Genomic DNA, 57,671 nt, shown 5'->3' on the forward strand with positions numbered 1-57,671 from the left:
CCCCACCCTCCGGCCCCGCCCCCGCCGACTCCCACGGGCTAGCCGCGATGTGGATCGGCTGGCTCGAATTCGACGTGTTGCTGGGCCCGGAGCTTGGGGTGCGATCACTCAAGCAGAAGCGGTCGGTCATTCGGCCCGTCGTGGCGGAGCTGCAGCGCAAGTTCGCCGTGTCGGCCGCCGAAACCGGCGCGCAGGAGCTGTACCGACGGGCGGGCATCGGCGTGGCCTTGGTGTCCGGTGACCGCCGCCACGCGGTCGACGTGCTGGACGCGGCCGAACGCATGGTGGCGGCGCGTCCCGAGTTCGAGCTGCTGTCGGTGCGGCGGGGCCTGACCAGGAGTGACGACTAGTCCTAACCATCGCGGCCCGGGCGCTTGCGGCCCAGCGGCGCCGGGGCGACGACGCCCGGGGCGAGCCGTCGGGTGAATATCAGGAACGCCGTGTGCCCCCGCATCGAGTGCTGCGGCCGCACGGCCAGCCCGACGACGTTCCAGCCGCGTTGCAGCGTCTCCCACGACCGCGGCTCGGTCCAGCACTGCTGGGCCCGCAGCGCCTCCACGGTTCGCGACAGCTGGGTGACCGTGGCGACGTAGATCATCAACACCCCGCCGGCTATCAACAGGCGCGCCGCCGCGTCGAGCACCTCCCACGGCGCGAGCATGTCGAGCACGGCGCGGTCGAAGGAGCCGTCGGGCAGGTCGGAGTCCACCAGGTCGCTGACGATCAGTTGCCAGTTGTCCGGTTCGCCGTCGAAAAACACCGAGACGTTGCGGCGGGCGTGTTCGGCGTGGTCGGCGCGCTGCTCGTAGGAGACCACCCGCCCGTCGGGCCCGACGGCGCGCAGCAGCGAGCAGGTCAACGCACCGGATCCGGCCCCGGCCTCGAGCACCCGGGCACCCGGGAAGATGTCGCCCTCGTGCAGGATCTGGGCGGCGTCCTTGGGGTAGATCACCTGTGGACCGCGAGGCATCGACATCAGGTAGTCGATGAGCAGCGGGCGCAACACCAGGTAATCGGCGCCGTTGCTGGATTTGACCACGCTGCCCTGCTCGAGCCCGATCACCGCGTCGTGCGGAATCGACCCGCGGTGGGTGTGGAACTCGGCGCCGGGGGTCAGCGACATCGTGTAGTGCCGGCCCTTGGCGTCGGTGAGTTGGACCCGTTCGCCAACGGTGAATGGGCCGGTCGCGGACACGCCGTCTAGCGTGCCAGCCGACGCGCCGCGGCGGGTGCTTGGGGGTTGTCGGGGCCCGGTCCTAGGCTGCGCACATGACGGACCAGCCGGAGGGACGCGCGAGGCCGGCACTATCACCGTCGCGTGCGGCGGACTTCAAGCAGTGCCCGTTGCTGTACCGCTTCCGGGCGATCGACCGGCTGCCCGAGGCGCCGTCGACCGCGCAGCTGCGCGGTTCGGTGGTGCACGCCGCCCTCGAGCAGCTCTACGGCCTGCCCGCCGAGCTGCGCGGCCCCGACACCGCCACGTCGCTGGTGGAGCCCGCGTGGGACCGGGTCGTCGCCGCCGAGCCCGATCTGGCCGGCGACATCGACCCCGAACAGCGAACCGAACTGCTGGCAGAGGCCCGCGCGTTGCTCACCGGCTACTACCGCCTGGAGGACCCGACCCGGTTCGACCCGCAAAGCTGCGAAGAGCGCGTCGAGGTCGAACTCGCCGACGGCACGTTGCTGCGCGGCTTCATCGACCGAATCGACGTTGCGGCCACCGGCGAGCTGCGGGTGGTGGACTACAAGACCGGCAAGGCGCCGCCCGAAGCGCGGGCGCTGGCCGAGTTCAAGGCGATGTTCCAGATGAAGTTCTACGCGGTGGCCCTGCTGCGTTCCCGCGGCGTGCTGCCCACCCGGCTCCGCATCATCTACCTGGCCGACGGCCAGGTGCTGGACTACGCGCCCGACCACGACGAGCTGCTGCGCTTCGAGAAGACGCTGATGGCGATCTGGCGCGCCATCCAGTCCGCGGCGCCGACGGGCGACTTCCGCCCCAGCCCGTCGCGTTTGTGCGAGTGGTGCCCCCACCAGCAGCACTGCCCGACCTTCGGCGGAACACCACCGCCCTACCCGGGTTGGCCGGATGTTGCCGCGGCACAACCGATCTCGCATCCGACCGAACCGGCCGCGTGAGGCGTCGGGCAAGCGAAAAACCGTCCGAAACGCGGATTCGCCCGCGAGTGCGGTACCCTGTCTAAAGCGTCGGCGACCCACTGGGTTGCCGACGAGTCGTGATCGATTCTTTGTTTTCTTTGCTCAGATCCCCTCCGGGGCGCCGAGTCCAAGACGACCAGGCGCACCTGCGGAAGCTCGAGTCGCGGCGACCGATATTGCCACACCGGCAATCTCGTCTCCATCGAAGCTTTAGGGACATCGAAACATGCTGGAAGACAACACCTTTGCTCACCTTGGCGTGAGCCCGCCACTGGTCGACGCGCTCGCCGCGCGGGGCGTCCACCACCCGTTTCCGATACAAGTGCAGACGCTGCCGGACACGCTCGCCGGCCGCGACGTCCTGGGCCGCGGCAAGACCGGTAGCGGCAAGACGCTCGCGTTCTCGATTCCCCTGGTCACCCGGCTTGATCCAGCTGACCGGCAACCGGGCCGGCCCACCGGGCTGGTGCTGGCGCCCACCCGCGAGCTGGCGACCCAGATCGCCGCGACCATCCAGCCCCTCGCCAAGGTGCGCGGCCTGCGCGTTGCCACGATCTTCGGCGGGGTCTCGCAGAACAGGCAAGCCGCGGCGCTGAGGGCGGGCATCGACATCGTCGTGGCCTGCCCGGGCCGCCTCGACGACCTGATGAAACAACGCGTGGTCAGCCTGGACGCCGTTCAGGTCACGGTCATCGACGAAGCCGACCACATGGCCGACCTCGGTTTTCTGCCGACCGTCACCCGCATCCTGGCGGCCACCCCTGCCGTCGGCCAGCGGATGCTGTTTTCGGCCACCCTGGACGGCGCCGTCGACACCTTGGTCAAGCGATTCCTCACCGATCCGGTGACGCGGTCGGTGGTCGAAGCGACGTCGTCGGCTCCGGAGATGACGCATCACCTCTTCTGCGTCGACGGGGTCCAAGCCAAGAAGGAGTTGGTGCACCGGTTGGCCGCGGGAGACTCCCGGCGAATCCTCTTCATGAGGACCAAGCATCAGGCGCGAAAGCTGGCCCGCCAGCTCACGCAGTCCGGTATCGCGTCGGTGGAGCTGCACGGCAACCTGTCGCAGCCCGCGCGCGACCGAAACCTGGCGGCCTTCGCCGCCGGACACGCCCGCGTGCTGGTGGCAACCGACATCGCCGCCCGCGGCGTGCACGTGGACAACATCGAACTGGTGGTGCACGTCGACCCACCCGCCGAGCACAAGGCCTACCTGCACAGGTCCGGCCGCACGGCCCGCGCCGGCGCCTCCGGCGACGTCGTCACCATCGTGCTGCCCGAGCAGCGCCGGGAAACCGAGTCGATGATGCGCAAGGCGGCCATTCGCGCGGTGCCCCAAGCGGTCAGCGCGGCCTCCCCCGCCATCCACGCCCTCGTCGGCGAGGACAGGCCCCGCAGTGCCGTCACGGTCCCCTCTCACCGCCCCTCCGGCGCGCGCAGCAGCCGCCGCCGATCTCGACGCCCCGCAACGACTACCCACCACTAGGGGACTCATGGCCGAACAGCAGATTCATCCTTCGAAAGTTCGTGTCGGTGACGTCATCGGCACGGCGAACCGCACCGAGCTTCGGTATACGGTCAAGATCATCAGCGGGCCGCAGACAAGCCCGCAGCGGTGGACATTTTTCGGCCGCGACGCTCAGGGCCAGCAGTACACGAGCTCGTTCGGCGAGGACGACGTCGTGCGCCGGTACGCCAAAGCGCCGTAGATCGCCACTAGTCGAGCGGCGACATCTCCTGCAGCATCGTGGGAATCAGCTCGCTGACGGTCGGGTGGATGTGCATGGTGCGCGAGAGCGTCGTGTAGGGCGCCTTGGCCGACATGACGTCCAGAATGGCGTGGATCGCCTCGTCGCCGCCGACGCCGAGGATGGCGGCCCCCAGGATCTCGTCGGTCTCGGCGTCCACCACCACCTTCATAAAGCCTTGCGTCTCACCCTTTTCCACCGCCCGGCCGACGCGCGTCATCGGCCGCTTGCCGATTAACGCCTTGCGGCCGGACGCGCGAACCTGGCTCACGGTCATGCCCGCGCGCCCCAGCGGCGGGTCGATGTAGAGCGCGTAGGTGGTGATGCGGTCGCTCACCCGGCGGGGGTCGTTGTCCAGCAGGTTGGCGGCGACGATCTCGAAATCGTTGTAGGACGTGTGGGTGAAGGCGCCTTTGCCGTTGCAGTCGCCCATCGCCCAGATGTGGTCGACGCTGGTCTGGAGCTTGTCGTCGACGACGATGTAGCCGCGTTCGGTTTGCACCCCGGCCGCCTCGAGACCCAGGTCGTCGGTGTTGGGGCGCCGTCCCACCGCCATCAGCAGATGGCTCCCGGCGATGGGCTCGGCGCCGGCCCGCGGCGTCAGTTCAAATCCGTTGGCGGTCTTGGTGATTCGCACGTCATCGGCGCCGACGACGATGCCGATGCCCTCGGCCTCCAGGATCTCCTTGACCGTGGCGGAGACGTCCTCGTCCTCGCGCGCGGCCAGCCGCGGGCCGCGCTCGACCACGGTCACCTGAGCCCCGAAGCGCCGGTACATCTGCGCGAACTCCAGCGCGATGTAGCTGCCGCCCACGATGACGAGATGCGATGGCAGCGTGTCGAGTTCGAGGATCGACACGTTGGTGAGAAAGTCGACGTCGGACAGTCCCGGAATGTCGGGCACCACGGCGCGGCCGCCGACGTTGAGGAAGATTCGCTCGCCGTGCAGCAGGTCGCCGTTAACGGAGATCGTGTGCGGGTCGGTGAAGCGGGCGTGACCGCGAATCAGGGTGCAGCCGTCCATGCCCTCGAGCCAGCTTTCGACGCCCTTGCGGTCGCCGAGCATGATGTCGTCTTTGCGCGCCTTGACTTTTGCCATGTCGACGATGACCGATCCGGTCCCCACGCCGTATTCGGCGCCGCGCCTGGCCAAGTGGGCGGCGTGCGCGCTGGCCACCAGGGTCTTGGTCGGGATGCATCCGGTGTTGACGCAGGTGCCGCCGACGAGCTTGCGCTCGATGATCGCGACGCGCTGCCCGGCAGCGGTCAGCCGGCCCGCCAGCGGAGGGCCGGCCTGCCCGGCCCCGACGATGATGGCGTCGAAATGCTCCGTCACTTAACCGCCGACAGGATGTATTCCGTCAGCACGTGACCCGTCACCGCAACGATGGCGAACCCGCCAAAGATCGCGACGGCGTCCTCGAGCAGCGCGATCGGCAGGTCCTTGCCGGCCACCGCGGCCAGACGTTTGCGCGCCTGATAGCCGCCGAAGGTGCCGAGCACCGCCCCGATGATGCCGGCGCCGAGCGCCGAGAACGTCCAGTGCGGCCACGCGCCCAGCACCGCTCCGGCCAGCCCGCCCGTGATGATCCGGGCGGCGAAGATCGGTGGCGCCGTGCGGGCCGGCGTCTTGGGCAGCTTGTCGTTGACGAGTTCCCCAACGGCGAGCACCGTGAAGACGATCGCGGTGATGATGTTGCCCATCCAGGACGCCCACGTGCCGTGCAGGTCGAGCCAGCCGAGATAGGCGCCCCAGGCGACGACGGCGGGGGCCGTCAGCGAACGCAACCCGGCGACGACACCAATTGCTAGAGCCAGCAGCAGAATAAGCGCGTGTGTCACGAGGACCCTCCTGGGGGACGAACAGCGCGGCAAGGGCAAGGGACGACAGCCCATGGAGAAAACGGGCGTTGGTTTTTCATCAGCCCCAAGGCGGACGTTAACACAGCCGCGGGCGCGGCACGATGATCAGAACCGGCAGAACCTGATGTCCGAAGCCAGAATCGCCTTGGCGCCGATGGCGGCGAGCTCGTCCATGATCTCGTTGACGCCGCGGCGCGGCACCAGCGCGCGGATCGCCACCCAATCCGGATCGGCGAGCGGCGCGATCGTGGGCGATTCCAATCCCGGCGTGATCGACGTGGCCTTGTCCAGCACCGAACGCGGGCAGTCGTAATCGAGCATCAGGTACTGCTGGCCGAACACCACGCCCTGGACCCGCGCGACGAGTTGATCGCGCACGGCCTTGGTCTCGCCGTGGCCGTGGTCGTCGGCCCGCTCGATCAGCACCGCCTCCGAATCGCACAGCGGCTCACCGAACGCGACCAGGTCGTGCAGGCTCAGGGTGCGCCCGGACCCGACGACGTCGGCGATGGCGTCGGCCACCCCGAGCTGCACCGAGATCTCCACCGCGCCGTCGAGCCGGATGACCGTCGCGTCAATGCCCTTTTCCGCCAAGTCTTTTCGGACCAGATTCGGGTAGGCGGTGGCGATCCGCTTGCCGGCCAGGTCGGCCGTCGTCCAGTCCCGCCCGGCCGGGCCGGCGTAGCGGAAGCTCGACGACCCGAAACCCAACGCCAGGCGCTCGCGCACCGGTGCGTCGGAGTCGCGCACCAGGTCCCGACCGGTGATGCCGAAATCCAGCTCGCCCGAACCCACGTAGATCGCAATGTCTTTGGGCCGCAGGAAGAAGAACTCGACCTGGTTGACGGGGTCGATGACGGTGAGGTCCTTGGAATCCGTGCGGCGACGGTAGCCGGCCTCCGAGAGGATCTCGCTGGCCGGCTCGCTCAGCGTGCCTTTGTTGGGAACCGCGACGCGCAGCATGCTCACAACTTCCGGTAGACGTCGTCGAGGGACAGTCCGCGCGCGATCATCAGCACCTGCGTCCAGTACAGCAACTGGCTGATCTCTTCGGCCAGCGCGTCGTCGGGTTCGTGTTCGGCGGCCAGCCACACCTCGCCGGCCTCCTCCAGGATCTTCTTGCCCAGCCCGTGTATGCCCCCGTCCAGCGCGGCGACCGTGGCGCTGCCGGCCGGTCGGGTGCGGGCGCGCTCGCCGAGCTCGGCGAACAGATCCTCGAAGGTCTTCACGGCGTGCGATTGTTCCATGTGCCACGCGGTGCAGTCACGGCGGTTACTGCGGGGCCACTTCGGCCGCGAGCGTGCGCAGAATGCCGGTCCACGCGGCGTGTCCGCGTACAAACACGCACGCTCGCGGAAAGAGGGTCAGTCCTCCGGGTTGTAGCCGAGGTTGGGGGCGAGCCAGCGTTCGGCTTCCTGCAGGGTCCAACCCTTGCGCTTGGCGTAGTCGGCGACCTGGTCCTGGGCCATCCGACCGACCACGAAGTACTGCGATTGCGGGTGCGAGAAGTACCAGCCGCTGACGGCCGCACCGGGCCACATCGCCATCGACTCGGTGAGGTCGATGCCGGTCCGCTCCTTGACGTCCATCAAGTTCCAGAGCGTCACCTTTTCGGTGTGCTCCGGGCAGGCCGGGTAGCCGGGGGCGGGGCGGATTCCCACGTACTTCTCGTCGATGAGCGCCTCGTTGTCCAGGTGCTCGTCCGGCTGGTATCCCCAGAACTCCTTGCGGACCCGTTCGTGCATCCGTTCGGCGAACGCCTCGGCCAGCCGGTCGGCGATCGACTCCAGCAGGATCGCGCTGTAGTCGTCGAGGGCCGCCTTGAACTCCGCGATCTTCTCTTGGCTGCCGAGCCCCGCGGTGACCGCGAAGGCGCCGACGTAGTCGGCCAGGCCGGTGTCCTTGGGCGCGACGTAGTCGCCCAGCGACCGGTTCGGGATGCCCTCACGGTGTTCGCCCTGCTGGCGCAGGTTGTGCAGCGTGGTGAGCACCTCGGTGCGGGTGTCGTCGGTGTAGACCTCGATGTCGTCCCCAACCGCGTTGGCCGGGAAGAAGCCGATGACCCCGTTGGCCGTCAGCCACTTCTCCTTGATCAGGGTGTCGAGCATCTGCTGGGCGTCGTCGTAGAGCTTGCGGGCCGCCTCACCCGAGGTCGGGTTGTTGAGGATGTCGGGGAACCGGCCCTTCATCTCCCAGGCGTTGAAAAACGGCTGCCAGTCGATGTATTCGCGCAATTCGGCGAGGTCGTAGTCACGGAATTCGCGTATCCCGAGGCCCTGGGCCGGGACCGGCGGCGTGTAGCCGTCCCAGTCGATCGGCGTCCGGTTGGCGCGGGCCTTCTCCAGTGTCAGCGTCGGCCGCTCGTTCTTCTGGGCGTGCCGCTCGCGCAGCGACGCGTAGTCCTTCTCGGTCGCCTCCAGCAGCGCCGGACGCTGCTTGTCGTCGAGCAGCGCGGCGGCGACCGGCACCGAGCGGGACGCGTCCTTGACCCAGACCACCGGACCGCTGCGACGCGGCGCCACCTTCACGGCCGTGTGGGCGCGCGAGGTCGTCGCGCCGCCGATCAGCAGCGGGATTTCCATCCCCTCGCGCTCCATCTCGGCGGCGAAGTTGACCATCTCGTCCAGCGACGGGGTGATCAGGCCGGACAGGCCGATGATGTCGGCGTCGTGCTCCTTGGCCGCGTTCAGGATCTTCTCGGCTGGGACCATTACGCCGAGGTCGATCACCTCGAAGTTGTTGCACTGCAGGACAACTCCGACGATGTTCTTGCCGATGTCGTGGACGTCACCCTTCACGGTCGCCATGATGATCGTGCCGTTGGTGTCCTTCGCTGCCGCAGTGCCGTTCTGCTCTTTCTCCGCCTCGATGAACGGCAGCAGGTACGCGACGGCCTTCTTCATCACCCGGGCCGACTTCACCACCTGGGGCAGGAACATCTTGCCCGAGCCGAAGAGGTCGCCGACGACGTTCATGCCGTCCATCAGCGGGCCCTCGATCACCTCGATCGGGCGACCACCCGCGGCCGCGATCTCGGACCGCAACTCCTCGGTGTCCTCGTCCACGTGGGCGTCGATGCCCTTGACCAAGGCGTGCGTGATCCGCTCGCGGACCGGCAGGCTGCGCCACTCGGCTGCCTTCGGGTCCTCACCCTTGTCCGTGCTGTTGAACCGCTCGGCGATCTCCAGCAGCCGTTCGGCCGCGTCCTCGCGCCGGTTCAGGACGACGTCCTCGATGCGGTCCCGCAGCTCGGGGTCGATCGAGTCGTAGGGCACCAGCGCGCCGGCGTTGACGATGCCCATGTCCAGGCCGGCCTTGATGGCGTGAAACAGGAACACCGAGTGGATCGCCTCGCGGACGGGGTTGTTGCCCCGGAACGAGAACGACACGTTCGAGATACCGCCGGAGATGTGCACTCCCGGCAGGTTCTCCTTGATCCAGGCGCAGGCCTCGATGAAGTCGAGCCCGTAGGACGCGTGCTCCTCGATCCCGGTCGCCAGCGCGAAGCAGTTCGGGTCGAAGATGATGTCCTCGGGCGGGAAGCCGACCTCTTCGGTCAGGATCCGGTAGGCGCGCCCGCAGATCTGCTTCCGGCGCTCGAGGTTGTCGGCCTGACCCTGCTCGTCGAAGGCCATCACGACGACGGCCGCGCCGTACTTGCGGCACAGCCGGGCCTCGCGGACGAACTTCTCCTCGCCCTCCTTCAGGGAGATCGAGTTGACGATCGGCTTGCCCTGGGTGTTCTTCAGGCCCGCCTCGATGACCTCGAACTTGGACGAGTCGATCATCACCGGGACACGGCTGATGTCGGGCTCGGCCGCGATCAACTTGGTGAACCGGTCCATCGCGGCGACGCCGTCGATCATGCCCTCGTCCATGTTGATGTCGATGACCTGCGCACCGACCTCGACCTGCTGCAGGGCGACCGACAGCGCGCTGTCGTAGTCCTCTGCCTTGATCAGGTTGCGGAACCGGGCCGAGCCGGTGATGTTGGTGCGCTCGCCGATGTTCACGAACAGGGAGTCCTCGGTGATGTTGAGCGGCTCCAGGCCCGACAGGCGGGTCGCCGTCGGGATCTGCGGCACCTCACGCGGCGCCTTGCCCTCGACAATCTTGGCGATCTCGGCGATGTGCGGCGGCGCCGTCCCGCAGCAGCCCCCGACCAGGTTGACCAGGCCGGCCTCGGCGAAGTCCTCGATGTAGCCGGCCTGACGCTCCGGGGTCTCGTCGTACTCGCCGAAGGCGTTGGGCAGGCCGGCGTTCGGGTAGCAGGAGACGAAGGTGTCCGCGATCCGCGACACCTCGGCGATGTAGGGCCTCATCTCCGGGGCGCCCAGCGCGCAGTTCAGGCCGACCGCGAGCGGCTTGGCGTGCCGGATCGAGTTCCAGAACGCCTCGGTGACCTGCCCGGACAATGTGCGCCCGGACGCGTCGGTGATGGTGCCCGAGATGATCACCGGCCAGCGGCGTCCGCGGTCCTCGAACAGGGTCTCGACGGCGAACACCGCCGCCTTGGCGTTCAGCGAGTCGAAGATCGTCTCGATGATGAGCAGGTCGACACCGCCGTCGACGAGGCCGTTGGCGGCTTCGAGGTAGGCGGCGACCAGCTGGTCGTAGGAGACGTTGCGGGCGCCGGGGTCGTTCACGTCCGGCGAGATCGACGCGGTCCGCGTGGTGGGCCCGATGGCGCCGGCGACGTAGCGGGGCTTCTCCGGGGTGCTGTACTCGTCGGCGGCCTTGCGGGCCAGGGCGGCGCCGGCGTAATTCAGCTCGTAGGCCAGTTCCTGCATGCCGTAGTCGGAGAGGGAGATCGCGTTCGCGTTGAACGTGTTGGTCTCCAGGATGTCGGCGCCCGCGTCCAGGTACTCGCGGTGGATCCCCTCGATGATCTGCGGCTGCGTCAGGTTGAGCAGGTCGTTGTTGCCCTGCAGGGCGGTCGGCCACTCGGTGAACCGGTCGCCGCGATAGCCGGCCTCGTCCGGCCGGTCCCGCTGGATCGCCGTGCCCATCGCGCCGTCGATCACCATGATCCGCTGGCGGAGAGCAGCCGTCAGTGCCTCAGTGCAGTCGGGACGGATGTTCGGCGCGAAGGTTCTCGGCTCAGAGGAGTTCACGTGCGTTCCTTCCGTAGCGGAAGGCGTCCTTGACTCTGCCGAGCGTGGCGGATACCCGGGGCCCGGGGCCCCCGAATAGCCGTTGCAACGCCTCTCGACCAGAAAAGTCTACGTCGTTACCCGATCGAGGTCTGGACGCCCAACTCGTCGCCGCTCGCGGATCTCGTCGGCGACGTGATAGTTACCAAGGTTAACCAGTTTGCAGCCGAACGCATTTCCGAGCGGTGTTCGTTGGCGGCAATCACGCCACAAGGATAGTCGGCCTATGGAATAGGCCCGGCGGTTGACAGATCCCTGCCAGGCAAGGCTCGCGGAACGGCGCAGGCGGTTTGCGGCAGGCCGTACGCTGATTCTGTGACCCTGCCGGATCGTGGCCCGGAAGCCCGTGCGCTGCCCGAACTGCACAACACCATCGTCGTGGCGGCGTTCGAGGGCTGGAACGACGCCGGCGACGCGGCCAGCGACGCGCTCGAACACCTGGACGCCATCTGGGAGGCCGACCCGATCGTGGAGATCGACGACGAGGCCTACTACGACTACCAGGTGAATCGGCCGGTCATCCGGCAGATCGACGGGGTCACGCGCGAGCTGGTGTGGCCGGCGATGCGGATCACCCACTGCCGGCCCCCGGGCAGCGACCGCGACGTCGTCTTGATGCACGGCGTGGAACCCAACATGCGCTGGCGTACGTTCTGCGCCGAGTTGCTGGCGATCGCCGACAAGCTCAACGTCGACACCGTCGTCATCCTCGGGGCCCTGCTGGCCGACACCCCACACACTCGCCCGGTTCCGGTGTCGGGCGCGGCGTACTCCCCGGAGTCGGCGAAGCGCTTCGGCCTCGAGGAGACCCGCTACGAGGGCCCGACCGGGATCGCCGGGGTGTTCCAGGACGCCTGCGTGGCCGCCGGGATCCCGGCGGTGACGTTCTGGGCCGCGGTGCCGCACTACGTGTCGAACCCGCCGAACCCGAAGGCGACCGTGGCGCTGCTGCGCCGAGTGGAGGACGTCCTCGACATCGAGGTGCCGCTGGGTGACCTGCCGATGCAGGCCGAGGAGTGGGAGCAGGCCATCACCGAGATGGCCGCCGAGGATGAGGACCTGGCCGAATACGTGTCGTCGCTCGAGCAGCGCGGCGACGCCGAGGTCGACATGAACGAGGCCCTGGGCAAGATCGACGGCGACGCGCTGGCCGCCGAGTTCGAGCGTTACCTGCGCCGGCGTCGCAAATAATCGCCTAATCGCCTGCGAGCCCGCGCGTTTCGCGCAATGACTCGACGTTGAACGCCGACAGCGAGCGGCCGAGCGCGGCAGCCTCGGCGTCCATCCGGGGCAAAAGCTTGTCGGTGACGCTGCGGACGGGGAATTCGCCGGCCGGGCTGGACAGCACGGGCTTGAGCCAGCGCAGCAGCCCGACCCACGGCGGGCAGAAGATCCGGCGCCGGCGGCCCTCGATGCCCTTGACGAGGGCGTCCGCGCACTCGTCGACCGTGGTGGTCTTGTTGAGGGGCCACGGCAGCTTCGCGATCATCTCGCCGAAGGCGGGGATGTCGGCCTTGCTGTCGCGAACCAGGGCGGTGTCGATCCAGGACATGTGCGCCGAGCCGACGCTCACGCCGAGGTTGGCGACCTCGAGCCGCAGCGCGTTGGCGAGGATTTCGTTGCCGGCCTTCGTCGCGTTGTAGGGCGCCAGCCCCGGGGCCGCCGCGTATGCGGCCAAAGACGAGACCACCAACACGTAGCCGCGCCGGTCGATCACCGTCGGCAGCGTCGCGCGGACGGTATTGAAGACGCCCAGCAGGTTGACGTCCAGCACCCGCTTGACCGCCTCCGGATCGACGTGCAACAGCGAGCCGTAGCTGGCGATGCCGGCGTTGGCCACCACGACGTCGATGCCGCCGAAGCGTTCGACGGCCTTGGCGGCCGCGGCCTGCATGGCGGGCAGGTCGCGCACGTCGGCGACGGCGGTGAGCACCCGCTCTTCGCCGAGTTCGGCGGCGACGGCCGCCAGTTCGGCCTTGTCGAGATCGGTCAGCACCAGCCGGGCGCCCTTGTTGCGGAGGCGACGGGCGACCTCGGCCCCGATTCCCCGGGCGCCACCTGTGATGAAGACGACTTTGCCGTGCAGCGACATCATGGGCGAAACGTACCTCTTTACAGCTGCACCCCGAGCAGCGCGTCGACCGCGGTCGCCACCGACTCCGGCGCGCTGGCATCATGGCCGCCGTACTCGAGCGCGTCGGTCGCCCAACCATCAAGCGCGGCAAGGGCTTTCGGGGTGTCGAGGTCGTCGGCCAGGTAGCGGCGCACGCGGGCGATGGCGTCGGCGGCGTCCGGGCCCGCGGGCAGGGCGGTCGCGGCGCGCCAGCGCCCCAGCCGCTCGGTCGCCTCGTCGAGCACCTGGCGGCTCCAGGACCGGTCCGCGCGGTAGTGCCCGGCCAACAGACCCAGCCGGATGGCCGCCGGCTCGACACCCTGCGCACGCAACTCCGACACCAGGACCAGGTTGCCGCGGCTCTTGGACATCTTGTGCCCGTCCCAGCCAATCATCCCCGCGTGCACGTAGTGGCGGGCGAATCTGCGTTCGCCGCGGACACATTCGGCGTGGGCGGCGGTGAATTCGTGGTGCGGGAAGATCAGGTCGCTGCCCCCGCCCTGGATGTCCACGGGGCTGCCGATGCGGCTGAGCGCGATCGCCGCGCACTCGACGTGCCAGCCGGGCCGGCCGGCGCCGAACGGCGAGGGCCAGCTGGGCTCGCCGGGCCGCGCCGCCCGCCACAACAGGGCGTCGAGTTCGTCGGTCTTGCCGGCGCGGTGCGGGTCGCCGCCGCGCTCGGCGAACAGCTGCAGCATGGTGTCGCGGTCATAGCCGGACTCGTAGCCGAACTGCACGGTGGCGTCCGCCCGGTAATAGATGTCGGGATAGTCGCCGTCGAGGACGTACGCCGCACCGGATGCCAGCATCTTCTCGACGAGCTCCACCACTTCGGCGATCGCCTCCGTCGCGCCGACGTACTCGCGCGGCGGCAGTATCCGCAGCGCCGCCATGTCCTGGCGGAAGAGGTCGACCTCCCGGTCGCCCAGCTCGCGCCAGTCGACGCCGTCGCGCTCGGCGCGCTCGAGCAGCGGGTCGTCGATGTCGGTGACGTTCTGCACGTAGTGGACGTCGTGACCGAGGTCCAGCCACTGCCGGTGCACCAGGTCGAAGGCCAGGTAGGTGGCCGCGTGACCGAGGTGGGTGGCGTCGTAGGGGGTGATGCCGCAGACGTACATGGTTGCCTTGGATCCGGCCGCCACCGGACGCACCTGCCGGTCGGACGTGTCATACAACCGCAGCTCCGGGCCGCGCCCCGGCAGCACCGGGACCTGTGCGGAAGACCACGTCTGCATAACGTCGACTCTAAACGCGCACGGGATCAGCGAAATTCCTGGCGGATGGCGCCGAGGAGGATCGGGGCCAGCTCGGCGCGGCACATGACGAAGTCGGGCAGGTACGGGTCGAGCTGGTTGTAGCGCAGCGGCGAGCCGTCCAGCCGCGACGCGTGCATGCCGGCGGCCATCAGCACCCCGGCCGGGGCGGCCGAGTCCCATTCCCACTGCCCCCCGGCATGCACATAGGCGTCGACGTCGCCGTCGATAACGGCCATCGCCTTGGCGCCCGCCGATCCGATCGCGACGGGCTGAATGTGCAGCGTCTGGCGGATGCGGTACAGCACCGCGGGTGGCCGGGTGGCGCTGACCGCGATTCGGATGGTCCCGGGGATGCCGGTGCGCGCGGCGCCGGCGGTCACGGTGTCGCTGCGGTACACCGTGTTGCCACGGGCGGGCAGCGAGACGGCCGCGTCGGTGATCTCGCGCTGCCCGTCGGTGGGCCGCTGCCACAGCGCGATGTGGACCGCCCAGTCGTCGCGGCCCGGGGTGGAGAACTCGCGGGTGCCGTCCAGCGGGTCGATGATCCACACCCGGTCGTGATTGACCCGGGAAAGGTCGTCGTAGGCCTCCTCGCTGAGCACCGCGTCGCCGGGCCGCTCGGCCCGCAGCCGGCGCAGGATCAACGCGTTCGCCAGGCTGTCCCCCGCGTCGCCGAGGGCCCAGGGATGGCCGAAACCGATTTCGTCGCGCACCTTGAGCAGCAGCTCCCCCGCGTCCGCGGCGAGATCGGCGGCGAGGGCGGCGTCCGTCATCTCACCCGGCGCGGAAGTCACCGGTTCAGTATCGCCGACGACCTGGCCCGCTTTGACCGGTGGCGGCGACCCGCACTAGAACGCCGGCCAGGGAATGGGGCGGTGCCGGTTGGGCGCCGGCATGACCGGGTTGTCCAGCAGCCGGCACGCGCGCCGGCGCAGCGCCGCGATTTCCGCGCTGGTGATGTGCCCGGCCAGCTCGTCGGCGAACGAGCCGGCCAGGGAATCGGCGAGCCCGGCGATCGCCTCGCACGTGTTGTCGTCGATCGGCTTGCCGGCCCAGCCCCACAGCACGGTCCGCAGCTTGTTCTCCACGTGCAGGGACACCCCGTGGTCGACGCCGTAGATGTGGCCCTCGAGGTCGCGCAGGACGTGGCCGCCCTTGCGATCGGCGTTGTTGATCAGCACGTCGAACACCGCCATCCGCCACAACCGGATGTCGTCGGCGTGCATCAGGACCACCTCGTCGCCGGCGTAGTCGTAGGCCCGCAGCACCGGCAGATAACCCGGCTCATGTTTGTCGGCGGGAAACAGGTCGACCAGGTCGGGCAGGTTCGTGGGGGGTGAATCCACCGCGTCACCGGGCTGCTGTATCCACAGCTGCAGCATGCCCGGGCCCGCCGGCCCGTGCCGAATGATGGTGTAGGGCACGATGTTCCAGCCCAACTGCACCGCCACCAGGTACGCGCCGAGTTCGCGCCCGGCCAGGGTCCCGTCCGGGAAATCCCACAGCGGCGCCTCACCGGAGATCGGTTTGTAGACGCAGTGCACGCTGGCCTCGCCGAGCGTCGACTCGCACAAAAAGGTGGCGTTGCTGGCGGAGCGGATGCGTCCGAGGACCGTCAGTTCGCCGTCCCGCAGCACCTCCCGCTCGTGCGCCTCGTTATTCCTCGGCGTCATCGTCGGGCCCGAGAAGCGCGCTGCGCTTGTAGCCGTTGGTGCGCGCGCAGATGTGGCCCTCGGGGTCCAGCGGTTCGTCGCACAGCGGGCACGGCGGACGGCCGGCCGAGATAACGCGGTTGGAGCGGGTGGCGAACTGGCGTGCCGACTCCGGCGTCAGGAAGACCCGCACCGCGTCGGGGCCTTCCTCGGTGTCGTCGAGCACGACCGAGGCGTCGAACTCGGCGTCGGTGACGGCCAGCAACTCGACCACCACCGTCTGCGCCTCCGAGTCCCAGCCGAGGCCCATGGTCCCGACCCGGAACTCCGCGTCGACGGGCGTGATCAACGGGCTGAGGTCGTCGATCTCGGCGGGCTCCGGCGGAACCGGCGTGCCGAACCTGCGGTTCACCTCGAGCAGCAGCGCGCCGATGCGCTCCGCGAGCACCGCGACCTGTTGCTTCTCCAGGACCACCGACACCACCCGCGAATCGCCCACGGCCTGTATGTAAAACGTGCGATTTCCGGGCTGGCCGACGGTCCCGGCCACGAAGCGGTCGGGCGTGCGGAAGACGTGAATTGCGCGGGCCATGGCACCTCCAAAATACCGGCTGTTGCCGTCGCCGTGCGATTCGATTGCCCCGCCGCAGCGAAACTAATCAGTCGACCCGCCGACCACCGCGTCGCTCGTCGGCACCGCTTCGGCCGGCCCGGTTTGCGACTCCCCTTTCGACTCATCGTGAGCCTCATCACCCTTGGTCTCGTCCTTCGGCGGGGGCCCCGCCCGCAACGCGGCGGACAGCCGGCCGCCCGTGTGGTTGACGTGCAACACGAACGGCCGCAGCGGGGTGTAGCGGATCACCGTTACCGACCCGGGGTCGGCGGTGACGCGCTGGAACCCGTCCAGGTGCATGCCGTAGGCGTCGGCGACGACGGACTTGATGACGTCACCGTGGGTGCAGGCCACCCAGAGCGCGTCGGCGCCGTCTGCTCCGCCAATTTCTAAGGCCAGCCGTCGGTCGTGCGCGCGGATGGCTGCGACCGCGCGAGCCTGCACCTGCGCCAGGCCCTCGCCGCCGGGGAACACCGCCGCGCTCGGGTGGGCCTGGACCACCCGCCACAACGGCTCCTTCGTCAACTCACCGATCTTGCGGCCCGTCCAGTCGCCGTAGTCCACCTCGGCGAGCTCCTCGTCGATCAGGGGCTCGAGGCACAGCGCTTCGGCTAGCGGCTCGACGGTGCGCCGGCAGCGCAGCAGCGGGGAGGTCACGACCGCGCGGATCGGCAGGTCGCCGATCCGGTCGATCAGCCCGGCGGCCTGCTCGCGGCCCTTGTCGTCGAGGTCGACGCCCTCCGACCGCCCAGCCAGCACACCGGCGGTGTTCGAGGTGGAGCGGCCGTGCCTGAGCAGGATGACGGTCACGACGACGACCGTACTCGGTGCGGTCGGCGCGACGGGTTCGCTAGCGGGAGACCGGCACGGCGTGCGCGATCGAGTCGCGGACCGCGGCGGTCAGGCTGCGCTCGTCGGTGAGGTCGATGTCGACCAGGCCGCGGATCGCCCGCGCGACCACGTCCTCGGCCTGCGGAACGGGGCCGGAGAGGCGTGGGCGGTAAATTTCGACGACGAGCGAGCGGTGCTCGATGTGGAAGGAGAAGCTGCGCCCATCACCGAGTTGTCCGTACCCGCTGGCAAAGATTCCCGTCGAGATGTCCTCGACAGCAAACTCTTTGTCTGCGACATGCCGGTCAACGATGACGGTCATGACGCGACCATACCTCTCCAGTCCGACCCCATGCAGGCAACATGGCCATATTGGATGCGAAACCGTTCCCTAAAATTTGAATTTCACATTGGTGACGCGAGGGAAAATAATTGCTGCGACGACATACGGGCGACAAACCAGCAGCCCAGGGCGCCTTCCTTGCGATGGCGTTTTTGCTGGTAGCCGCCGCGGGTTGCTCGGGCGATCCGCTCGGTAGCGCGCCGCCCACGATCGAACCCGCCCAGCCGGCCGTCTCCCCGCCGACGTCGCAACCCCCGGCCGGCACGGTGCGACAGCTGGCCGGCCACGGCGCCGCGGCAATCTTCGACGCGGCCACCCGTCAACTGGCCGTCCTGGCCCCCGGCGGCGACCCGGAGGCGCCCGCCAGCCTCACCGAATTCGGTGACCCGCAGGCCGCGCCGCGGGTCGTCGACCTGCCGGGCCCGGCGACCTCTTTGACCGGCGACGGCCGCGGCACGGCCTTCCTGGCCACCCGGGGCGGCTACTTCGTGGTCGACCTGTCCGCCGGACGCGCGACCCGCGTGCCCGTCGCCAACGCCCAGCAGGTCGACTTCACCGCCGTCGCCCAGCGAGCCGACGGAACGCTGGTGCTGGGCAGCGCGGACGGCGCCCTCTACACCTTCGCCTCCCGGACACCGGCCTCCGTACGCAGCGCCACCATCAGCACCCGCAATAAGATCTTCGCACGTGTGGATGCGATTGCGGCACAAGGGAATACGATCGTAGTGCTGGATCGGGGCCAGACCTCGGTGACGACGATCGGCGCCGACGGACGCGCCCAGCAGGCGCTGCGTGCCGGGGAGGGCGCGACCACCCTGGCCGTTGACTCGCTGGGCCGCGTCCTGGTCGCCGACACCCGCGGCGGGCAGCTGCTGGTCTACGGCGTCGACCCGCTGATCCTGCGGCAGGCCTACCCGGTGCGGCAGTCCCCGTACGGCCTGGCCGGTTCCCGGGGGCTGGCCTGGGTGTCCCTCACCGCGGCGAACGTCGTCATTGGTTACGATCTGTCAACCGGAATTCCCGTCGAAAGGGTGCGATACCCAACCGTGCAGCAACCCAACTCGCTGGCTTTTGACGAAGCGTCGGGCACCTTGTACGTGGTGTCGGGGTCGGGTGCGGGTGTCCAGGTCATCGAGCACGCGGCGGGCACGCCGTGACGAGCCGTCAAGAACCGCGGTGGAGTCGGCTGCCGGCGGGCTGGGAAGCCGAGATGTCCGACGAATACGAATGGATCCCGCTGCGCCTGCCGCCGGAAGTGACGCGGCTCAGCGCGTCCATCCGGCTGTCCATCGAGGCCGAATATCGCGGCTGGGAGCTCACCCGGGTGCGCCTCTACACCGACGGCAGCCGACGGGTGTTGTTGCGCCGCAAGAAAACTCGTCTGGACAGCCGACGGCCCGACCAACCGGAATTGTGATGTACCGGCTTACCCGCCGGCTGTTGTTCCTGTTCCCGCCCGAACGCATTCACACGCTGGTGTTCGCACTGCTGCGCGCCGTCACGGCCCTGCCCGCCGCGCGGCGGTCGCTGCACCGACGGCTCGGCCCGACCGATCCGGTGCTGGCCAGCACGGTGTTCGGGGTGCGTTTCCCCGGACCGCTGGGCCTGGCCGCCGGCTTCGACAAGGACGGCAAGGGCCTGCTCACCTGGGGCGCGTTGGGTTTCGGATATGCCGAGGTGGGCACCGTCACGGCGCAACCCCAGCCTGGCAACCCCGGCCCGCGTCTGTTCCGGCTGCCCGCCGACCGGGCCCTGCTGAACCGGATGGGGTTCAACAATCGCGGCGCCGGCGCGCTGGCGATCCGCCTCACCCATCGCCGCCCCGACGTGCCGATCGGGGTCAACATCGGCAAGACGAAGGCGGTCGCGGCCGCCGACGCCATCGGCGACTATCGGGCCAGCGCCCGGCTGGTGGGGCCGCTCGCGTCGTATCTGGTGGTCAACGTCAGCTCGCCCAACACTCCGGGGCTGCGCGACCTGCAGGCGGTGGAATCGCTGCGGCCGATCCTGCAGGGCGTCCTGCTGGAGGCCTCGACGACGTCGACGCCGGTGCTGGTCAAGATCGCACCCGATCTTTCCGATTCCGACGTCGATGACATCGCCGACCTCGCCGTCGAGCTGGGCCTGGCCGGCATCGTCGCGACCAACACCACCGTGTCGCGGGAGGGACTGACCACGCCGGGGGTGAAAAAGCTTGGCGCGGGCGGTATCTCGGGGCCGCCCGTGGCGCGCAGGGCGGTCGAGGTGCTGCATCGGCTATACGGCCGGGTGGGTGACCGCCTGGTGCTCATCAGCGTGGGCGGCATCGAGACGGCCGACGACGCGTGGGAGCGGATCACCGCGGGCGCGTCGCTGCTGCAGGCCTACACCGGCTTCATCTACGGAGGAGGCTTGTGGCCCAAGCACATTCACGACGGCATTGCCCGCCGCCTGCATGACGGGGGGTTCGCGTCACTCGGCGACGCGGTGGGGTCCGCGGCCATCGACCCGGGCCGACCGACGGGGGGCTCGGAACGGCTTGGGGAGCCCGGATAGCCGTCCTATTTGGCGTGTGTCAATTAAAACGGTTGAACGCCTTGCCAATACGACGCCGCGCGTTGCGGGTTGTGCATTTGTATAACTAGCTGCTAGAAACGGGTTTAGCCCGTCACAATTTGGTGAACATGTGACCGGTATCTCAGCAGGCTAATCGGGAGAGCCTTCGAGGGGAGACTGCCATGTCATTTGTCGTTGCTGCGCCGGAAACGGTCGGGGCCGCCGCCGGGGATTTGGCGGGCATCGGTTCCGCGTTGCGAGAGGCCACCGCGGCCGCAGCGGGCCAGACGACCGCCATCACCACCGCTGCCGCCGATGACGTGTCGCTGGCCGTCTCGGAGCTATTCGGTGCGTACGGGCAGCAATTCCAGGCGATGACCGCCCAGGCGGCGGCATTTCACAACGAGTTTGTGAACCTGCTGAACGGTGGGGCGGCGGCCTACCTCGGTACCGAGCTCGCCAATGCCCAGCAGGCCATGATCGGCGAATTCACCGCCAACGGCGCGGCTGCGTCCGCCCCGCTTCTCGGCGGGTTGCTCGGCGGGGGCGGGCTGCTCGGTGGGGGCGGTCTCCTCGGCGGGGGTGGCCTGCTCGGCTTGGGCGGCTCAAGCGGCGGCGGCCTGCTCGGCGGACTCCTCGGCGGCGTCGACGGACTGCTCGGCCTGGGTGCCCCGGGCACCGGGCTGCTCGGCGGCTTGGGCAGCGGGCTGAACCAACTCCTCAGCCCCTTCAACGGCATCTTCAACAGCATCGGCGGCGCATTCGCCAACGGCTTGGGCGCCTTCCCGGCGATTCTTAGTGGCTTCCCGACCCTGAGCGACTTCTTCGGGCCGTTCAACCTTGGCAATTTGACCCCAGGCCTGAGCCTCACGTCGGGACCCCTCGGCGCCCTGCTGGGGCCGACCCTCAACGGCGTCGGACTGGACCTCGGCAACTTCTTGTCCAACGAGCTGACCCACGGCATAACCCTGAGCGACGTGGGCGGAACCGTGACCGGGCTCTTCCAGGACGTGCCGCTGCTCCAGGGACTTCAACCCCTGCTGAACTCGTTGCTGCCCGGGCTGTTCGGGCCGGTGCCATCCGGCAGCCCGGCGCCCTATCCCAACCCGTACACGGTCCTCTTCGAGAACACGGCGACGAATCTGAGCCTGATGGGCGCGCAGTTCGCAAGCCATCCGTTCCCGATCCTGAGCCAGATCATCGCCAACCAGAGTCACTATGCGCAGCTCATCGCGAGTGGGGTCGCGAGCGACTTGCAGGGTTTTCCCGCGAACGTTCCGGCGAACATTCAACTGGCCGTTCAGGGCGCCGCGACCTTCAACCCGGTGGCCCTGGGGCAGACGTTCGTCAACGGCGTGACCGGCTATGGGTGGACGGTGAGCACGTCGCTGCAGCAAATCGGCTCCGGCATCCAGGGCACTCTGCCCGCCGCGACCCGCGACATCGCGGCGGCCCAGGCAGCAGTAGCCGCCGGCAACTACTACGCGGCGGTGCAGGACGCAGCGCACGCGCCGATCGACCTGTTCATCACCGGCTTCGATACCAGCCACCTGACGACCAATGTCAGTGGTTCCATTGCGAACCTCAACGCCACGATCTCCATCGTGGGCCCGGTCGGGTTGGAAGGCCCGGCGGCAGCGCTACTTCCCATCCTGACCGCCACCGGACAGCAGGTGCAGGGTGTCGCCAGCCTGGTCCCTGCCGGCTCTGTCCCAGGGCAGATGCTGCACAACTTGGCCAACGCGGTCGGCGTACTCACCAACGCCGGCGTCTCGGCGAACTTCACGGTGACCCTGGCGGCTTTGCCTCCGGGCGGTACGCTGGCCGGCCAGGCCATATTCGGGCTGCCATTGCAGCTGGGCTTCGCGATATTGGGTCCGCCGTTCGCGATGGCGAACGGGGTCGCGCAGGGCGCGACGGCGTTCGGTACGGCGGCGCAGACCGGCAACGTCCTGGGAATGCTGAACGCGGTCGGCGACATGCCCGCCTACGCGATGAACGGCTTCCTGAACGGCCAACTGCTGGTGGACCTTCCGCTGCCGGTGGCCGTGTCGGAACCCGGGGTGGGCGTCATCATCCTGCCGGCCACCGCCCACGTGCCATTCGACGGGCTTCTCACTCCGCCGGAACCGCTCTCGGTCACGATTCCGCTGAAGTTGCTCGGCATCAGTATCCCCATCAACCAGACCCTGGGCGGCACGGAATTCGGGGGCCTGTTCCCGACGCTGTTCAACACCATTCCGGAAGCGATCGCCGCGGCAATCACACCGACCGGCTAGTCCCTGTCGCGAAAGTGCAACTGGCGACGCGTTGCCCGAGTGGCCTGTCGGCAGTTGCACTTTCGCGAACGTGCGGGCTACTTCTGCTCGTAAGTCCCGTAGATGTAGGCGCGCGCGATCGCGTGCTGGAACAGGTTGAACCCGAGGAACGCCGGGCTGGCGTCTTCGGGCAGCTCGAGCTTCTCGACGTCCACGGCGTGCACCGCGAGGTAATAACGATGCGGCCCGTGCCCCGGCGGCGGCGCGGCGCCGACGTAGCGGCGCATGCCGGCGTCGTTCACCAAAGTCAGTGCGCCGCCGGGCAAATCGCTGCCGTCGCCGGCATTGTCGGGTAGCTCGGTGACGTCGACGGGCAGGTTGGCCACCGCCCAGTGCCAGAAGCCGGACAGCGTTGGGGCGTCCGGGTCGTAGACGGTCACCGCGAAGCTGCGGGTCTCCTCGGGGAACCCCGACCAGCTCAACTGCGGGCTGACGTCCTCCCCGCCGGCGCCCATGATCCCGCTGACTTGCGGGGTGGCCAGCGGCTGCCCGTTGGTGATGGAGTTCGAATTCAGGCTGAACGACGGCAGTTTCGGCAGCGCGTCGTACGGGTCGGGCGGCAGGCTCATGGGCGATCCTCTCTTTGGTTGTCTGCTAGCAGTGTGTCAGGAAGTGTTCCAGCACCTCGGTGCCGAACCTCAGCGCATCGATGGGTACCCGTTCGTCGACACCGTGGAACAGCGCGGCGAAATCCAGGTCCGGCGGCAGCCGCAACGGGCTGAAGCCGAAACAGCGAATCCCCAAGCGCGCAAAGGATTTCGCGTCGGTGCCACCGGAAAGCATGTAGGGCACCGTCCGGCCGTCGGGGTCGACGGCCAGCACGGCGGCGTTCATGGCATCAACCAGCTCACCGTCGAAGCTGGTCTCGTACGACGGGAGGTCCCTGATCCATTCGCGGGCCACGTTGGGGCCGATCAGCTGGTCCACCTCGGCCTCGAATGCCGCCTTGCGGCCCGGCAGGATCCGGCAATCCACCACCGCCTCCGCCGTCGCGGGGATGACGTTGGCCTTGTAGCCGGCCTTGAGCATCGTCGGGTTGGCGGTGTCGTGCAGGACGGCCTTGAGCATGCGGGCCATCGGGCCGAGCTTGTCGATCGTCCCCGCCAGGTCGGGCGAATCGATGTCGAAGCTCAGCCCGGTCTCCTCGCTGACGGCGGCCAGGAACTGCTGGACGGTGTCGGTGACCACCAGCGGGAATTGGTGCCTGCCCAGCCGGGCGACCGCCTCGGCGACGGCGGTGACGGCGTTCTGGTCGTGCACCATCGAGCCGTGTCCGGCCGGGCCCTGGGCGCTCAGCCGCATCCACGACATCGCCTTCTCGGCCGTCTCGATCAGGTAGAGCCGGCGCTCTCCCCCGTCGCGGCGCGGCACTGTCAGGGAGAACCCGCCTACCTCGCCGATCGCCTCAGTGACGCCGTCGAACAGCTCCGGCCGGTTGCTGACCAGCCATTGCGCCCCGTAGTGGCCGCCATGCTCCTCGTCGGCGACGAACGCGAACACCAGATCGCGGGGCGGCACGATGCGGGCCCGCTTCAGCCGCCGGGCGACCACGATCATCATGCCGACCATGTCCTTCATGTCGACCGCGCCGCGGCCCCAGACGAAGCCGTCCCGGATTGCGCCCGAGAAGGGGTGCACCGTCCAATCGGCGGGCTCGGCCGGGACCACGTCGAGGTGCCCGTGGATCAGCAGGGCGCCGCGCGAGCTGTCCGCGCCCGGTAGGCGGGCGATCACGTTGCCGCGGCCGGGGGCGCCGGACTCGACGTACTGCGGCAGGTAACCGACCTCTTGGAGCTGCTCGGCGACCCACTGGGCGCACTCGGCCTCGCCCCGAGTGGTCTCGGGTTCGCCGGTGTTGGTGGTGTCGAACCGGATCAGCTTGCTGACGACCTCGACCACGTCATCGAAGCGATTGGACGGCAGCTCGGTGTGATCGGTCACAACCACCTTTCCTACCACTGCCGGCGCGACCGGGCTCGGGCCGGAACCTCCGGCGCGCGGCGAGCTAACTTGGGTCCGCGCGGGCCGATCCGATAGCCTTAGCTGCCAACTCTCGTTGGTCTTGTCCGAGTGGCGGAATGGCAGACGCGCTAGCTTGAGGTGCTAGTGCCCTACTAATGGGCGTGGGGGTTCAAGTCCCCCCTCGGACACATCGGGCGACACGACTCAGGTCCGCCGTCGCCTTGACTTGTCGCAGGTAGGGGTCGTAATCAAGACGCAAACCCAGGCTTGCGTATACCTGTGCGCGTTCCGCACCGGTTGCCTCACCAAGCACCGCGGACAGCCCGCCCAACTCCTCGACCAATTCGCTGATCTGCGCGGCAGACATGGCGCGGGGTCTTTCGTCTCGCTCAAGGCGGGCCTTCAGCTCATCGCGCTCGGCGGTGCGCCGACGCAGTGCAGCGGTCAAGTCCTCAACGGCCACGCCAGACTCTAGGGCGGCAATTAAAGCAGCAACCTTGCCGTTCACCTCGCTGAGCTGGCGCTGCAAGGCGGCATACCGAGTTCCTGCTGCCGCATCCACGTCCTGCCCGCGTGCGAGGTCTTCCGGATCGGCCAGGGTGGCGATCCATTTGTCCAGTCGCGCTGTCACCTCGTCTTCACGGAGATAGACAGTCCGCGGGTGATCGCTGAGGTCTGTTGGTACAGAACGCGACTTACCTAGCTCGCAGCGGTACAGGATGCGGGTCGTTCGTTTCCCGACGCGCGCCGCGCCCTGCATCCCGTCCACATGCGGCGCAGAATAGCAGCCCACGCAGCGCATACGGCAACGTCGATTCTCTGCTGCAGACGAGGTCGGGACCCCGCCGCGCCTGTGTCCGAAGACGAACAGCCTGAGCCAATTCGTCAGGGATCAGCGCCTCGTGAGTGCGGCGGTCCGGTGCGATCCAGTCGGTCTGATCACGCCACCGCATGCGTGTCTCGTACCCTGCGGCAACATCGTCAGGGTCGACGAGGACCTCGAATTTCTCCTGCTTGCCCCAAACACGAATACCTAGATATGTCGGATTGGCGAGTATGGCGCGGATCGCCGAATGCGACCAACCGCGCGGGTCACGGTGACGATTCCGCGCCGGGTCATACTGGCTCGGTGACGGCACGCCATCGTCGGTGAGTTGTTGCGCAATGTAGCGCAGGCCCGTGCCGTCGGCATACATGCGGTAAATCCGCTCGACCACCGAAGATGTCGCAGGGTCAGGTTCGAGGCGGTGAAGCCGCTGCCCAAGATTTGCCTTGGCAGGGTTCGGATGGGGGCCCGCATCGACGAGCCGATAACCATACGGCGGTCGACCACCGAGATATCTGTTGGTGTCCTGCGCGAGTGCTGACATCGCCGTACGGACGCGCATCTGGATTCGAGCGCGCTCCCCCTTGCTCATGCCGCCGAAAAGCGTCATCACGAGGTCGTGTGCCTCGGACCCAGGATCGACCGCTCCGCCAACCTCGGGCACCCACAGGCCGACGCCGTAGTGTGTGAGCACGGGGAAAGTGAGCGCGAACTGCGGCCCGTAGAACGCACGGGCGGGTTCCCCAATCACCACGGCATCGAAGTCACGGCCACCTGACGAAACATCGGACAGGAGACGCGACGCCTCTGGTCGGCGCTTCCACGGCAAAGAACGACTCTGACCTACGTCGAAGTAGTCAACAGCGAGGACTCCGCCGTGAGGAGTGATTAGCTCTAATGCCCGCCGCTTCTGCCAGCTACGGCTCGCCTCTGGGTCCTGAGCGTCCTCGGTGCTCACTCGGCCATAGAAGGCGAACCTCAGGCTCATGCCACTTCCCTCCCTGATCCAGAACTCCGGTCCCGCACAGCCAGTATGAGGTGTACCAACTCGCGGTTAGCCTCGTGCGGAAGTCGGTAATCATGGGGCATGTCGATTTCAACACTCCCCTCTGACACGGTTAACGCATCTTTTCGAGCACCACGCTCGGATTGAGGACGTCCGGTTCGAAGCTTGTCAGTCATCGCGTCCCCAGGCTGGATCCCATTGTTCGTCGCGGGCTTGGCGACGCGCTTCCAACAGCCCGGCACGGCGGATGTCGATGTGTTGGAGCGCTGCGGCGTACACGAGAGTGCGGTCGCCGAGCGTGACGTGTCCGGCACGGTCGAACCCCCACCACGTGTCATCGCGTTCCTCGGTCGGATCGAGTAGCGAATGATATTGCTGCGAGCAGTCTTTGGCGGCTTGCTGTCGAGTCCAGGTGGCGCGGATGGCGCGGAGCTTGCCCATGGTGACCGAGTAGCGGCGAGATTTGGTGGTGATATGTCCCCGGTAGCCTAGGGTGTGCAGCCGTCGCCCGATCCCTGCCAAGTCGTTGATGCCGACGTTGTGAGCTCGATCTGCCAGGCTGGCGATGGTCGTCAGGATCGCCCGGACGTGTTCGGTGACGTCAAGCTCGCCCGCTTTCGCCACTAGTCGCTCACTCGGTTTACGAGTCCTGGTGACGTCATCGTCATTGGGGAAGCTGCGTTGTGCGTCTGGCGGTTACGCACCTTCTTCGGCAACCTCCCAGAATCGGCGTCGGATCGACATCAATGGCGAAGGGCGCGTCGACAATTCTTGCCCCCAAAGTGTGCCAACCTCGCCGGGGCCGAGTCGCAGTTCTTCGCGCCAGCGCGAGTAGCGACTTTCACGCGCCATGTAAGTTCAGCGCGGTTGCACCAACCCGCCTGGTGGGTGTTCGTCGACGTCGTTGAGGATCAGCGCGCGTACGGCGGTACGTGGTCCGTAGGGTCGCAGCATGGTGCTGGCCGGGCGGGGACGTACGTGTTGGGGCCACCAGAACCAGCGTCCGAGCAAGGTGGCCAGCGACGGTGTCATGAACGAGCGCACGATCAAGGTGTCGAACAGCAAGCCCAGCGCGATCGTGGTGCCCACCTGGGCCATCACCCGCAGCGGGCTGAACGCGAACGTGGCCATGGTGGCGGCGAACACCAGACCGGCGGAGGTCACCACTGAGCCCGAACCGGCCATCGCGCGGATCGTCCCGGTTTTGAGCCCGGCGTGGATTTCTTCTTTGAATCGCGATATCAGCAGCAGGTTGTAGTCCGAGCCGACCGCCAGCAGCAGGATGATCGCCATCCCCAGCACCATCCAGTGCAACTTCAAGCCCATGATGTACTGCCAAAGGAGCACGGAAAGCCCGAATGAGGCGCCCAGTGAGAGCAACACCGTACCGACGATCACGCAGGCCGCCACGACGCTTCGGGTGATCACCAGCATGATGATGAAAATCAGTGTGGCCGCAGAAATTACGGCGATCATCAGGTCGATGTCGGAGGCGTCGTGCATGTCCTTATACGTCGCGGCGGTGCCGCCGAGATAGACGTGGGCACCCTCCCAGGGTGTGCCCTTGATCGCCTCGTGCACGGCCTGCTTGATCGGCTCGATGTGGCTGATGCCTTCAGGAGTTGCCGGATCACCTTCATGGGAGATGATCAACCGCACCGCGTGCCCGTCGGGCGAGAGGAACTGTTTGAGACCCCGCGCGAAATCCGGGCTCTTGAATGCTTCGGGCGGAAGGTAGAACGTGTCGTCGTTTTTGGCTTTATCGAAGGCATCGCCTTGGGCGGTGGCGTTGTCGGCTTGGGCTCTGGCCTGCTCGTTGAGACCGGTCGTGGTCGCATAGTTCGACATGATGGTGTCGAGGTTGCGCTGCTGGCTTTCGATCTGCGGCGGGATCAGCGCCACCAGCTTGGGCTGAATCCGGTCCAGCTTGTCCAGATTCGCACTCAGGTTCGCGACGTTCTCGGCGATCTGGTCGATGCCGTCGAGCGCATCAAAGATCGACCGCAGGGTCCAGCACACCGGAACGTCGTAGCAGTGCTTCTCCCAGTAGAAATAGGCACGAATCGGCCGAAAGAAGTCGTCGAAGTTGGCGATCTCGTCACGCAACTGCTCGGTGATCGCCACGGTTTCTTTGGTGAGCCTGGTGGTTTCGTGCGTGGTGTTACTCAGGTCCTGGGTGACCTGCATCTGTTCACGCAGCGTGGCCATCGTCTTGCGCAGCTCGTCGGCCTGCTTCAACAGGTTTTGCGCCTGCTCGTCCTGATAGTGCTGGGTCTGCTGCCGCGCCGCGGCTTGGGCGCCCATCTGGAACCCCAGGGTGCTGTGATCCAGCGGCGTGCCCAGCGGCCGGGTAATGGTCTGCACCCGCCCGATTCCGGGGATGTGGAAAACCGCCTTGGCGACCTTGTCCAGCACCAGGAAATCCGCCGGGTTACGCAAGTCGTGATCGGTCTCGATCATCAACAGCTCAGGATTGAGCCGCGCCTGATCAAAGTGCTTGTCGGCGGCCAAATAACCGAAATTGGCCGGGGTGTCGGCCGGCAGGAAGTGCCGGTTGTCGTAGTCCGTCTTGTAACCCGGCAAAGCCAGCAGACCGACCAACGCAACCGCGATGGTCACCGCCAACACCGGCGCAGGCCAGCGGACAATCGCGGTGCCGATGCGACGCCAACCCCGAGTCTGCAGCGTGCGCTTCGGATCCAGCAGCTTGAAAAACGACGCCACCGTCAAAACCGCAGGGCCCAGGGTCAGCGCCGCGAGGACCGCGACCAGCATGCCGACGGCACAAGGCACCCCCAGCGACTGGAAATACGGCAACCGGCAAAAGCTCATGCAGTACATCGCCCCGGCGATGGTCAACCCCGACCCCAACACCACATGCGCAGTGCTGTGAAACATCGTGTAGAACGCTTCTTCGCGGGTTTCCCCTAAACCCCGGGCTTCGTGGTAACGGCCCACCACGAAGATCGCGTAGTCCGTTCCGGCGGCGATCGCCAACAACACCAGCAAGCTGTTGGCGAACGTGGACAGCCCCATGATGCCGTAATTCCCCAACGTCGCCACCACACCGCGAGCCGCGAGCAACTCGACGAAGACCATGAACAACATGACCAACATCGTGATCACCGACCGATAGACGAACAGCAGCATCACCACAATCACGACCAGGGTGATCAGAGTGACAAGGGCCACGCCTTTCTCCCCCGCATGGGATTGATCGGCAAACAACGGGGCCGCACCGGTGACGTAGGCCTTGATCCCCGGCGGCGCCGGCACCGAGTCCACGATCTTGCGCACCGCCGAGCTGGAGTCGGTGGATAGGCCGCTGCCCATGTTGCCGGCCAGGTAGACCTGGACATACGCGGCCTTTTGGTCGTGGCTCTGCGAGCCCGCCGCCGTCAGCGGATCACTCCAGAAGTCCTGCACGTGCTGCACGTGTTTCGTGTCTTGCTCGAGTCTCTTGACGATCTCGTCGTAATAGCGATGCGCCTCGGCCCCCAGCGGTTTGTCGCCCTCCAGCAGAACCATCGCCGAACTGTCGGAACTGAACTCCTTAAACGTCGACCCGACACGCATCATCGATTGAAACGACGCCGCGTCCGTCGGAGTCTGCGACACCGAATGGGTGTTGGAGACGACCTCCAGCTGCGGCGACAGCGTGTTGGTGACAAACACGATGCCCAGCCAGACCAGCACGATCGGCACCGCCAGCCGATGGATCATCCGCGGCAAAAACGGCGGGATCAGCGGCTGATCAACGCGCGGCGGCGCCGCGGTGGTCTCGCTCATGCGGACTTGTCCAGGCAGTAGACGAAAGCATTCACCGTTTCGTTGGCGTCTGAGCGATTCGCACCCTTGATCACCGCACCGCGCCCGTCGTGGTTATCCACAACAAACTGACAAGCAATCCAACTACCGTCCCCCTGCGCGATCAAATGTGTAGCGCGCCTCGAAATTGATATGACGGAGGGTTTAATTCCGCGTGTGGCCCGCTGCGGCACTTGCACACCCTCCCGTCCTTCCGGTCTCCGTCAGCGTGCCCCGAATCGAGTCGGGACGATTTACTTGATGATGGCGGGCATTGTTTCCCAACCGCGCACGACTGACGTGGTGGACATGATGGCGTTGGACATGTCGATGTCCCACTCGGGGAAACGGCGCAGTACCTCTTCCAGAGCGATCCTGCCTTCCAAGCGCGCAAGGGCAGCGCCGAGGCAGAAATGAGCTCCGGCAGCGAAGCTGAGGTGGGTTTTGGGGCGACGGTGGATGTCGAAACTGTCGCCGTCGGGGGGAAATTGTCGGTCGTCGTGGTTGGCGGCCGCGATGAGCAGCATCATGATGCTGCCCTCGGGCACGATCTGGTCGTAGTACTCAACGTCGCGGGTGACATGCCGGGCGACATGAGGTGCGGGGGTTTCCAGACGGAGCATTTCCTCGATCGCGTTGGGTATCAGCGAGGGGTCGGCGACGAGTTGTGCGCGCTGATCGGGGTTTTCGGCGAGTATCTTGCCTGCCCATCCGATGAGTCGAGTGGTCGTTTCGTTGCCTGCCGCTTGTAGTAGCCGCACGTAGGAGAGGAGTTCGTCTCGGTCGAGCCGCCTCCGATTTCCGGTTTCGTCCTCGAACTCCACGTTCAGTAGTTCGGTGACGATGTCGTCGGAGGGGTTTTTGGCGCGCCAGTCAACGTATTCCGCGATCAACTCGTCGTCGATGAATCCCGTTGCCGCGAACGGCGCCTCGCCACCAGGGCTGGTGTTGATCGCCTCGTAGACCGCCTCTCTGCCCGCTTCTTGGCGCTCCTCGGGGATACCAAGCAGCATTCCGATTACACGCATCGGCATTTGTGCGCCCAGGTCAGCGACGAAGTCGAAACCATCCGCACCGGCCAGCGGGTCCAGGCTGCGTGTGCAGTAAGTACGGATCATGGGTTCCAATTGGGCGATTTTTCGGGGTGTGAACATGCGCGACAACAATTTCCGGTGGATGGTTTGCCGCGGCGGGTCGTTCATGACGATCAGACCTGAGGGGATGTCGATGCCCGCCCTGATCACTTCAAGCACGTTGCCTCGGGCTGAGCTGAAGGTCTCGTGCTCGCGTAGCCCCTTCTCCACGTCGGCGAATCGGCTCAATGCGAAGAAGTCATATTGGTCGTTTCGGTACAGCGGAGCTTGGTCGCGCAATCGTTTGAACATCGGATAGGGATCGGCGACCAACGAGGTGTCGTAGGGATCGAAGTGGACGTCGGTAAGCGCGTTCGGTGTCATGTGTGGTCGAGCTCCTCACTATTCGAGACGCAACAATTCAGGGGCGCAGGTCATCGCGCGCGTACCGGCACGTTGGACCAGCCTGCGACGTTGCTCATGTGGACTCGGCGCAGACCTGAACGGTCGATGTCGAATCGTGGGATGAAATCGAGCAGCATCTCCAATGCGATTCGGCTCTCGAGGCGTGCCAGCGCCGCACCCAGACAACTATGAATTCCGTAGCCGAAACCGATGTTGTAGCCGAACTTTCGCCGGCGGTCGATATCGAAGCGGTCAGGGTCAGGGAAAACGCGCTCATCGCGGTTCGCCGACCCATTGATCAGCAACACAGCGCTCCCGTCTGGAATCGTCGTGTCGTGCAGGGCCGCCTGGCGCAGGGTGTACCGCACGTTGTACTGGGAGGGGCTCTCAAAGCGCAGGAGTTCTTCTACCGCGGCACCTATTTTGGTGCGATCTCGTTGCAGCAGTTGCCACTGGTCAGGGTAGTCGGCGAAGACCACCACCGCGTTGCCGACAAGTTTGGTCACCGTTTCTGCACCGGCGGCCCCGAGCATGCTTGCAAACCCGGCAATTTCGATGTCATCGAGAGTGCGCGAAGCGCCGTCCTCGTCGAGCTCGACTTCGATCAGTCGGCTGATCATGTCGTCTTGGGGGTGTGCGCGACGTTCTTGGATCAGTTCGTAATAGTAGGCGCCGGTTTGGAGGATGGCGTCCATGTTCGCCTGGGAGAGCTCCATGCTGCCCGGTTCGCGTTCAAGCCCGGCATCGATCCATTTGCGGAGTTGTTGCCTGTCGCTGGCGGGGACGCCGAGCATGGCCGTGATGACCTCAACCGGGAAGAGCGCGGAGAAGTCTGCGACGGCGTCGAACGACGCGGGATTGAGTGCGCTGATCGCCTGACTGATTTGGTCGCGAACCATCGATTCGAGGCCCGCGATCGCGCGCGGGGTAAACGCCCGGCTGACCAATTTTCGCATGCGGTCGTGCTCGGGCGGGTCCATGAGGATGATGAGTTTGAGGTCGCGCACGTTCATGTCGTCGGACTTGACCTGATCCAGACTGGCGCCGTGCGCTGATGAGTAGGTCGCGGTGTCCTTGTAAGCCGCTGCCACGTCGTCGTAGCGCGTCAAGGCGTAGAAGTCGTACTTCGGGTTGTAATACACCGGCGCTTCGTCCCGCATACGCCGATACGTATCGAAGGGGGAATCGAAGAACACGTTGGAATAGGGATCAAACTCGACCGGCGCGGGCGCGGTTTCTGTACTCGACGTACTCACGGCATCACTCCTCGCTCACCGCTGCCGAATGCTGTGCTGGCCGCGTCCGGACGGAGCCGTTCGAAGTCACAGCCGTGGGCCGTTCGGGAAACAGGGGCTTGTAAGCAGGTCAGTTAAGCAACCGCTTAACAGTAGCGCTGCGCCCAGGCATGTTCAAGATGGCTTACGATGACAGCCGAAGATTCAGGTCAGGTCAGATGAATGGAAGCAAGTGGTGACGTCGCCACGCAGAACCGGGTCGCCGGACGCTAAGACACGCCAACTGCTTCTCGATGCGGCCGAACGACTGCTTCTGCGCGATGGCTACACCGCTGTCACAGGTCGCAATGTGGCGAAGGAAGCGGGCTTGAGGTCGCAGTTGGTGCCGTACCACTTCGGCACGATGGACGACCTGTTCCTGGCGGTCCTACGGCGGCGAGCTGAGCAAGGACTCGAACTGCAGCGCCAGGCGCTAAAGACGGACAGACCGCTGTGGGCGCTGTGGCGCATGGGCACCGACACCCGGGTGATCGTGTTCGGCATCGAGTTCATCGCCCTGGCCAACCGCCGCAAGGCGTTGCGGGACGAGCTCGCGCGTTACGTTGAGTTGTTGCGCAACGAGCAAATCGCGGCCCTCTCAGGCATTCTCGAAGGCTACGGAATCCCTCCGGACGAGGCGCCACCCGAAGTGGTGATGACCATGATGCGCAGCGTCACCGGCGTCTTGGCTATCGAGGAGACACTCGGCGTGACCTTGGGGCATGCCAAGACGGTGCAATTCGCCGAACGCTACATCCGCGAACTCGAGGGCGACCCTCCCGAATGAGTGGTCGGCCATACCTCAGCGGCACGAGATAACTTCGCCTCGGTGGGCGTATTCACGAGTACGGCGAGCACCTTTCCGAAGATTCCCCGTAAAGGCGGCTCACGCGAAGGTGCGCCGCTTGCAGGATCTTCGTGGGGTCACGTGAATGCGTGCATTTTTCGCAAGGGTGTCCCATAGTTGGGCCATGACAGCGCTGGCCGGATGCTCGGAGTTCACCGATCTCACCGATCCCATCATGTTCAGCAATCCCTATCCGAAATATGCCGAGCTGCGCAGATCAGCCCCGGTATCGCGGGTGCGGGCCCCTCTGATAATCGGGGGGAAGGGTAAGGGATACATGCTGACCCGATACGAAGATGTTCTCGCCATGCACGCCGACCCGCGGTTTTCCAGCGATGTGATGCGCCACGACTCGGTGCGCCGGGTGCGCTGGCTAATACCGAAGCCGATCCGGCTGTTTACCGAGACGATGGTGACCAAAGATGATCCCGAACATCAGCGATTGCGCAGACTTGTGCACAAAGCCTTCACGCCGAAACTCGTCGCCGGTTTGGCCGGTGACATCACCCGTATTGCGCGGGAGTTGGTTGAGCAGCTGGCGCACGCTGGCGAGGTCGATCTAGTCAGTGACTATGCTGTGCCGTTACCCCTGACGGTGATTGCTCGATTGCTCGGCGTTAAAGATGACGACCGCAAAGAGTTCCATGTCCTGTGCCTGCGCTTGACCCAGAGCTCAGCCGCGGGGCCACGGGGCCTCTTCGGGTTCGTGACCAGCGCGGCGAAGCTGACGGATTTGTTCGAACGCCTCGCCGATGAACGACGTCTCGATCCTGACGACGGGCTCATTTCGCAGCTGGTGCGCGCCACCCACGACGGTGACAAGCTCAGCGACCGTGAAGCGATCGCGATGATATTTCTGCTCCTGCTGGCCGGCCACGACACCACATCCAACCTGATCGGCAACAGCGTGGTGGCCCTGCTCGAGCACCCCGATCAGCTCGCGAGGCTGCGCACTGAGCCGGAATTGATTGACACCGGCATCGAAGAACTGTTGCGGTTCACCACTCCAGTGCCAGTGGGGACCGTGCGCGTGGCGTTAGAAGACGTGGAGATCGCGGGAACCCGAATCCCGAAGGGCAGCAGAGTTTTTGGGATGATCATTTCCGCTAATCGCGACGAGAGCATCTTCACTGATGCCGAACAACTCGATCTTTCGCGCACACCGAATAAGCACTTAGCCTTCGCGTCTGGCGCGCACTACTGCCTTGGGCATCACCTCGCGAGATTGGAGGGCCGCATCGCGCTCACCCAGTTGCTGCAACGGTTCGACAAATTGGAGATCACCGTGCCCCGGGAAAGTCTGCGGCTCAAGCCCATTCCCTCATTACGGGGTCTGGAATCCTTACCGATGCGCCTCAGCTGACTGGGAGTCTTGTGTTTGCCATGCCTATTTGGCATTCGAATGAAACGCTGCAACTGAGGCACGATGCACTTCGAGGGAACGCTGTCTCGTGGCATCTTGCTCTTGCAAGCCTGCGGCGCGGTGAAATTGCGGCAGTTTTAGAACCCGGTGTTGCCTAGCCATAAGACAGCAGATCAGGCGGCGGTGGACTGCATCCGGCGTTTTTGCTTAAGCATGGCTTTTGCGACGAGCATCGACAATGCGGGCGAGAACCGCTCCAGGTACCAGAATGCCTTCCACCACGTCGGCAACACAATGATCGCGTCTCCCCGCAACACGGCACGAAGGGCGCGCTCAGCGAACCGTTCGGGTTTTGAAGTTTCCAGAAAGCGTTCTATTGGTCCTGGTGCCATCCCCCGATGTCTCTCCGTTAGCACCATCGGAGTCGAGACCATGCCAGGACAAAGCACCGATACCTGCACGCCGTGGCGCTCGGCCTCGATGCGCAACGACTTGGAGATCCCGACGACGGCGTGCTTAGTGGCGGCGTAGCTGGCTGGCACTGCGCCGGTGGCGAGACCGCCGATCGAGGCTGTGTTCACGATGTGGCCGGAGTGCTGCGCGATCATGATCGGATAGACCGCCTGAATGCCGTGCACCACACCGCGCAGGTTCACATCCAACACGTCGTTCCAGTCATCGAGCGTGTACGAGTCGACCTCACGGTCGACCAAAATGCCTGCGTTGTTAAACAGGTAGTCGATCCGCCCGGACTGCCCTACCGCCTCGGCGACGGCACGCTCAAACGATGGGTAGCTGCGCACATCCAGCTCAATCGCGTACGCCTTTGTGCCACCCCTGTTGAGGTGTTGCGCTAGATCCTGCGCGGGGCCGATCTGACGATCGGCGATCCAGACCTCGGCGCCCCCGTCCACCAACTTGGTCGCCAACGCGGCGCCAATGCCGGACGCCCCGCCGGTGACGAACGCAACCTTCCCCGACACGTTCGATGCCATTGACGAAGGATACGCAACCGACCAGGAACAAATCCCGGGGTAGTTCACGGCTCCTATGAGTGCCACGTGCAATGGCGACGGTTCGACACGCTAGTGGGAGATACGCGCGGCGATCGTGCGGAACTGGTCGAGCGCGGAGTCGAGCGTGACAGTGCCGTCGAAGTTGCAGACCTCGTCCAGATGGGCGGCGATTTCTTCGGGTGTCGACCGCGAGGGGTCTGGCGCAAACCACCCTTGACCCATGGTGATGAACGCTTCAGCGACGCGGCCACAACCGATCGAGAAGATGCGACCGGAAAACTCGCAGGCGCGGCTGACCAGGAATACAACGAATGGCGCGACATTCTCAACCGTCATGTAGGCGGCTACGGGGGAGATTGCGTTGAATATGTTTTCGAGTCCCGTTGGTGAGTACGGCGGACGCCCGCTGTCCAGGCTCGTGCCCATGGCCATCGGAAGCACCACGTTCGCAGTGATGCCGAACGGCGCCCCTTCGATTGCCACCACCTTTGACAGCCCGGCGAGCCCGGCCTTCGCAGCCGCATAGTTCGCCGACCACTCGAGGCCGAAGAGTCCCGCATCCGAAGACGTGAAGATAATCCGACCGCACCCAGACTTCTTCATCCGCCGGTACGCGGGCTGCGTGACGTAGAAGGAGCCGGCAAGATGGGTCCGGACGACGTCATCAAAGTCCTCGATGGTCATCTCATCAAAGGACGCATTGCGAATTTGGCCGGCGTTGTTGATGAGGATGTCAACCGAACCAAAGGCATCGATGGCCGCGGCCACGATCGCTTCGCCGCCTTGCGGACTTGCGACCGAACTCGTCTCCGCGACCGCCCGCCCCCCGGACCGTTCGATCTCTGCAACGGTCGAATCTGCTGCAGACGCGGCGATGTCATTGCACACGACCGCCGCTCCCCGCGCGGCTAGTTCAAGGGCATAGGACCTACCGATGCCATTCCCAGCACCCGTGACGACCGCGACTTGACCATCGAACCGAAGTTCTACGTCGACCATGAGGATAATCTATAGCGCAGTGAGCGCTTCTCTATCCAGGTTTACGAAAGTTTTTCCCAAGCGCAAGTACAGTTCGTTCATCGGCTACGCATACACCAAATACATTGGGGCACTGTGGATGGCCGCACAAGCGAGGCGCAACCCACCTCTGCGGCTTCTCACAGTCGGCCCGGGCGGGACCTTGGGCACCCAAGCCGCCAGTATCGATTCTTCCCATTTATCGTGGGTACACCAAGCCAATGGGGTGAAGAATTGGTTCCGCGGATGCGTCGAGCCACCCGACTACATCGAATGGAATCTCAACGGCATTGGCAAGCGGGTGAACTTCACCTGGACGAATCCGAGCGATCATCTCTACATCGTCTACACCATGCGCAGGTGACCCCGAGGACCGTGAATTGCTTCGACATGTCTCCGGACTCACCGCGATTCAATGCGCCGCGTCCTGGTGATACTGGCGGACGTAAAGGTTCAGCCGGACTGTGGTGGATAGTCTGGCGACCAAGTACCTGACAACGACGGGGAGCAGGATGGTCGCGTTGGGCGGCGGCGGTATCGCAGCCTTCGGTCTCAGGTACCAGTACCTCGTAACGGCCGAATACGTCTTGGGCTTTCTTCGAAATAACCTCGCTCTGATACCGCACGCGACGCTGGTGATCGAGCCGCTGCATAGGAAGGACGATGGCAAAGACGACGATGTAGTCGACTTCGCGGTCGAGATTGACGACGAGCCATCGCACAACGTGCAGGTGAAGTCGTCCTCTGAGCCCGATGATCACCCGCTGCAGCCGGCCGCTGCGGGAGAAGTCTTCGAACGACTTGTGATCCACCCCGCTGAAGAAAGAATTCTGCTCACGAACAAGCCCCTCTCGCCCGTCCTGGCCGACGCGGCGATAGAGCAAACGACCTATGCGAGCCGGACGGAGTACACCTGGCCGTCGGGCCCGCAGGCGCCTATTGGAGCTGCGGAACCGCGCATCATCTTCGACTCGCGAAGCACGGCTGAGTTGTTCGACTCAATCACGGAGTTGATCAAAGGTTTCCGCGTGGAGCGTGGACGCTCGCCAGGCACCGTCACCTGCCAGCTGCTGGTCTCGATCCTTGTCGACTTCATCTTCAGCGCTGCGGCGGGGACAGAACCAAGCAGAATTTCCGCCCTCGATCTTCTCGACAAGCTCGTCATGCCGGACGCAGCGATCGCGCAAGTCGCCGGCGGATTTGATTGGGGCTTACCGATTACCAACATCCCGAACTATCTGTCGACCGTTCCCAGGCTGGGCTACCTCAATGAGATTCAAAGCCATCTCGACCTTACGAAGGACGTGTCGACTCCTTCTCGCGTGGTGTTGGCGGGCCGGACAGGAAACGGGAAAACCGTTCTTGCATCGGACTATTGCCATATTGAAGCCATCTCGTACGCGTTCATGTGTTGGGTCGACTGTCGCGACGTTGGCTTCATCGAACCGCAGATCCGCAATCTGATTGAGCAGTTGAACGAGACCGTCCCGGCTGGCACAACAATCGGGCCGGTGTTCGCCGGCATCCTCGGCCGCCACCCGGGCCCTTGGTTGCTCATCTTCGATGGACTCCAAAACCGCACAGATATAGAGGAATACATCCCGTCGCGAGGTTACGGCTCGATTATCATCGCATCCAATAACAGTCTCAACTGGTGGCCAAGTGCTCCGGTTATCGAAGTGGCTGAGTTCACCGAAGATGAAGCCATCGATTGCTTTGCAGCCTATGCGGATATCGGGCCCGCAGATCTCGACCGTGCCCGCGATTCGATCCGCGAGATTGTTGTCCGTTTGGGTCTGGTGCCCTTGGCTGTGAGCATGTCTGCGATCTACTTCAAGAACACTGAGGGTCAACTCGACGAGTTGGCTTTGCAGTACTTCAGCGATTTGGAAGCGCTCGCCGACGATGCATCGATACCGCCCGGCTTCCCGTCGACGGCGTTTGCAGCTATCCAGCATGCCTCCCGCAGCTTGGCAAAAGGCACGCGAACCGGGCAGGTGTACGGTAGGTCGGCGCGGGCCGTCGTGGAGATCGGCTGTCTGCTTGCGCCAGAACTGTTGCCACTCAATTTCATTCTGCAGGCGACAGACGAATCAGTCTACGTCGATCTTGCGAACCTCCCGGTACCAACCGAGGTGGATCAAGCTCTTCGCCGGGGAGTTCTGTCTGCGTTGCGCACGCAGTCCATCGCTCAGCGAGTTGTGAACGACGGGCAAGGTAACCGCACACCCGTCAGTGAGACGGTTGCGGTCCATCCCCTCGTTCACGACATTCTCCGCCGGTCATACTTGGCCGCTGTACCCCACGGCTATCTAGAGTCCCAGTGCACCGTATTCATGTACTTCCTTGTCGGGTGGCTGGGAAAGTTGCGCGACCAAGGCGAATTCTTCGCAGTCGAACAGCTTCGCGTCCACGCCGATGATCTTCTGGCGCTCATCGCGGAGAACGAGCCGTTGTCATCGATGTCGAGGCAGAGTCTCCGTGTGTTCAGCTACGCAAAAGCACTTCTGCGGGCAGAGCTCAGCACGTGCGCAGCGAGTCGCGGCAGGCTGCAGCAGGCACTTGAACTCGGTCATGCCGCAACACAGGATCTGGCGCCGTGGCTGCATGAGCAACATGCGCGACTCATCCGAGCCAAGATTCTCAGCAACATGATCGGCGATCTATCAATCGGCGAAGCAGCCCCGGAAATGGTCTCCACACTCGTGAACCCACTCCTGGTCGCGGTTCGCGAAGCTACCGCTAGCGCGGACGAGTCGAAACGCAGGTTCGGCTACGTAATCGCCGCCGAGACCCTCAGCTACCTCAATCGCACCGATCTACACCGCAATTCGCCGCTATTAGCCGGAGCGCGGACCGAACTCGCCGGCATCGCGGACAGTGACCCCTCTGCGAATCCTGGCGGTGCGATACAGAACAATCTCGCGAATCGTCTCTACGAGGCGGGGCAGTTTGACGAACTCCTTCGTCACGTACTCCTATGGCGGGAAGCCAATGAGTCAATCGAAAACGGCGTGCTCCTCGACGCGTTGATGATCGTGTGCCAACTCCATACTGACGATATCGACAATGCGCTAGCCGCGACTGACGCTCTCGTCTCCACCAGCGTGCACGCCAACTACGTACTTCTATCCATGCACGAAGCCTTGAAGAAAGTTGGCCGAGAACTCCACCGGGTGATCCCTACGCTGCCCGCACATCGGGATCGTCTCCAATCCGCGCTGGAGCGCGTACTTGCGCGATACAACCAACTCAGCGATTTGTCGGGAGGAGCTCGTCCCGACAGCTAAGACACTCGAAGCACTGATAACACCCAGGATCGTCAGGCGCCGCTCAGGACTCGCAGTGCTGCGTGCCCTCGTCGTGAGTTTGTCCCCGTACCTATCCACGATCGATGGCCAAGATCACTGAGCATCGTCCACAGCGCGGCGATACGTTTGCGGTCGCTGCCAATCATCCGAGCGCGATCACCAACCGGATCGGTCACTGCGCAGGCCAGCACTGCCGCGTCATCGAGATGGCGACCGCGATCACGCGAGTCATCCAGGTAGGCGGCGCCTTTGAGCACCAACGCGCCCAGCACGTCAGGAATGCTGAGCGTGACGGCGCCCGCGCCGGCAGTGACCTCACAGTTGACCGTCTTGCGCAGCGCCGAAGTCCCACCCGGGACGGCAAACACCTTCCGCTGCAACACCTTCGGATGAAGCTTGAGCGGAAGGCGATCAGCCACCATGACATCGACCGTCTCGCCGTCGCCAGCACCACGGACGAAACGGTGTACCGGCCCGCTGCCGACGGGTTCACGCAGGCGATATCCGAGGCGTTCCAACTCACGCCGGACGCCTCCAAATGTCGCCGCTCCGGTCTCGATGTGCAAGATCATGTCCACATCACGCGTGGCGCGGGTCAGCGGCAACCCCGCCCGCACGGCATGCAGCTGCACCATCAATCCACCCACCAGCGTCCACTGCGTGCAGGGGACGGCCTGGGCGATCTCGACGAGCTGCGGCCACGGCGATGGCCATCCGCCCGCCGGGGCATCCACCTGCCAGAGCGGTCGATTCTCGGCCTGCGGACTCATCGGTCCCGTCGTCCCGACACGCGCCGGCCGGTGTCACCGCAACGAAACCGGTCGAGCAAATCCTCGAGGACACCGATCCCCGCAGCAGACTCGCGGGTGTCCAGCGACTCGGCCAAGTCGACCGCCACCGCGGCCGTTACGATGTGGTCGACCGCGTAGCCGGCATCCTCAGGCACCACCCGCACGATCACGTCACCCCCCACGTCATCGACAAGCCCGGCCGCGCGGACCACGCCGGCCAAATCGCGAGCACGAACATAACCCTCGACTCGCCCATCGACAGCCGTGAGATCGAACAGCTGCGACATCGCCTCATCGTGCAATGCACTGACTCCCGAGGCCAGCAGCCCGGTATCGGTGCCCCACCCACGCATCCGGAGCACCGATGCGCGGCGACGCGTCATCCAACACAACTGCGACGCGCCGCCGGCCCGCAGCCGATGCCGCAGCCGCGACAACGCCGAGGCGCCCAGCCAATCCACACGCTCACCGGAGAGCAACGCGAGCGCCGCCCACGCCGTGGCGGGCGCCCACGGGCGCCCGTTGTGGCGGACCTGGTTTGCCAGCCGATGCACCGACGCGCCATCCAACAACAACGCACCGCCAACCGTCCGCGTCACCGTCAACTCCCCCGCACGGGCAAGCCGCGCGACTTGGCGCGCCGAAACCCCCAGGATCTCCGCACCTGCCACAGCCGTCATCTCACTCACACATATATAGTCGGCCAGAGGACGCATTTACGCAATACATGCAGCTCAAACTGATTACGATGGCCATCGACCGTTCCGTCAACGACCGAGTTGGAAGGTCTCAACTCGTGTCGCAGGTGGACAACTCCCCCCTCGGACACACGACTGAGGCGAGCGAAATGAACGCTCGCGTTCATTTCCGAGCCGATGGAGTGTGTTGAGCGGCGAAGCCGCGATCACACAGCGGTTTTTACTACCCGGGTGTGTTGAGCGGCGAAGCCGCCATCACACCGCGGCTTTACGGCTCGTGTGTGTTGAGCGGCGACGCCGCGAGCACACAGCGGTCTTACGGCCCGGCGTGCCGCCTGGGCGGCGGGTAGACGGCCCGGGCGATCGTCGCCGACAGCCAGCCGATCCCCCACCCGAAGCCAACCAGCAGGAACGTGCGCCGGGTGTCCGCGCCCGCCACCGCCGAAACCCCGATCAAGATAACCGCCCACACCACCGCGCAGGCGATGCTGTAGGACGTGTAAGTGCGTCGACCCATTTCGTCATTCCTCTCGTGTCGCCGCGAATTCCCCTCGCGCACAAGGCTACTGCGTGATGAAACTCACCGCGAGAATCCGGCCCCCTGGCCTGCTTCGCGCACCTGGACGCCGCACGTAGGCTAGATAAAGGCCAAGCCTGGCGAATGCGACCAATGAACCCACCGAGCGGCTTTCTTCGGCGAACGGCGACGCGCACGTTCCGCGACCGTCGCGAGGCCGGCCGCGTGCTCGCCGAGCAGTTAGCGTCCTACCGGGACAAGGACGATCTACTGGTTTTCGGGCTCGCCCGCGGCGGCGTCCCGGTTGCGTGGGAAATCGCGGCGGCGCTGCACGCACCGCTCGACGTGTTCCTGGTCCGCAAGCTCGGGGTGCCGCGCTGGCCGGAGCTCGCAATGGGCGCGCTGGCCAGCGGCGGAGCGGTGGTGATGAACGACAACGTGGTTTCGAGCCTGCACATTACGGACGAGCAGGTCCGCGAGGTGGTCGCCAGCGAGACGGCCGAACTCCACCGGCGCGAGCAGGCGTACCGGGGCGGCCGCCCCATCGCCGACCCGCGGGGCAAGACCGTGATCCTGGTCGACGACGGCATCGCCACGGGGGCCAGCATGCTGGTCGCCGTCCGCGCCCTGCGGGCCGCGGGCCCGCGGTCGATCGTCGTCGCGGTTCCGGTCGGCCCCCCGTCGACGTGCCGCGAGATCGGGCAGGAAGCCGACGACGTGGTGTGCGCGACCATGCCCCCCGGGTTTGAAGCCGTCGGGCAGGTGTACGCCGATTTCCACCAGGTCAGTGACGATGAGGTCCGCGAGCTGCTGAATACGCCGACCCGCTGACGGCTACGTGGTGCGGTCCTCGCCGCGGCCCTCGGCGGGCACCGCGGACTCCTCGCTGGTTTCGAGCCCCTGTGACGACTCGCCGACGGTGGTGTCCTCGGCGGGTCGTTCGCCCTCCTCCGGGACTTCTTCGGGGTAATCGACCGTCGCGTCCTCGCCGTCCCCCGCTGCTACAGCGTCTTCGGCGACTTCGCCGCCGGCGTCGCGCCGCTGGCGTTCCCGCAGGGCGTCGATGATCAGGAGCACCACGCCCAGGACGCTGGCGCCGATGCACACCCAGGCGACCAACTCGTTGCTGGTGACGACCGCGAACACCAACGCGACGAGCCCGATCAGGGCGAGTACCAGCGCAATGATCAGCATCGGCCATCCTCCAGGCGACGAGCGGGATTGCCAGGTCCAGTGCAGGTTAGTGCCGCGTCGTGGCTTGGCGCGGCTGCCAGGCTAGTTATTACCCCGATTGAACTGGTCGAACCCGCCGGCATCGGCGCTGGAGTCGACGGGTGCCGCCGAGCCGCGCTGGCCGAGTTCCTCGAGCTGAGATTCGAGGTAGGTCTTGAGGCGGGTCCGGTACTCGCGCTCGAACGTGCGCAGCTGCTCGAGGCGGCCCTCCAGCACGGTGCGCTGCTGGTTGATGGTTCCCATGATTTCGGAGTGCTTGCGTTCCGCGTCGGCCTGCAGGGCGTCGGCCTTCTCCTGGGCCTGCCGCAACTGGGTCTCCGAGCGGCTCTGGGCGTCGGCCAGCATCGCGTCGGCGCGTTGCCGGGCCTCCGCGACGGTGGTCTCGGCGGTGTGCTTGGCCTCGCTGAGGATCTGGTCGGCGTTGGCGCGCGCGTCGGCAAGCATCTTGTCGGACTCGGCCTTGGCGGTGCTGGTGAGCCGATCAGCCGTGTCCTGGGCCAGGCTCAGCACCCGGGCGGCCTTGAGGGCCTGCTCCTCGTTGGTTCCCGAGGGGGCCGCGGGCGGCGGGGGCGCCACGACGGGCGCCGGCTTGACCGGCTCGGGTTCGGGCTCGTAGGTGGGGATCGCCTGGGTGGGCTGGGCGGCGCCGCCGCCACCCCCGGCGGCCAGCTCGCGGTCCAGCTCCTCGATGCGTTGACGCAGATCGGAGTTCTCCTCGATGAGCCGCGTCAGCTCGTTTTCCACCAGGTCGAGGAAGGCGTCGACCTCGTCTTCGTTGTAACCGCGCTTGCCGATCGGCGGCTTACTGAACGCCACATTGTGGACGTCGGCTGGTGTAAGCGGCATTGTTCGTCCCCTCGAGTTCCTGTCAAACGATCTGGAAAGTGTAGAACGGAGTGGTTGCCGTCGTGCAACTGCCGTCCATCCTGTCACACCAGACCCGGCGGTAGCCGATTAGCCCAATAATTAAGAACCAATTTCAAACACTAAGACCAATAAAATCCAAACCCTTAAAGTTTTTAAATCGCGGCCGCCGAACCGACGCTAAAACGTGGCCGAACCGTCTCCAGGCTCCGTCGGCGCGCTCACGGCGCGGCTCCCGCGGCGGCGCCGAACGCCAGTTGCATGCCGATGAACGCGACCAGCAGCAGCACCATGATCGACAGGTCGAAGCGGACCGCCCCGATGGTGAGCTGCGGGATCAGCCGCCGCAGCAGTTTCACCGGCGGGTCGGTGATCGACATGATGATCTCGAGAACCACCACGGTGATGCCGGTCGGATGCCAGTCACGGCTGAACGAACGGATGAACTCGACGACGACCCGGGCGATCAGCAGCAGCCAGAAGATGAACAGCGCGAACCCAAGGATCTGAAAGAACAGCACCAACTGCGACGCCCCGACCTAACCGATGAGATGACCCGAATATCAGCCGCCAGCGTACCGAGTCAACGGTGCGGGCACACACCTCACGGCCGCCGACCTGCTAGGCGGCGGCCCGGGCGCGCCTATTGGTAAGCGTAAAAGCCGGTTTCGGCGATCCGGCGACGCTCTTCGGGTGATACGTCGACGTCGGCGGGCGACAGCAGGAACACCTTGGTCGCGACCTTGTCGAACGAGCCGCGCAGCGCGAAGGCCAGGCCGGCCGCGAAGTCGACGAGCCGCTTCGCGTCGGCGTTGTCCATCGACACCAGGTCCATGATGACCGGGGTGCCGTCGCGGAAACGTTCGCCGATGGTGCGCGCCTCGCTGTAGTCCTTGGGCCGCAGCGTGGTGATCTTCGACAGCGGGCTGCCTTCTTCGAACAGCATCGCCATCCGGCGCGGGTCCATGGCCAGCGCGCCGCGGGTGGAGTTCCGCAGCCACGACCCGAGGCGCGGGCGGCCCATCTCCGGACGGTCGAATTCGCGGGGGCTGTAGCCACGCTCCTCCGGGTAGCCGCCGCGGTAGCTCGGCGGGTAGTCGGCAGGCTCGCCGCGCGGGTCGTCGAAGTCGCGCCCGTCGTAGCGCCCGTAGCCGTCGTCGAAGCGCGGGCGGGGGAATCCGCGGGAGGGCGCCCGGTCGTCGTAGTACTCGTCGTCGTAGTCCTCCATCGGAGCCATACCGAAGTAGGCCTTGACTTTGTGCAGTGTGCTCATCGCTTAACCCTTCTAGCCCCTGGGATTATTGGTGTCTGTGATGAAGGTGTGACTACAGTGACTAATTACGGTGACGGTAGCCGCCGCGGACCCAATAGCGCGGTACCGACACGCACACATGTCGAACCATGTTTGACGGCGATTTCGAAGTCGCTGGACATGCCGGCGGACAAACCCACCGCATCCGGGTGCGATTCGAGCACCCGGCGGTGCTCCGATCGCAGCAGGTCGAAGGCCCGCTCGGGGTCCCAGTCGAGCGGCGGGATGCCCATCAGGCCGAGCAGCTTCAGGCTTTTGGAGTCCGCGACCTGCGCGCAGACCTGATCGAGGGCGCCGGGCCCGGTGATGTCGACGCCGCCGCGGGACACGTCGCCGTCGAGGCTGACTTCGACGTAGACGCGCAGCGGCTCGGACCGGCGTCCCTCCGACAGCGCCGTCGACACCGCCCGATCGAGCGCGGTCACCAGCCGGGTGCTGTCGACCGAGTGGGCGGTGTGCGCCCAGTTGGCCAGCGACCGCGCCTTATTGCGCTGAATGCGGCCGACCATGTGCCAGTGCATATTCGGCAAGTCCGCAAGCGCCGAACTACCGGCCAACCGCGCGACTTCGGCGACCTTCGCCGCGGCTTCCTGGTCGCGGGATTCGCCAACGCACCGACAACCCAATCGAGACAAAATCGCGACATCGGTTGCTGGAAAGAATTTGGTAATGGGGAGAAGTTCAATTTCGCTGACATTGCGGCCCGCCGCTTCCGCGGCCGTCGCAAGTCGCGAACGCACCGCGGCCAATGCGTGGGTCAATTCCGTTTCGCGGTCTTGCCCGGCCGGCATGTCCCCCGCCATGGAGGTCACTCCATCCAGACCAGCGACGCCAGCCGACCGGTCGGCGCGTCCCGGCGATGACTGAACAGGGTGGGGTCGGCCACCGTGCAGCGGGGGTCGACGTCGATCGCCGTGACACCCAAATCCCTTAGCTGGCAAGCGATTCCGGCCCGAAGATCCAGTCCGGGCGTGCCCGCCGAGGTAGTGGTCCGGCTGCCCGGCAGCGCCGCCTCGACCTCGTCGGCCATCGCGGCGGGCACCTCGTAGTTGCGGCCGCTGACCGCCGGCCCGAGCAGCGCCGAGATGTCGCCGGCCTGCGCGCCGAGCCCGAGCATCGCCTCCACCACGCGCGCGACCACCCCGCGCTGCGCGCCGACGCGGCCGGCGTGCACGGCGGCGACCACGCCGGCGCGCGCATCGGCCATCAGCACCGGGACGCAGTCGGCGGTCACCACCGCCAGCGCCAATCGCGGGGTGCTCGTCACCAGCGCATCGGTGCCGTCGACCGCGGAGCTCCGCGGCGCGTCGACCACCTCGACCCGGTCGCCATGGATTTGGTTCATCCACACGAGCCGGTCGGTGCCCAGCCCGAGGGCGGCGGCCAGCCGGGATCGGTTGGCGGCCACCGCGGCCGGGTCGTCACCGACGTGGTCACCCAGGTTGAAGGTGTCGAACGGCGGCGCCGAGACACCGCCCGCGCGGGTGGTGGTCACCCGCCGGATGCGAACGCTCACGTGACCAGTATCCGGACGGCCGGGCCGTTCCCGTGTCACGCGCACGACGTCAGCGGCGCATGAACGGCGGCACGTCGACGTCGTCGTCGTCGCCGCCAATACTCAACGTCGCGCCGTTGGTGTGCACCGGCACGCTGACCGCGTCGACGGGTTCGAACAGCGTCGACGTGAGCTTGCCGGCCTTCGCCGACTCGATCCGGTGCGCGCCGGCTTTCTCCCCGGCGCCGATCACCGGCTTGCGGCCCGGCCCGCTGGCCTCGAAGCCGGCGGCGATGACGGTGACGCGCACCTCGTCGCCGAGCGAGTCGTCGATGACGGTGCCGAAGATGATGTTGGCGTCCTGGTGGGCGGCGTCCTGCACCAGCGAGGCGGCCTCGTTGATCTCGAACAGGCCCAGGTCGCTGCCGCCGGCGATCGACATCAGCACGCCCTGGGCGCCCTCCATCGACGCCTCCAGCAGCGGCGAGTTGATCGCGATCTCGGCGGCCTTGAGCGAGCGGCCTTCGCCGCGCGCGGAGCCGATGCCCATCAAGGCGGTGCCCGCGCCGGACATGATGCCCTTGACGTCGGCGAAGTCGACGTTGATCAGGCCGGGCGTGGTGATCAGGTCGGTGATGCCCTGGACGCCGTTGAGCAGCACCTCGTCGGCGCTGCGGAACGCGTCCATCAGCGATACCGCGGCGTCGCCCATCTGCAGCAGCCGGTCGTTGGGGATCACGATCAGCGTGTCGCAGCTTTCCCGCAGCGCGGCGATGCCGCTTTCGGCCTGGTTGCCGCGCCGCTTGCCCTCGAAGGAGAACGGCCGGGTGACCACGCCGACGGTCAGCGCGCCCAGCTTGCGGGCGATGCTGGCCACGACGGGCGCCCCGCCGGTGCCGGTGCCGCCGCCCTCGCCGGCGGTGACGAAGACCATGTCGGCCCCGCGCAGCAGCTCTTCGATCTCGTCCTTGGCGTCCTCGGCGGCCCGGCGCCCGACCTCCGGGTCGGCCCCGGCGCCCAGCCCGCGGGTGGAGTCGCGCCCGACGTCGAGCTTGACGTCGGCGTCGCTCATCAACAGCGCCTGGGCGTCGGTGTTGATGGCGATGAACTCCACGCCCTTGAGGCCCTGCTCGATCATCCGGTTGACGGCGTTGACGCCGCCGCCACCGATACCCACAACCTTGATGACGGCCAGGTAGTTGTGCGGGGGGGTCATCATTACTTCTTCCTCCCTGGTGGGACTCGGTGTGTCCGCTTGGCAAACCCTCAACCTCAACCATAGAGTTAGAGTTATGTCAAGTAGTTCCGCGCAAACAGAACGGTATGGGTCAGGCGGGCGCTAATCCCGCAGGCGCGCCGACGCGCGGCACGCAAATTTTTGTGACCTCGAGCGTGCGGCTGGCTGCACGTTGGGCGACGAGCGTGCGGCTGGCCGCACATTCGGGCCCGCTCAGCTACTTCACGGTCGGCAGATCGGGGCTGGACACGTCGTAGGTCCGGCCGGGCTGGGTGAGCAGCGCGGCCAGTTTCTCGGCCTTCTCCTCGGTGCGGTCGGTGGTCCCCCAGATCACCACCCGCCCGTCGTTGAGCGTCAGCGTGATCGAGGCGACCGACGGCGCCGCGATCCGGCCCACCTGGCCCGAAACCTCTGGGCGCAGCGCGATCAGCACCTGCAGCGCGGCCTTGGTCGCCGGGTCGCTCGGGCCGGGGTCGGCGACGTCGATGTAGGGCAGCGCCGGGGGCGGCGGGGCGGTCGCGAAGTCGACGCCGTCGCGGTCGAACAGGTGCGGGCCGTCCGGAAAGTCCTTCACCACCAACGGCACCCGCTCCACGATCGTGATGCGCAGGGCCGACGGGTACTGCCGCTGCACGCGCGCGCTGGCCACCCGCCGGATCGCGGCCACCCGCTCGGCGACCTGGTTGGTGTTGATCTGCAGCAGCGGCGTGCCGGGCCGCACCCGCGCCGCGTCGAGCACCTCCTCGCGCGTCACCGTGCCGGTTCCGGTGACGACGATCTCGCGCGCCGACATCGCGGGCGTGAAGTACAGCACCAGCCCCAGCCCGACACCGACGACGGCCACCACCACGCTGATCAGCAGCATCTTCAGGCCCCGCACCACGCCGCGGGCGGGTCTGGGTTGGTTGACGATGCGCCCGCTGGCCTGGCGTTTGGCCTCGCGGCGGGCCTCCTCGATGGCCCGGGCGCGCGCCTGCGCCGCACGGCGCTCGGCCCGCTCGCGGCGGGCCCGCCGACGTGGCCCCTCGAACTCGGCCTGATCCTCGGCTGCGGCCTCGCCTTGCTGCCCCGTCGCGAGCGGTTCGGTGATCACGCCGTCGGCGGTCTCGGAGCCGTGCTCGGGCGGGCTGGCCTCGTTCGGCTCGGTCATCGCGGTATCCCCGGCCGGCCCGGCGCGCTGCGGTTGGCCCGCAGCCGCAGCGCGGTCACGATCTCCGGACCCAGCAGCGTCACGTCGCCCGCACCCATCGTGACGACGACGTCGCCGGGGCCCGCGGCCTCGGCGACCTCCCCGGCGACCGCGGAGAAATCCGGCAGGTAGCGCACCGGCACGCTGACGTGCTCGGCGACGCTGGCCCCGCTGACGCCGGTGAGCGGTTGTTCGCGCGCGCCGTAGACGTCGAGCACGAACACCTCGTCGGCGGCGTCCAGCGCCCGGCCGAACTCGGCGGCGAAAGCCTTTGTGCGCGAATATAAATGGGGCTGGAACACCACGATGGAGCGGCCGTCCCCGCTCTGCTCGAGGACGGTGCGGACCGCCGCCAGCGTGGCGGCGATCTCGGTGGGGTGGTGGGCGTAGTCGTCAAACACCCGCACCGCCTCCGGGCCGGTTCCCGAGGTCCCGACCAGTTCGAAGCGGCGCCGCACGCCCTCGAATCCGGCCAGCCCGTCGAGCACCTCGTCGGCCGATGCCCCGATCTCGAGCGCCGCCAGCAGCGCGCCCAGCGCGTTGAGCGCCATGTGCCGCCCGGGCACCGACAGCCGCATCACGCGCGGGTGCTCCTCGCCCGCAAGTTGGATGTGCGCGACCGCCTCGGTGCCCTGCTGCTCCCACGACAACAGCCTGGCGGCCAGGCCGTCACCCGCGGAGCCGTAACGCAGCACCCGGATGCCGAGCTCGGCGGTGCGCGCGGCCAGCGCCGCCGCGCCCGGGTCGTCGGTGCACACGACCAGCGCTCCCCCGGGCGCCAGCCGCTCCACGAACGCGTCGAACACTTCGACGTACGCGTCGGCGCTGCCGTAGAAGTCCAGGTGATCGGTCTCGATGTTGGTGACCACCGCGACGTTGGGCGTGTATTCCAGCAGCGAGCCGTCGCTCTCGTCGGCCTCGGCGACGAAGCAGTCGCCGCTGCCGTGATGGGCGTTGGTGCCGGCCTCGCCGAGCTCGCCGCCGACCGCGAACGACGGGTCGCGCCCGCAATGCTGCAGGGCCACGATCAGCATCGACGTCGTCGTCGTCTTGCCGTGCGTGCCGGTGACCATCAGCGTGGTGCGCCCGGCCATCAGCTTGGCCAGCACGACGGGCCGCAGGATCACCGGGATGCCGCGCCGGCGCGCCTCGACGAGCTCGGGGTTGGTCTTCGGGATGGCGGCGTGGGTGGTGATGACCGCCGTCACGCCGCCCGGCAACTGATCCAGCGACGACGCGTCGTGGCCGACGCGGATCAGCGCGCCACGGGCACGCAGGGCGTGCAGCCCGCGCGACTCCTTGGCGTCGGACCCGGAGACCAGCGCGCCCCGGTCCAGCAGGATGCGGGCGATGCCCGACATGCCGGCTCCCCCGATGCCGACCATGTGCACCCTTTGCAACTCAGGGGGTAGCGAGTGCGGCAGCTGCTCGGCGGTCACCCTCGCCTCCGCGCCGCGATGTCCAGCGCCGCCTGGGCCACCCGTCGCGCCGCGTCCGGGTGTCCCACCCGCGCGGCGGCCGTCGTCATCGCCGCCAGCCGCGCCGGGTCGTTGAGCAACCCGCCGGCCTCGCGGGCCACCAGGGCGGGGGTCAGGTCGGCGTCGGCGACGATCATGCCGCCGCCGGCGTTGACCACCGGCAGCGCGTTGAGCCGCTGCTCGCCGTTGCCGATCGGCAGCGGTACGTAGATGGCCGGCAGCCCGACGGCCGACACCTCCGCGACCGTCATCGCCCCGGATCGGCAGATGGCCAGGTCGGCGGCCGCATACGCCAGGTCCATCCGGTCCAGGTAGGGCACGGCCACATAGGGCGGATCGCCCGGCCCCGGCGTGCGCAGCTCGAGGGTGTTCTTGGGGCCGTGGGCGTGCAGCACGGAGACGCCGGCGGCGGCCAGGTCGGCGGCGGCCGCCGACACCGCCCGGTTCAGCGAGACCGCGCCCTGCGAGCCGCCGAACACCAGCAGCACCCGGGCGTCGTCGGCGAAGCCGAAGTGCTTGCGCGCCTCGGCGCGCAGCGCGGCGCGGTCCAGCGCGGTGATGGTTTCCCGGACCGGCACCCCGACCACCTCGGCGCCGCGCAGTCCCGAATCCGGCACCGCGGACAGGATCCGGTCGGCCGTGCGCGCGCCGACGCGGTTGGCAATGCCGGCCCTGGCGTTGGCCTCGTGGATCACCACCGGCACCCGGCGCCGAATGCCGGGGATGCCGCGGGCCGCCAGGTAGGCCGGCACCGCCACGTAGCCGCCGAAGCCGATCACCACGTCGGCGTCGACGGCGTCGAGCACCGCGCGGGTTTCGCGCACGGCGCGCCACACCCGCGGCGGCAGCCGGGCCAGGTCGCCGCTGGGCTTGCGCGGCAGCGGGACCGGCGTAATCAGCTCCAGGTGATAGCCGCGCTCGGGAACCAGCCTGGTCTCCAGCCCACGGCGGGTGCCCAGGGCGGTGATCCGGACGCCCGGGTCGAGGGCGCGCAGGGCATCGGCGACGGCCATGGCGGGCTCCACGTGGCCGGCCGTCCCGCCGCCGGCCAGCACGACCGACACGGAATCAAGGGCCGATGATGCAGCACCGGCGGGCGAGGGGCTTGCCCCCAGCCCGCCGGCCGGCTGTTTGATCGTGCCGTTCACCCGTAACGCTGACCTTCCAATGCGCGAGTTCGCCGTGCCTTACGCTGGCCGGCGCCCTGGCTGGCGTAGCGCTGGCCAGATCCATGATGCCCTCCCCGCCCGCGGGCGCCGCCCCCAGACTGGCGCGTCGGGCGGGCGGTCTTTCGTCCCGCGGCCCCCCGCACCGGGACGTCGGCGGCGCGGGGGGCCTTGCGCGCGGGCGCCTTGGGCCCCTTGCCGGCGGCCTGCGGTCCCACCTTCTTGCGGTCGCGGAACGCCTCGATGCGGCTGGGCACGTACGGCTGGGGCAGCGGCAGCCGCAACAGCCGGGTCACCTTGTCGTCGCGACCGGCCCGCAGCGCGGCCACCGCCTCCGGTTCGTGCCGGGCCGCATTGGTCATGATCCCGATCATGAAAAGCGTTGCGGCCGTGGATGTTCCGCCGGCGGAGATGAGCGGTAGCTGCAGGCCGGTAACTGGCAGCACGCCGATCACATAGCCGATGTTGATGAACGCCTGCCCGAGGATCCACATGGTCGTGGTGGCGGTCAGCAGCCGCAGGAACGGGTCGGCCGAGCGGCGCGCGATCCGCATCCCGGTGTAGGCGAACACCCCGAAGAGGGCCAGCAACCCGAACGCGCCGATGAAGCCGAGCTCCTCGCCGATGATCGCGAAGATGAAGTCGTTGTGGGCGTTGGGCAGGTAATTCCACTTGGCGACGCCCTGGCCGAGGCCGTCGCCGAAGATGCCGCCGTGGGCCAGCGCGAACTTGGCCTGCCGGGCCTGATAGCCGGTGTCCTGCGGGTCATTTTCGGGGTTGATCCAGGACCGCACCCGGTCCGAGCGGTACCCCGCGGACATCGCCAGGACCGCGCCGGCCATGAAGACGGCCAGCAGCGAGGTGACGAAGACCCGCAGCGGCAGCCCCGCGTACCACAGCAGGGCCAGCAGGATGATGCCCAGCGACACCGTCTGCCCCAGGTCGGGCTGGGCGACGATCAGCGCCAGGGCGATGACCGCGGCCGGGACCAGCGGGATCAGCATCTCGCGCAGCGAGGCCCGCTCCATTCGCCGGGCCGCGAGCAGGTGGGCGCCCCAGATGGCGAACGCGATCTTGGCCAGCTCGGAGGGCTGCATCGAGAAGCCCGCGATCACGAACCACTTACGCGAGCCGTTGGCCAGGTTGCCGATCCCGGGTACCAGCACGAGCACCAGCAAGATGATCGTGACGAGGTAGCCGGTGAAGGCCACCCGCCGGATGAAGCGCACCGACACGCGCATCGCGACGTAGGCCGCGACCAGCCCGATGATCGTCCACAGCACCTGCTTGCCGAAGATCACCCACGCCGACCCGTCGGCGCCGTACGAGCGCACCCCCGAGGCGGACAGCACCATGATCAGACCGAGCGTGGTCAGCAGCCCGGTGACGGCGATGATCAGGTGAAACGACGTCATCGGCCGGCCCAGCCAGGCGCCGAACCGGCCGCGCAGGCCGGCCGGCAGCGCGGCGACCCGGGCCTTGACGCCTCCTGGGCCGCCCCCGGCCCTGGCGTTCGGCGGGTCGGCGGTTTCGAAGGCGTCCGTCGCATCCTCGTCGATCGAGGCGTCGGCGACCTCGTCCGGGACGGCCGCCTCGGCCCGCTCGGGGGTGGCGGCCTGTTTACTGCCTTTGCCCCGGCGCAGCCGCCGGGTCAGCGCGTTTCCCACAGCGGCTACCGGATCGCCGCGCGGACGGCGGCGGCGAACGCGTCGCCGCGGGCGGCGTAACCGGCGAACTGGTCGAACGACGCGCCGGCGGGTGCCAGCAGCACCGTGTCGCCCGGCTTGGCGAGGTCTCGTGCCGCGGCCACGGCCGCGGTCATCACGCGAGCGCCGAGGTCGCCGTCGGAAGGTCTCACTTCTGTCACAGAAGCATCAGGAACCACAGCAGTCGCATCCATATCAGCATCCTCGCCTGTCACAACGTGGACGACGGGGACATCCGGCGCGTGTCGCGATAACGCCTGTGCAACCTCCGCGCGATCTCGGCCGATGAGCACCGCGCCGACCAGCCGCGATGCGACGCTGGCGACCTCGGCGTCCACCGATGCGCCCTTCAGCAAACCGCCGGCCAGCCACACCACCCGCGGGTAGGCCAGCACGGACGCCTGCGCGGCGTGCGGGTTGGTGGCCTTGGAGTCGTCCACGTAGGTGATCCCGTCGGCGACGGCGACGACCTCGGCGCGGTGCCGGCCGAGCCGGAACGACGCGACGGCGCTCGCGATCGCCTCGGCCGGAACCCCGACGCTGCGGGCCAGGGCCGCGGCGGCCAGGGCGTCCAGCACCCCGACCGGGCCGGGCACCGGGATCGATTCGGCCGTCAGCAGCGCCAGGTCGTCGGCGAAGGCGCGGTCGACCAGCATTCCGTCGCGCACGCCGAGTTCACCGGCGGCCGGTTCGCCGAGCCGGAAACCGGCCCGGACCGGCGCGGCCGCGGTGTCGAGCAGCGCGGCGGCCCGGGCGTCGTCGAGCCCGACGACCGCCACCCGGCCGTTTAGCACCCGGGCCTTGGCCGCGGTGTATTCGGCCATGGTGGCGTGCCAGTCCAGGTGGTCCTCGGCGATGTTGAGCACGACGCCGGCCTCGGGCCGCAGCGAGGGCGCCCAGTGCAGCTGGAAGCTGGACGCCTCGACGGCCAGCAGGTCGGTGGGCCGGTCCAGCACGTCGAGGACCGGGTCGCCGATGTTGCCGCACAGCACGCTGCTCTTCCCGCCGGCGACCAGCATCGCGTGCAGCATCGACGTCGTCGTGGTCTTGCCGTTGGTCCCGGTGACCACCAGCCAGCGGCGCGGCGGGCCGTAGTGGCCGGCGGCGTCGAGCCGCCAGGCCAGCTCGACGTCGCCCCAGATGGGCACGCCCGCCGTCGCGGCGGCGGCCAGCAGCGGCGTGGATGGCGAGAAGCCGGGACTGGTCACCACCAGGGCGTAGTCGGAGACCCTTTCGGCGGCCGTCGACGTCGTCGCGGTCGCGACCCCGCCGTCGGCGAACCGGCGCAGCGTTTCGGGGTCGTCGTCGCAGAGGGTGGGGACGGCACCGAACCGGGTCAGGGCCGCGAGCACGGCCCTGCCGGTGACGCCGCCGCCGGCCACCAGCACGGGCGCGCCCGGCGCGAGCGGGTCAAGCACGTCAGGCTCCGATCGTGGCCAGCCACTCACCGTAGAACAGGGCCACGCCCAGCCCGCAGGTGATCGCGGTGAGCAGCCAGAAGCGGATGATCACCGTGGTCTCGGCCCAGCCGACCAGTTCGAAATGGTGGTGGAAGGGCGCCATCCGGAACACCCGGCGCCCGGTGGTGCGAAAGGCCAGGATCTGCAGGACAACTGAGGTGACCTCGGCGACGAACAGCGAGCCCAGCACGACGGCCAGGATCTCGGTGCGGCTGGTGACCGAGAGGCCCGCGATGATGCCGCCCAGCGCCAGCGAGCCGGTGTCGCCCATGAAGATCTTGGCCGGCGCGGCATTCCACCACAGGAAGCCGATGCACGCGCCGGCGGTGGCGGCCGCGACGATCGCCAGGTCCAGGGGGTCGCGCACGTTGTAGCAGCCGAGGCCGGGCGCGGTGACGCACGCGTTGCGGTATTGCCAGAAGGTGATCAGCACATAGGCGGCGGTGACCATGGCCATGCACCCGGCGGCCAGCCCGTCCAGGCCGTCGGTGAAGTTGACCGCGTTGGACCAGGCGCTGACGACGATGACGCAGAACAGCACGAACAGCCCGGGAGCCAGTGTGACGGTGGCGATTTCGCGCACGTAGGACAGGTTCGCGCTGGCCGGTGTGAGGCCGTTGGCGTTGCGGAACTGCAACACCAGCACACCGAAGAGCACCGCGGCGACGATCTGCCCGACCGTCTTGGCCGTCTTGTTCAGCCCGAGGTTGCGCGACCGGCGGATCTTGATCAGGTCGTCGAGGAAGCCGACGAAGCCCAGCACGGTGGCCAGGCCCAGCACCAGCAGACCCGACGCGGAGATGCCCTCGCCGTCGAACGCCAGGCCCGCCAGGTGGGTGCCCAGGTAGCCGGCCCAGATGCCGGCCAGGATCGCCACGCCGCCCATCGACGGGGTGCCGCGCTTGGTGTGGTGGGTCGGCGGGCCGTCCTCGCGGATCTGGTGGCCGAAGCCCTGACGGGTGAACAGCCGGATCAGCGCCGGGGTCAGCAAGATGGACACGGTCAGCGCGATCGCGACCGCGATGAGGATCTGTCTCACGGGCGCGCCCCGGTGTCGGCCGCCAGCGCGTCCGCGAGCGCGCCCAGGCCGGCGGCGTTGGACGCCTTGACCAGGACGACGTCGCCCGGCCGCAGCTCCGCGCGCAACAGGGCCAGCGCCGCGTCGCCATCGGGCACGCTCACTGCCTCCGCGCCCCAGGAGCCTTCCATGACCGCCGCATGGTGCATGGCGCTCATCGACCTCCCGGTTCCGACGACAACGAGTCGAGACACATCTAAGCGCACGGCGAGCCGGCCGATGCGGTCGTGCTCGGTGATCGCGTCGTCGCCGAGCTCGGCCATCTCGCCCAGCACGGCCCAGCTCCTGCGCTTTTCGCCCGCCTCGTGGGCGATCCAGGCCAGCGCCTGCAGCCCGGCCCGCATCGAGTCGGGGTTGGCGTTGTAGGCGTCGTCGATCACCGTGACGCCGTCGGCGCGGGTGGTCAGCTGCATGCGGTGGCGCGACACCGGCCCCGCCCCGGCCAGCGCGTCGGCGACCTGCTTGATGCCGGCGCCGCATTGCAGGGCGACCGCGGCGGCGCACAGCGCGTTGGTGACCTGGTGGTCGCCGAACACGCTGAGTTGTACCGGGGCGGCGCTGTCCATCGCGTGCAGGGTAAAGCGCGGCCGGGCCAGTTCGTCCAGCGACACTCCATCGGCCCACACGTCGCTCGGACCGGCATCCGTCTGGCTCGCGCGGCTGACCCGGACCACCCGGGCGGTGGTGACGTCGGCCATCGCCGCCACGGCCGGGTCGTCGACGTTGAGGATTACGACGCCGGACGACGGAACGGCTTGGGGCAGTTCGGATTTGGTTCGCGCGATGGCCTCCCGCGAGCCGAATTCACCCAGATGGGCGGTGCCGACGTTGAGGACCACGCCGATCGCCGGGGTGGCGATCTCGGCCAGCGCGGCGATGTTGCCGGGGTGCCGCGCCGACATCTCGAGAATGAGGTAGTCGGTGCGCCGCGTCGCGCGCAACACCGTCCAGGGGTGGC

The 57,671-nt window shown here is 67.1% G+C and carries 48 protein-coding genes, 1 tRNA gene and 5 pseudogenes (1 of these 54 running past the window's edge); 16 read left to right on the forward strand and 38 right to left on the reverse strand.

The annotated features are described in order from the left end of the window. Window positions 1–47: 47 nt before the first annotated feature. A complete protein-coding gene (locus A5712_RS19650) occupies window positions 48–350 on the forward strand; it encodes a DUF503 domain-containing protein (RefSeq protein WP_068108392.1) in 303 nt (100 codons plus the stop codon). 2 nt (window positions 351–352) lie between these two features. Here the strand turns inward: A5712_RS19650 and trmI are convergent, their stop codons facing one another. Further along, on the reverse strand, window positions 353–1,195 hold the full coding sequence (gene trmI / locus A5712_RS19655; protein WP_068108395.1) for a tRNA (adenine(58)-N(1))-methyltransferase TrmI: 843 nt from the start codon (window positions 1,193–1,195) through the stop codon (window positions 353–355). Between the two features lie 74 nt (window positions 1,196–1,269). Here trmI and A5712_RS19660 point away from each other — a divergent pair, with 74 nt between their 5' ends. The 3 genes from A5712_RS19660 to A5712_RS19670 all read left to right on the forward strand — a co-directional run bounded on the left by A5712_RS19660 (window position 1,270) and on the right by A5712_RS19670 (window position 3,866). Further along, window positions 1,270–2,136, forward strand: a complete 867-nt coding sequence (locus A5712_RS19660) for a RecB family exonuclease (RefSeq protein WP_068108398.1) — start codon at window positions 1,270–1,272, stop codon at window positions 2,134–2,136. A 247-nt stretch (window positions 2,137–2,383) separates the two neighbouring features. Continuing rightward, window positions 2,384–3,643: a DEAD/DEAH box helicase gene (locus A5712_RS19665; RefSeq protein ID WP_068108400.1), complete on the forward strand. Its 1,260-nt coding sequence runs from the start codon at window positions 2,384–2,386 to the stop codon at window positions 3,641–3,643. Window positions 3,644–3,650: 7 nt separating this feature from the next. Then, a complete protein-coding gene (locus tag A5712_RS19670) occupies window positions 3,651–3,866 on the forward strand; it encodes a hypothetical protein (RefSeq protein WP_068108403.1) in 216 nt (71 codons plus the stop codon). A 7-nt stretch (window positions 3,867–3,873) separates the two neighbouring features. Here the strand turns inward: A5712_RS19670 and A5712_RS19675 are convergent, their stop codons facing one another. The 5 genes from A5712_RS19675 to metH all read right to left on the reverse strand — a co-directional run bounded on the left by A5712_RS19675 (window position 3,874) and on the right by metH (window position 10,882). After that, complete coding sequence (locus A5712_RS19675; RefSeq protein WP_068108406.1) at window positions 3,874–5,241, reverse strand: FAD-containing oxidoreductase; 1,368 nt, start codon at window positions 5,239–5,241, stop codon at window positions 3,874–3,876. Next, entirely contained in the window at window positions 5,238–5,747 is a 510-nt protein-coding gene (locus A5712_RS19680) for a DUF4126 domain-containing protein (RefSeq protein ID WP_068108410.1), read from the reverse strand. The genes A5712_RS19675 and A5712_RS19680 overlap by 4 nt, the downstream gene beginning before the upstream one ends. Window positions 5,748–5,873: 126 nt before the next feature. After that, window positions 5,874–6,731, reverse strand: coding sequence for an ATP phosphoribosyltransferase (gene hisG / locus A5712_RS19685; protein WP_068108415.1), 858 nt, complete (start codon window positions 6,729–6,731; stop codon window positions 5,874–5,876). Between the two features lie 2 nt (window positions 6,732–6,733). Beyond that, window positions 6,734–7,015: a phosphoribosyl-ATP diphosphatase gene (locus A5712_RS19690; protein WP_068108418.1), complete on the reverse strand. Its 282-nt coding sequence runs from the start codon at window positions 7,013–7,015 to the stop codon at window positions 6,734–6,736. A gap of 117 nt (window positions 7,016–7,132) precedes the next feature. After that, complete coding sequence (metH, locus tag A5712_RS19695; RefSeq protein WP_068108421.1) at window positions 7,133–10,882, reverse strand: methionine synthase; 3,750 nt, start codon at window positions 10,880–10,882, stop codon at window positions 7,133–7,135. 360 nt (window positions 10,883–11,242) lie between these two features. Here metH and A5712_RS19700 point away from each other — a divergent pair, with 360 nt between their 5' ends. After that, entirely contained in the window at window positions 11,243–12,112 is an 870-nt protein-coding gene (locus A5712_RS19700) for a PAC2 family protein (protein ID WP_173817410.1), read from the forward strand. Between the two features lie 4 nt (window positions 12,113–12,116). Here the strand turns inward: A5712_RS19700 and A5712_RS19705 are convergent, their stop codons facing one another. From A5712_RS19705 to A5712_RS19735, 7 genes are all read right to left on the reverse strand, one after another. Continuing rightward, window positions 12,117–13,016: an SDR family oxidoreductase gene (locus A5712_RS19705; RefSeq protein ID WP_068108424.1), complete on the reverse strand. Its 900-nt coding sequence runs from the start codon at window positions 13,014–13,016 to the stop codon at window positions 12,117–12,119. A 17-nt stretch (window positions 13,017–13,033) separates the two neighbouring features. After that, window positions 13,034–14,269 (reverse strand): cysteine--1-D-myo-inosityl 2-amino-2-deoxy-alpha-D-glucopyranoside ligase, encoded by a 1,236-nt coding sequence (gene mshC / locus A5712_RS19710; RefSeq protein WP_068108427.1) that lies wholly within the window; start codon window positions 14,267–14,269, stop codon window positions 13,034–13,036. Window positions 14,270–14,295: 26 nt separating this feature from the next. Further along, a complete protein-coding gene (locus tag A5712_RS19715) occupies window positions 14,296–15,063 on the reverse strand; it encodes a 3'(2'),5'-bisphosphate nucleotidase CysQ (protein ID WP_068108429.1) in 768 nt (255 codons plus the stop codon). A gap of 75 nt (window positions 15,064–15,138) precedes the next feature. Beyond that, window positions 15,139–15,963 (reverse strand): SCO1664 family protein, encoded by an 825-nt coding sequence (locus A5712_RS19720; RefSeq protein ID WP_369830411.1) that lies wholly within the window; start codon window positions 15,961–15,963, stop codon window positions 15,139–15,141. After that, complete coding sequence (locus A5712_RS19725) at window positions 15,947–16,534, reverse strand: DUF3090 domain-containing protein (RefSeq protein WP_068108432.1); 588 nt, start codon at window positions 16,532–16,534, stop codon at window positions 15,947–15,949. Before A5712_RS19725 ends, A5712_RS19720 begins: the two co-directional genes overlap by 17 nt. A 63-nt stretch (window positions 16,535–16,597) precedes the next feature. Continuing rightward, entirely contained in the window at window positions 16,598–17,365 is a 768-nt protein-coding gene (locus tag A5712_RS19730; RefSeq protein ID WP_068108435.1) for a histidine phosphatase family protein, read from the reverse strand. Between the two features lie 40 nt (window positions 17,366–17,405). After that, window positions 17,406–17,708 (reverse strand): hypothetical protein, encoded by a 303-nt coding sequence (locus tag A5712_RS19735; RefSeq protein WP_068108438.1) that lies wholly within the window; start codon window positions 17,706–17,708, stop codon window positions 17,406–17,408. Between the two features lie 164 nt (window positions 17,709–17,872). Between A5712_RS19735 and A5712_RS19740 the strand changes: the two genes are divergently transcribed. From A5712_RS19740 to A5712_RS31450, 4 genes are all read left to right on the forward strand, one after another. Further along, complete coding sequence (locus A5712_RS19740; RefSeq protein ID WP_068108441.1) at window positions 17,873–18,886, forward strand: YncE family protein; 1,014 nt, start codon at window positions 17,873–17,875, stop codon at window positions 18,884–18,886. A 53-nt stretch (window positions 18,887–18,939) separates the two neighbouring features. After that, window positions 18,940–19,146 (forward strand): DUF5703 family protein, encoded by a 207-nt coding sequence (locus A5712_RS19745; protein WP_068108689.1) that lies wholly within the window; start codon window positions 18,940–18,942, stop codon window positions 19,144–19,146. Next, window positions 19,146–20,264 carry a quinone-dependent dihydroorotate dehydrogenase gene (locus tag A5712_RS19750; RefSeq protein ID WP_068108443.1) on the forward strand — a complete coding sequence of 373 codons (1,119 nt, stop codon included), beginning with the start codon at window positions 19,146–19,148 and terminating at the stop codon, window positions 20,262–20,264. Before A5712_RS19745 ends, A5712_RS19750 begins: the two co-directional genes overlap by 1 nt. Before the next feature lie 182 nt (window positions 20,265–20,446). Continuing rightward, window positions 20,447–22,543: a PE family protein gene (locus A5712_RS31450; protein WP_068108448.1), complete on the forward strand. Its 2,097-nt coding sequence runs from the start codon at window positions 20,447–20,449 to the stop codon at window positions 22,541–22,543. Window positions 22,544–22,620: 77 nt separating this feature from the next. Here the strand turns inward: A5712_RS31450 and A5712_RS19760 are convergent, their stop codons facing one another. Beyond that, window positions 22,621–23,151: a YbhB/YbcL family Raf kinase inhibitor-like protein gene (locus A5712_RS19760; protein WP_068108451.1), complete on the reverse strand. Its 531-nt coding sequence runs from the start codon at window positions 23,149–23,151 to the stop codon at window positions 22,621–22,623. Between the two features lie 25 nt (window positions 23,152–23,176). Then, a complete protein-coding gene (locus tag A5712_RS19765) occupies window positions 23,177–24,523 on the reverse strand; it encodes a M20/M25/M40 family metallo-hydrolase (RefSeq protein ID WP_156766657.1) in 1,347 nt (448 codons plus the stop codon). A 123-nt stretch (window positions 24,524–24,646) separates the two neighbouring features. Here A5712_RS19765 and A5712_RS19770 point away from each other — a divergent pair. After that, window positions 24,647–24,732 (forward strand) — tRNA-Leu (locus tag A5712_RS19770). Here A5712_RS19770 and A5712_RS30355 read toward each other — a convergent pair. The 5 genes and pseudogenes from A5712_RS30355 to A5712_RS19795 all read right to left on the reverse strand — a co-directional run bounded on the left by A5712_RS30355 (window position 24,714) and on the right by A5712_RS19795 (window position 32,917). Beyond that, window positions 24,714–26,358 (reverse strand): annotated as a pseudogene (locus A5712_RS30355) (recombinase family protein). The gene A5712_RS19770 and the pseudogene A5712_RS30355 overlap by 19 nt on opposite strands. Window positions 26,359–26,544: 186 nt before the next feature. Beyond that, window positions 26,545–27,012 (reverse strand): annotated as a pseudogene (locus A5712_RS19780) (replication initiator); the annotation flags it as partial. Window positions 27,013–27,234: 222 nt separating this feature from the next. Next, a complete protein-coding gene (locus tag A5712_RS19785; protein WP_068108462.1) occupies window positions 27,235–30,165 on the reverse strand; it encodes an RND family transporter in 2,931 nt (976 codons plus the stop codon). A 272-nt stretch (window positions 30,166–30,437) separates the two neighbouring features. Further along, entirely contained in the window at window positions 30,438–31,640 is a 1,203-nt protein-coding gene (locus A5712_RS19790; RefSeq protein WP_068108466.1) for a cytochrome P450, read from the reverse strand. A 50-nt stretch (window positions 31,641–31,690) separates the two neighbouring features. Continuing rightward, window positions 31,691–32,917 carry a cytochrome P450 gene (locus A5712_RS19795; RefSeq protein WP_068108469.1) on the reverse strand — a complete coding sequence of 409 codons (1,227 nt, stop codon included), beginning with the start codon at window positions 32,915–32,917 and terminating at the stop codon, window positions 31,691–31,693. A 214-nt stretch (window positions 32,918–33,131) separates the two neighbouring features. Here A5712_RS19795 and A5712_RS19800 point away from each other — a divergent pair, with 214 nt between their 5' ends. Further along, entirely contained in the window at window positions 33,132–33,722 is a 591-nt protein-coding gene (locus tag A5712_RS19800; protein WP_068108692.1) for a TetR/AcrR family transcriptional regulator, read from the forward strand. Window positions 33,723–33,906: 184 nt separating this feature from the next. Continuing rightward, complete coding sequence (locus A5712_RS19805; protein WP_068108471.1) at window positions 33,907–35,145, forward strand: cytochrome P450; 1,239 nt, start codon at window positions 33,907–33,909, stop codon at window positions 35,143–35,145. Between the two features lie 173 nt (window positions 35,146–35,318). Here A5712_RS19805 and A5712_RS19810 read toward each other — a convergent pair whose 3' ends face one another. Next, entirely contained in the window at window positions 35,319–36,140 is an 822-nt protein-coding gene (locus tag A5712_RS19810; RefSeq protein ID WP_068108473.1) for an SDR family oxidoreductase, read from the reverse strand. Window positions 36,141–36,230: 90 nt separating this feature from the next. Continuing rightward, window positions 36,231–37,160: an SDR family NAD(P)-dependent oxidoreductase gene (locus tag A5712_RS19815; RefSeq protein WP_068108477.1), complete on the reverse strand. Its 930-nt coding sequence runs from the start codon at window positions 37,158–37,160 to the stop codon at window positions 36,231–36,233. A gap of 244 nt (window positions 37,161–37,404) precedes the next feature. Between A5712_RS19815 and A5712_RS30940 the strand changes: the two genes are divergently transcribed. The 3 genes and pseudogenes from A5712_RS30940 to A5712_RS32725 form a co-directional block, all read left to right on the forward strand. After that, complete coding sequence (locus tag A5712_RS30940) at window positions 37,405–37,542, forward strand: hypothetical protein (protein ID WP_156766658.1); 138 nt, start codon at window positions 37,405–37,407, stop codon at window positions 37,540–37,542. A gap of 100 nt (window positions 37,543–37,642) precedes the next feature. Continuing rightward, window positions 37,643–40,468, forward strand: a complete 2,826-nt coding sequence (locus A5712_RS19820) for a hypothetical protein (RefSeq protein ID WP_231982177.1) — start codon at window positions 37,643–37,645, stop codon at window positions 40,466–40,468. A 410-nt stretch (window positions 40,469–40,878) separates the two neighbouring features. Continuing rightward, window positions 40,879–40,965 (forward strand): annotated as a pseudogene (locus A5712_RS32725) (prevent-host-death family protein); the annotation flags it as partial. A 290-nt stretch (window positions 40,966–41,255) separates the two neighbouring features. Here A5712_RS32725 and A5712_RS19830 read toward each other — a convergent pair. Together A5712_RS19830 and A5712_RS19835 are read right to left on the reverse strand one after the other, a co-directional pair. Continuing rightward, window positions 41,256–41,960: a hypothetical protein gene (locus A5712_RS19830; protein WP_082973542.1), complete on the reverse strand. Its 705-nt coding sequence runs from the start codon at window positions 41,958–41,960 to the stop codon at window positions 41,256–41,258. Window positions 41,961–42,294: 334 nt separating this feature from the next. After that, complete coding sequence (locus A5712_RS19835) at window positions 42,295–42,495, reverse strand: hypothetical protein (protein ID WP_068108482.1); 201 nt, start codon at window positions 42,493–42,495, stop codon at window positions 42,295–42,297. Between the two features lie 129 nt (window positions 42,496–42,624). Between A5712_RS19835 and A5712_RS19840 the strand changes: the two are divergent. Continuing rightward, window positions 42,625–43,326 (forward strand): annotated as a pseudogene (locus A5712_RS19840) (phosphoribosyltransferase); the annotation flags it as partial. A gap of 3 nt (window positions 43,327–43,329) precedes the next feature. Here the strand turns inward: A5712_RS19840 and A5712_RS19845 are convergent. From A5712_RS19845 to murF, 14 genes and pseudogenes are all read right to left on the reverse strand, one after another. Then, a complete protein-coding gene (locus A5712_RS19845) occupies window positions 43,330–43,689 on the reverse strand; it encodes a hypothetical protein (RefSeq protein WP_068108487.1) in 360 nt (119 codons plus the stop codon). Between the two features lie 81 nt (window positions 43,690–43,770). Continuing rightward, the gene (locus tag A5712_RS19850; RefSeq protein WP_068108490.1) at window positions 43,771–44,574 is read right to left on the reverse strand and encodes a DivIVA domain-containing protein; all 804 of its coding nucleotides are present in this window, start codon (window positions 44,572–44,574) and stop codon (window positions 43,771–43,773) included. 239 nt (window positions 44,575–44,813) lie between these two features. Next, on the reverse strand, window positions 44,814–45,116 hold the full coding sequence (locus tag A5712_RS19855) for a YggT family protein (protein ID WP_067149893.1): 303 nt from the start codon (window positions 45,114–45,116) through the stop codon (window positions 44,814–44,816). 119 nt (window positions 45,117–45,235) lie between these two features. After that, the gene (locus A5712_RS19860; protein ID WP_068108493.1) at window positions 45,236–45,865 is read right to left on the reverse strand and encodes a cell division protein SepF; all 630 of its coding nucleotides are present in this window, start codon (window positions 45,863–45,865) and stop codon (window positions 45,236–45,238) included. Between the two features lie 65 nt (window positions 45,866–45,930). Next, complete coding sequence (locus tag A5712_RS19865; protein WP_068108704.1) at window positions 45,931–46,707, reverse strand: YggS family pyridoxal phosphate-dependent enzyme; 777 nt, start codon at window positions 46,705–46,707, stop codon at window positions 45,931–45,933. 5 nt (window positions 46,708–46,712) lie between these two features. Continuing rightward, window positions 46,713–47,420, reverse strand: a complete 708-nt coding sequence (pgeF, locus tag A5712_RS19870; protein ID WP_082973538.1) for a peptidoglycan editing factor PgeF — start codon at window positions 47,418–47,420, stop codon at window positions 46,713–46,715. Window positions 47,421–47,469: 49 nt separating this feature from the next. Next, window positions 47,470–48,615, reverse strand: coding sequence for a cell division protein FtsZ (ftsZ, locus tag A5712_RS19875; protein ID WP_068108701.1), 1,146 nt, complete (start codon window positions 48,613–48,615; stop codon window positions 47,470–47,472). A 238-nt stretch (window positions 48,616–48,853) separates the two neighbouring features. After that, window positions 48,854–49,786, reverse strand: a complete 933-nt coding sequence (locus A5712_RS19880; RefSeq protein WP_068108500.1) for a cell division protein FtsQ/DivIB — start codon at window positions 49,784–49,786, stop codon at window positions 48,854–48,856. Next, window positions 49,783–51,210 carry a UDP-N-acetylmuramate--L-alanine ligase gene (murC, locus tag A5712_RS19885; RefSeq protein WP_231982179.1) on the reverse strand — a complete coding sequence of 476 codons (1,428 nt, stop codon included), beginning with the start codon at window positions 51,208–51,210 and terminating at the stop codon, window positions 49,783–49,785. Before murC ends, A5712_RS19880 begins: the two co-directional genes overlap by 4 nt. 50 nt (window positions 51,211–51,260) lie before the next feature. Beyond that, the gene (gene murG, locus A5712_RS19890; RefSeq protein ID WP_068108506.1) at window positions 51,261–52,451 is read right to left on the reverse strand and encodes an undecaprenyldiphospho-muramoylpentapeptide beta-N-acetylglucosaminyltransferase; all 1,191 of its coding nucleotides are present in this window, start codon (window positions 52,449–52,451) and stop codon (window positions 51,261–51,263) included. Continuing rightward, window positions 52,448–54,035, reverse strand: a pseudogene (ftsW, locus tag A5712_RS19895) (putative lipid II flippase FtsW); the annotation flags it as partial. The pseudogene ftsW and the gene murG, both read right to left, overlap by 4 nt. Window positions 54,036–54,141: 106 nt before the next feature. Beyond that, the gene (gene murD, locus A5712_RS19900; RefSeq protein WP_068108512.1) at window positions 54,142–55,593 is read right to left on the reverse strand and encodes a UDP-N-acetylmuramoyl-L-alanine--D-glutamate ligase; all 1,452 of its coding nucleotides are present in this window, start codon (window positions 55,591–55,593) and stop codon (window positions 54,142–54,144) included. Window position 55,594: 1 nt separating this feature from the next. Next, a complete protein-coding gene (gene mraY / locus A5712_RS19905) occupies window positions 55,595–56,674 on the reverse strand; it encodes a phospho-N-acetylmuramoyl-pentapeptide-transferase (protein WP_068108516.1) in 1,080 nt (359 codons plus the stop codon). Beyond that, on the reverse strand, window positions 56,671–57,671 hold the 3' portion of the coding sequence (gene murF / locus A5712_RS19910; protein ID WP_068108519.1) for a UDP-N-acetylmuramoyl-tripeptide--D-alanyl-D-alanine ligase. It continues 505 nt past the right edge of the window; 1,001 of the gene's 1,506 nt are visible here — the last part of the coding sequence; the start codon falls outside the window, past its right edge — the gene reads right to left on this strand; it ends in the stop codon at window positions 56,671–56,673. The genes mraY and murF overlap by 4 nt, the downstream gene beginning before the upstream one ends.

The sequence above is a fragment of the Mycobacterium sp. E2327 genome (assembly GCF_001672675.1).
In the GTDB taxonomy this organism is placed as follows: Bacteria; Actinomycetota; Actinomycetes; order Mycobacteriales; family Mycobacteriaceae; genus Mycobacterium.

Coding starts and splice junctions, on each gene's coding strand:
- A5712_RS19650 (WP_068108392.1), top strand. CDS start 48: ATGTGGATCGGCTGGCTCGAATTCGACGTGTTGCTGGGCCCGGAGCTT.
- A5712_RS19660 (WP_068108398.1), top strand. CDS start 1,270: ATGACGGACCAGCCGGAGGGACGCGCGAGGCCGGCACTATCACCGTCG.
- A5712_RS19665 (WP_068108400.1), top strand. CDS start 2,384: ATGCTGGAAGACAACACCTTTGCTCACCTTGGCGTGAGCCCGCCACTG.
- A5712_RS19670 (WP_068108403.1), top strand. CDS start 3,651: ATGGCCGAACAGCAGATTCATCCTTCGAAAGTTCGTGTCGGTGACGTC.
- hisG (WP_068108415.1), bottom strand. CDS start 6,731: ATGCTGCGCGTCGCGGTTCCCAACAAAGGCACGCTGAGCGAGCCGGCC.
- A5712_RS19690 (WP_068108418.1), bottom strand. CDS start 7,015: ATGGAACAATCGCACGCCGTGAAGACCTTCGAGGATCTGTTCGCCGAG.
- A5712_RS19705 (WP_068108424.1), bottom strand. CDS start 13,016: ATGATGTCGCTGCACGGCAAAGTCGTCTTCATCACAGGTGGCGCCCGG.
- mshC (WP_068108427.1), bottom strand. CDS start 14,269: ATGCAGACGTGGTCTTCCGCACAGGTCCCGGTGCTGCCGGGGCGCGGC.
- A5712_RS19715 (WP_068108429.1), bottom strand. CDS start 15,063: ATGACGGACGCCGCCCTCGCCGCCGATCTCGCCGCGGACGCGGGGGAG.
- A5712_RS19720 (WP_369830411.1), bottom strand. CDS start 15,963: ATGACGCCGAGGAATAACGAGGCGCACGAGCGGGAGGTGCTGCGGGAC.
- A5712_RS19725 (WP_068108432.1), bottom strand. CDS start 16,534: ATGGCCCGCGCAATTCACGTCTTCCGCACGCCCGACCGCTTCGTGGCC.
- A5712_RS19735 (WP_068108438.1), bottom strand. CDS start 17,708: ATGACCGTCATCGTTGACCGGCATGTCGCAGACAAAGAGTTTGCTGTC.
- A5712_RS19740 (WP_068108441.1), top strand. CDS start 17,873: ATGGCGTTTTTGCTGGTAGCCGCCGCGGGTTGCTCGGGCGATCCGCTC.
- A5712_RS19745 (WP_068108689.1), top strand. CDS start 18,940: ATGTCCGACGAATACGAATGGATCCCGCTGCGCCTGCCGCCGGAAGTG.
- A5712_RS19750 (WP_068108443.1), top strand. CDS start 19,146: ATGTACCGGCTTACCCGCCGGCTGTTGTTCCTGTTCCCGCCCGAACGC.
- A5712_RS31450 (WP_068108448.1), top strand. CDS start 20,447: ATGTCATTTGTCGTTGCTGCGCCGGAAACGGTCGGGGCCGCCGCCGGG.
- A5712_RS19760 (WP_068108451.1), bottom strand. CDS start 23,151: ATGAGCCTGCCGCCCGACCCGTACGACGCGCTGCCGAAACTGCCGTCG.
- A5712_RS19785 (WP_068108462.1), bottom strand. CDS start 30,165: ATGAGCGAGACCACCGCGGCGCCGCCGCGCGTTGATCAGCCGCTGATC.
- A5712_RS19790 (WP_068108466.1), bottom strand. CDS start 31,640: ATGACACCGAACGCGCTTACCGACGTCCACTTCGATCCCTACGACACC.
- A5712_RS19805 (WP_068108471.1), top strand. CDS start 33,907: ATGACAGCGCTGGCCGGATGCTCGGAGTTCACCGATCTCACCGATCCC.
- A5712_RS19810 (WP_068108473.1), bottom strand. CDS start 36,140: ATGGCATCGAACGTGTCGGGGAAGGTTGCGTTCGTCACCGGCGGGGCG.
- A5712_RS19815 (WP_068108477.1), bottom strand. CDS start 37,160: ATGGTCGACGTAGAACTTCGGTTCGATGGTCAAGTCGCGGTCGTCACG.
- A5712_RS19830 (WP_082973542.1), bottom strand. CDS start 41,960: ATGACGGCTGTGGCAGGTGCGGAGATCCTGGGGGTTTCGGCGCGCCAA.
- A5712_RS19835 (WP_068108482.1), bottom strand. CDS start 42,495: ATGGGTCGACGCACTTACACGTCCTACAGCATCGCCTGCGCGGTGGTG.
- A5712_RS19845 (WP_068108487.1), bottom strand. CDS start 43,689: ATGCTGATCATTGCGCTGGTACTCGCCCTGATCGGGCTCGTCGCGTTG.
- A5712_RS19850 (WP_068108490.1), bottom strand. CDS start 44,574: ATGCCGCTTACACCAGCCGACGTCCACAATGTGGCGTTCAGTAAGCCG.
- A5712_RS19860 (WP_068108493.1), bottom strand. CDS start 45,865: ATGAGCACACTGCACAAAGTCAAGGCCTACTTCGGTATGGCTCCGATG.
- A5712_RS19865 (WP_068108704.1), bottom strand. CDS start 46,707: ATGGCGGGGGACATGCCGGCCGGGCAAGACCGCGAAACGGAATTGACC.
- ftsZ (WP_068108701.1), bottom strand. CDS start 48,615: ATGACCCCCCCGCACAACTACCTGGCCGTCATCAAGGTTGTGGGTATC.
- A5712_RS19880 (WP_068108500.1), bottom strand. CDS start 49,786: ATGACCGAGCCGAACGAGGCCAGCCCGCCCGAGCACGGCTCCGAGACC.
- murC (WP_231982179.1), bottom strand. CDS start 51,210: ATGGTCGGCATCGGGGGAGCCGGCATGTCGGGCATCGCCCGCATCCTG.